The 57671-nt window shown below is 43.2% G+C and carries 56 protein-coding genes and 1 tRNA gene (1 of these 57 running past the window's edge); 35 read left to right on the top strand and 22 right to left on the bottom strand.

The window, feature by feature from the left end:
• Positions 1-484: 484 nt before the first annotated feature.
• Positions 485-1231, bottom strand: a complete 747-nt coding sequence (locus IPM95_14745; GenBank protein ID MBK9330514.1) for a hypothetical protein — start codon at positions 1229-1231, stop codon at positions 485-487.
• A gap of 93 nt (positions 1232-1324) precedes the next feature.
• On the opposite strand from IPM95_14745, the gene IPM95_14750 reads away from it, so the two are divergent.
• Positions 1325-1816 carry a thermonuclease family protein gene (locus IPM95_14750; GenBank protein MBK9330515.1) on the top strand — a complete coding sequence of 164 codons (492 nt, stop codon included), beginning with the start codon at positions 1325-1327 and terminating at the stop codon, positions 1814-1816.
• 79 nt (positions 1817-1895) lie between these two features.
• Here IPM95_14750 and IPM95_14755 read toward each other — a convergent pair.
• The 4 genes from IPM95_14755 to ruvC form a co-directional block, all read right to left on the bottom strand.
• Positions 1896-1969, bottom strand: a tRNA-Ile gene (locus IPM95_14755).
• 77 nt (positions 1970-2046) lie between these two features.
• Positions 2047-3144: a M28 family peptidase gene (locus IPM95_14760; GenBank protein ID MBK9330516.1), complete on the bottom strand. Its 1098-nt coding sequence runs from the start codon at positions 3142-3144 to the stop codon at positions 2047-2049.
• The gene (locus IPM95_14765) at positions 3131-4621 is read right to left on the bottom strand and encodes a cysteine--tRNA ligase (protein ID MBK9330517.1); all 1491 of its coding nucleotides are present in this window, start codon (positions 4619-4621) and stop codon (positions 3131-3133) included. The genes IPM95_14760 and IPM95_14765 overlap by 14 nt, the downstream gene beginning before the upstream one ends.
• A gap of 307 nt (positions 4622-4928) precedes the next feature.
• Complete coding sequence (ruvC, locus tag IPM95_14770; protein MBK9330518.1) at positions 4929-5441, bottom strand: crossover junction endodeoxyribonuclease RuvC; 513 nt, start codon at positions 5439-5441, stop codon at positions 4929-4931.
• A gap of 135 nt (positions 5442-5576) precedes the next feature.
• On the opposite strand from ruvC, the gene IPM95_14775 reads away from it, so the two are divergent.
• The 9 genes from IPM95_14775 (at position 5577) to cysN (ending at position 14177) form a co-directional block, all read left to right on the top strand.
• Positions 5577-6545, top strand: a complete 969-nt coding sequence (locus tag IPM95_14775; protein MBK9330519.1) for a flippase-like domain-containing protein — start codon at positions 5577-5579, stop codon at positions 6543-6545.
• Positions 6546-6582: 37 nt separating this feature from the next.
• Positions 6583-8100: a peptide MFS transporter gene (locus IPM95_14780; GenBank protein ID MBK9330520.1), complete on the top strand. Its 1518-nt coding sequence runs from the start codon at positions 6583-6585 to the stop codon at positions 8098-8100.
• A gap of 43 nt (positions 8101-8143) precedes the next feature.
• Positions 8144-8605: a hypothetical protein gene (locus IPM95_14785; GenBank protein ID MBK9330521.1), complete on the top strand. Its 462-nt coding sequence runs from the start codon at positions 8144-8146 to the stop codon at positions 8603-8605.
• A complete protein-coding gene (locus IPM95_14790) occupies positions 8602-9351 on the top strand; it encodes a L,D-transpeptidase family protein (GenBank protein ID MBK9330522.1) in 750 nt (249 codons plus the stop codon). Before IPM95_14785 ends, IPM95_14790 begins: the two co-directional genes overlap by 4 nt.
• A gap of 86 nt (positions 9352-9437) precedes the next feature.
• Positions 9438-10670: a diaminopimelate decarboxylase gene (gene lysA, locus IPM95_14795; protein MBK9330523.1), complete on the top strand. Its 1233-nt coding sequence runs from the start codon at positions 9438-9440 to the stop codon at positions 10668-10670.
• A gap of 132 nt (positions 10671-10802) precedes the next feature.
• The gene (gene cysC / locus IPM95_14800) at positions 10803-11411 is read left to right on the top strand and encodes an adenylyl-sulfate kinase (protein MBK9330524.1); all 609 of its coding nucleotides are present in this window, start codon (positions 10803-10805) and stop codon (positions 11409-11411) included.
• Positions 11408-11860 (top strand): hypothetical protein, encoded by a 453-nt coding sequence (locus tag IPM95_14805; GenBank protein ID MBK9330525.1) that lies wholly within the window; start codon positions 11408-11410, stop codon positions 11858-11860. Before cysC ends, IPM95_14805 begins: the two co-directional genes overlap by 4 nt.
• A 20-nt stretch (positions 11861-11880) precedes the next feature.
• Positions 11881-12786: a sulfate adenylyltransferase subunit CysD gene (gene cysD / locus IPM95_14810; protein MBK9330526.1), complete on the top strand. Its 906-nt coding sequence runs from the start codon at positions 11881-11883 to the stop codon at positions 12784-12786.
• Between the two features lie 95 nt (positions 12787-12881).
• Positions 12882-14177 (top strand): sulfate adenylyltransferase subunit CysN, encoded by a 1296-nt coding sequence (gene cysN / locus IPM95_14815; GenBank protein ID MBK9330527.1) that lies wholly within the window; start codon positions 12882-12884, stop codon positions 14175-14177.
• A 6-nt stretch (positions 14178-14183) separates the two neighbouring features.
• Here the strand turns inward: cysN and IPM95_14820 are convergent, their stop codons facing one another.
• Together IPM95_14820 and IPM95_14825 are read right to left on the bottom strand one after the other, a co-directional pair.
• Positions 14184-14660 (bottom strand): glycoside hydrolase family 16 protein, encoded by a 477-nt coding sequence (locus tag IPM95_14820; GenBank protein MBK9330528.1) that lies wholly within the window; start codon positions 14658-14660, stop codon positions 14184-14186.
• A complete protein-coding gene (locus IPM95_14825; GenBank protein ID MBK9330529.1) occupies positions 14648-15025 on the bottom strand; it encodes a hypothetical protein in 378 nt (125 codons plus the stop codon). Before IPM95_14825 ends, IPM95_14820 begins: the two co-directional genes overlap by 13 nt.
• Positions 15026-15117: 92 nt before the next feature.
• Here IPM95_14825 and IPM95_14830 point away from each other — a divergent pair, with 92 nt between their 5' ends.
• The 3 genes from IPM95_14830 (at position 15118) to purE (ending at position 17645) form a co-directional block, all read left to right on the top strand.
• A complete protein-coding gene (locus tag IPM95_14830; protein MBK9330530.1) occupies positions 15118-15777 on the top strand; it encodes a sterol desaturase family protein in 660 nt (219 codons plus the stop codon).
• 49 nt (positions 15778-15826) lie between these two features.
• Positions 15827-16993 (top strand): 5-(carboxyamino)imidazole ribonucleotide synthase, encoded by a 1167-nt coding sequence (purK, locus tag IPM95_14835; protein ID MBK9330531.1) that lies wholly within the window; start codon positions 15827-15829, stop codon positions 16991-16993.
• Between the two features lie 169 nt (positions 16994-17162).
• Entirely contained in the window at positions 17163-17645 is a 483-nt protein-coding gene (gene purE / locus IPM95_14840; GenBank protein ID MBK9330532.1) for a 5-(carboxyamino)imidazole ribonucleotide mutase, read from the top strand.
• Here purE and IPM95_14845 read toward each other — a convergent pair.
• Complete coding sequence (locus IPM95_14845; protein ID MBK9330533.1) at positions 17635-18360, bottom strand: tRNA threonylcarbamoyladenosine dehydratase; 726 nt, start codon at positions 18358-18360, stop codon at positions 17635-17637. The genes purE and IPM95_14845 overlap by 11 nt on opposite strands.
• 99 nt (positions 18361-18459) lie before the next feature.
• On the opposite strand from IPM95_14845, the gene IPM95_14850 reads away from it, so the two are divergent.
• Positions 18460-19056, top strand: a complete 597-nt coding sequence (locus IPM95_14850) for a ribonuclease HII (protein ID MBK9330534.1) — start codon at positions 18460-18462, stop codon at positions 19054-19056.
• 54 nt (positions 19057-19110) lie between these two features.
• Here IPM95_14850 and IPM95_14855 read toward each other — a convergent pair whose 3' ends face one another.
• The 3 genes from IPM95_14855 to IPM95_14865 all read right to left on the bottom strand — a co-directional run bounded on the left by IPM95_14855 (position 19111) and on the right by IPM95_14865 (position 21996).
• Positions 19111-20493 (bottom strand): hypothetical protein, encoded by a 1383-nt coding sequence (locus IPM95_14855; protein MBK9330535.1) that lies wholly within the window; start codon positions 20491-20493, stop codon positions 19111-19113.
• Between the two features lie 256 nt (positions 20494-20749).
• Positions 20750-21337, bottom strand: a complete 588-nt coding sequence (locus IPM95_14860) for a 1-acyl-sn-glycerol-3-phosphate acyltransferase (GenBank protein ID MBK9330536.1) — start codon at positions 21335-21337, stop codon at positions 20750-20752.
• 83 nt (positions 21338-21420) lie between these two features.
• Positions 21421-21996, bottom strand: a complete 576-nt coding sequence (locus IPM95_14865) for a 1-acyl-sn-glycerol-3-phosphate acyltransferase (GenBank protein ID MBK9330537.1) — start codon at positions 21994-21996, stop codon at positions 21421-21423.
• A gap of 153 nt (positions 21997-22149) precedes the next feature.
• Here IPM95_14865 and IPM95_14870 point away from each other — a divergent pair, with 153 nt between their 5' ends.
• From IPM95_14870 to IPM95_14900, 7 genes are all read left to right on the top strand, one after another.
• Entirely contained in the window at positions 22150-23379 is a 1230-nt protein-coding gene (locus tag IPM95_14870) for an amino acid dehydrogenase (protein ID MBK9330538.1), read from the top strand.
• A 98-nt stretch (positions 23380-23477) separates the two neighbouring features.
• Positions 23478-24635, top strand: a complete 1158-nt coding sequence (locus IPM95_14875; GenBank protein ID MBK9330539.1) for a homogentisate 1,2-dioxygenase — start codon at positions 23478-23480, stop codon at positions 24633-24635.
• Between the two features lie 131 nt (positions 24636-24766).
• Positions 24767-25927 carry a 4-hydroxyphenylpyruvate dioxygenase gene (hppD, locus tag IPM95_14880; protein ID MBK9330540.1) on the top strand — a complete coding sequence of 387 codons (1161 nt, stop codon included), beginning with the start codon at positions 24767-24769 and terminating at the stop codon, positions 25925-25927.
• A gap of 101 nt (positions 25928-26028) precedes the next feature.
• Positions 26029-26466, top strand: a complete 438-nt coding sequence (locus tag IPM95_14885) for a MarR family transcriptional regulator (GenBank protein ID MBK9330541.1) — start codon at positions 26029-26031, stop codon at positions 26464-26466.
• Positions 26467-26476: 10 nt separating this feature from the next.
• Positions 26477-27694 (top strand): fumarylacetoacetase, encoded by a 1218-nt coding sequence (gene fahA, locus IPM95_14890; GenBank protein ID MBK9330542.1) that lies wholly within the window; start codon positions 26477-26479, stop codon positions 27692-27694.
• A gap of 90 nt (positions 27695-27784) precedes the next feature.
• Positions 27785-28552 (top strand): phenylalanine 4-monooxygenase, encoded by a 768-nt coding sequence (gene phhA, locus IPM95_14895; GenBank protein ID MBK9330543.1) that lies wholly within the window; start codon positions 27785-27787, stop codon positions 28550-28552.
• A gap of 258 nt (positions 28553-28810) precedes the next feature.
• The gene (locus IPM95_14900) at positions 28811-29674 is read left to right on the top strand and encodes a flavin reductase family protein (GenBank protein ID MBK9330544.1); all 864 of its coding nucleotides are present in this window, start codon (positions 28811-28813) and stop codon (positions 29672-29674) included.
• A gap of 1 nt (position 29675) precedes the next feature.
• On the opposite strand, the gene IPM95_14905 is transcribed toward IPM95_14900, so the two are convergent.
• The 3 genes from IPM95_14905 to IPM95_14915 are packed head-to-tail and all read right to left on the bottom strand — an operon-like array spanning position 29676 to position 31891.
• On the bottom strand, positions 29676-30053 hold the full coding sequence (locus IPM95_14905) for a hypothetical protein (GenBank protein ID MBK9330545.1): 378 nt from the start codon (positions 30051-30053) through the stop codon (positions 29676-29678).
• Between the two features lies 1 nt (position 30054).
• The gene (locus IPM95_14910; GenBank protein MBK9330546.1) at positions 30055-30870 is read right to left on the bottom strand and encodes an SDR family oxidoreductase; all 816 of its coding nucleotides are present in this window, start codon (positions 30868-30870) and stop codon (positions 30055-30057) included.
• Positions 30871-30877: 7 nt separating this feature from the next.
• A complete protein-coding gene (locus tag IPM95_14915) occupies positions 30878-31891 on the bottom strand; it encodes an NAD-dependent epimerase/dehydratase family protein (protein ID MBK9330547.1) in 1014 nt (337 codons plus the stop codon).
• Between the two features lie 72 nt (positions 31892-31963).
• Here IPM95_14915 and IPM95_14920 point away from each other — a divergent pair, with 72 nt between their 5' ends.
• A complete protein-coding gene (locus IPM95_14920) occupies positions 31964-33592 on the top strand; it encodes a formate--tetrahydrofolate ligase (GenBank protein ID MBK9330548.1) in 1629 nt (542 codons plus the stop codon).
• Positions 33593-33652: 60 nt separating this feature from the next.
• On the opposite strand, the gene typA is transcribed toward IPM95_14920, so the two are convergent.
• Complete coding sequence (gene typA, locus IPM95_14925; protein ID MBK9330549.1) at positions 33653-35449, bottom strand: translational GTPase TypA; 1797 nt, start codon at positions 35447-35449, stop codon at positions 33653-33655.
• A gap of 121 nt (positions 35450-35570) precedes the next feature.
• On the opposite strand from typA, the gene IPM95_14930 reads away from it, so the two are divergent.
• From IPM95_14930 to IPM95_14950, 5 genes are all read left to right on the top strand, one after another.
• Entirely contained in the window at positions 35571-36899 is a 1329-nt protein-coding gene (locus tag IPM95_14930) for a C69 family dipeptidase (GenBank protein ID MBK9330550.1), read from the top strand.
• 62 nt (positions 36900-36961) lie between these two features.
• A complete protein-coding gene (locus tag IPM95_14935) occupies positions 36962-37735 on the top strand; it encodes a T9SS type A sorting domain-containing protein (GenBank protein MBK9330551.1) in 774 nt (257 codons plus the stop codon).
• The gene (locus IPM95_14940; protein ID MBK9330552.1) at positions 37732-39984 is read left to right on the top strand and encodes an alpha-glucosidase; all 2253 of its coding nucleotides are present in this window, start codon (positions 37732-37734) and stop codon (positions 39982-39984) included. The genes IPM95_14935 and IPM95_14940 overlap by 4 nt, the downstream gene beginning before the upstream one ends.
• A gap of 9 nt (positions 39985-39993) precedes the next feature.
• Positions 39994-41346, top strand: coding sequence for an FAD-dependent oxidoreductase (locus tag IPM95_14945; GenBank protein MBK9330553.1), 1353 nt, complete (start codon positions 39994-39996; stop codon positions 41344-41346).
• Positions 41347-41378: 32 nt separating this feature from the next.
• Positions 41379-42164, top strand: coding sequence for a hypothetical protein (locus IPM95_14950; GenBank protein ID MBK9330554.1), 786 nt, complete (start codon positions 41379-41381; stop codon positions 42162-42164).
• Between the two features lie 27 nt (positions 42165-42191).
• Here the strand turns inward: IPM95_14950 and IPM95_14955 are convergent, their stop codons facing one another.
• Positions 42192-42383: a hypothetical protein gene (locus tag IPM95_14955; GenBank protein ID MBK9330555.1), complete on the bottom strand. Its 192-nt coding sequence runs from the start codon at positions 42381-42383 to the stop codon at positions 42192-42194.
• A 263-nt stretch (positions 42384-42646) separates the two neighbouring features.
• Here IPM95_14955 and IPM95_14960 point away from each other — a divergent pair, with 263 nt between their 5' ends.
• The 4 genes from IPM95_14960 (at position 42647) to IPM95_14975 (ending at position 49556) form a co-directional block, all read left to right on the top strand.
• Positions 42647-43687: a hypothetical protein gene (locus tag IPM95_14960; protein ID MBK9330556.1), complete on the top strand. Its 1041-nt coding sequence runs from the start codon at positions 42647-42649 to the stop codon at positions 43685-43687.
• 138 nt (positions 43688-43825) lie between these two features.
• On the top strand, positions 43826-46690 hold the full coding sequence (uvrA, locus tag IPM95_14965; GenBank protein ID MBK9330557.1) for an excinuclease ABC subunit UvrA: 2865 nt from the start codon (positions 43826-43828) through the stop codon (positions 46688-46690).
• Positions 46691-47329: 639 nt separating this feature from the next.
• Complete coding sequence (locus tag IPM95_14970; protein ID MBK9330558.1) at positions 47330-48397, top strand: alkene reductase; 1068 nt, start codon at positions 47330-47332, stop codon at positions 48395-48397.
• 295 nt (positions 48398-48692) lie between these two features.
• Positions 48693-49556: a metal-dependent hydrolase gene (locus IPM95_14975; GenBank protein ID MBK9330559.1), complete on the top strand. Its 864-nt coding sequence runs from the start codon at positions 48693-48695 to the stop codon at positions 49554-49556.
• Positions 49557-49564: 8 nt separating this feature from the next.
• Here IPM95_14975 and IPM95_14980 read toward each other — a convergent pair whose 3' ends face one another.
• The 3 genes from IPM95_14980 to IPM95_14990 form a co-directional block, all read right to left on the bottom strand.
• Entirely contained in the window at positions 49565-51352 is a 1788-nt protein-coding gene (locus IPM95_14980; GenBank protein MBK9330560.1) for an alkaline phosphatase D family protein, read from the bottom strand.
• 103 nt (positions 51353-51455) lie between these two features.
• Positions 51456-51863 (bottom strand): DUF983 domain-containing protein, encoded by a 408-nt coding sequence (locus IPM95_14985; GenBank protein ID MBK9330561.1) that lies wholly within the window; start codon positions 51861-51863, stop codon positions 51456-51458.
• Positions 51864-51869: 6 nt separating this feature from the next.
• Positions 51870-52478, bottom strand: a complete 609-nt coding sequence (locus IPM95_14990) for a methyltransferase domain-containing protein (protein MBK9330562.1) — start codon at positions 52476-52478, stop codon at positions 51870-51872.
• 84 nt (positions 52479-52562) lie between these two features.
• On the opposite strand from IPM95_14990, the gene IPM95_14995 reads away from it, so the two are divergent.
• Genes IPM95_14995 through IPM95_15010 form a run of 4 tightly spaced genes read left to right on the top strand, consistent with a single transcriptional unit; the run spans position 52563 to position 56431 of the window.
• The gene (locus tag IPM95_14995) at positions 52563-53741 is read left to right on the top strand and encodes an anhydro-N-acetylmuramic acid kinase (protein MBK9330563.1); all 1179 of its coding nucleotides are present in this window, start codon (positions 52563-52565) and stop codon (positions 53739-53741) included.
• A gap of 60 nt (positions 53742-53801) precedes the next feature.
• Entirely contained in the window at positions 53802-54788 is a 987-nt protein-coding gene (locus IPM95_15000; protein MBK9330564.1) for an NAD-dependent epimerase/dehydratase family protein, read from the top strand.
• A gap of 9 nt (positions 54789-54797) precedes the next feature.
• Complete coding sequence (locus IPM95_15005) at positions 54798-55853, top strand: COX15/CtaA family protein (protein MBK9330565.1); 1056 nt, start codon at positions 54798-54800, stop codon at positions 55851-55853.
• A gap of 5 nt (positions 55854-55858) precedes the next feature.
• The gene (locus IPM95_15010) at positions 55859-56431 is read left to right on the top strand and encodes a hypothetical protein (protein ID MBK9330566.1); all 573 of its coding nucleotides are present in this window, start codon (positions 55859-55861) and stop codon (positions 56429-56431) included.
• Here IPM95_15010 and trmB read toward each other — a convergent pair.
• The 3 genes from trmB to IPM95_15025 form a co-directional block, all read right to left on the bottom strand.
• Entirely contained in the window at positions 56426-57073 is a 648-nt protein-coding gene (gene trmB / locus IPM95_15015; protein MBK9330567.1) for a tRNA (guanosine(46)-N7)-methyltransferase TrmB, read from the bottom strand. The genes IPM95_15010 and trmB overlap by 6 nt on opposite strands.
• Positions 57074-57123: 50 nt before the next feature.
• On the bottom strand, positions 57124-57360 hold the full coding sequence (locus tag IPM95_15020) for a hypothetical protein (GenBank protein ID MBK9330568.1): 237 nt from the start codon (positions 57358-57360) through the stop codon (positions 57124-57126).
• Between the two features lie 86 nt (positions 57361-57446).
• A protein-coding gene (locus tag IPM95_15025) for a hypothetical protein (protein ID MBK9330569.1) crosses the window boundary here: on the bottom strand, positions 57447-57671 show its final stretch. The gene runs 306 nt beyond the window's last position; 225 of the gene's 531 nt are visible here — the last part of the coding sequence; its start codon lies off the right edge, out of view; it ends in the stop codon at positions 57447-57449.

Below are 57671 nucleotides of genomic sequence, written 5' to 3' on the forward strand. Positions count from 1 at the left end.
TATTGAATAAAGGAATTAAAATCAAAAATGCAAAAACAAAAATTTAATAAAACGTTAGTATCGCAGGGATGCTGTAAAGCAAAAAATATCCGCTACGTGAAAGAATTTTTAACTAATTCGGAAGCTTACATATTTCGTCATACGATTGAATACCATAAATACTACAAAGTATCTGCTTTCTACTCCATTGTAATCTACACTGATTCAGAGTATATTAAAAATGCCTTTGATACATTGATAAGAAAATTAATTGCGATTTAGTTTTTATTCTTTAGATAGATAAGTCATACATAAGCCGTACATAAGTCATACATATTTGCACCTAATACCGTCGCTATATAAAACTAAAATGAATGGAAATAAAAAATCCTGCACTTTCGTGCAGGATTCAAAACCATACTTCACAATATCCAACTAAGCACCCGTAGAGGGATTTCGTCCATCTCTCTTTGATCTTCTGAAAACAGCCGTTGATTTTTTCGTTTTAATAGACATTATCAATAGTTAAACAGTTACCTGAAGAAAATTTGTAAAAATTACCATTCACTTCCTGAAAGAACTCAATACCGATACATTGTAATACCGATACATCCACAGTCATTACTGTACCAACCGGTAATGAAGCATCCAATACTTCGCCTGCATACGCTGCATTCAATGGCGAGTATGCTCCGTAAGTTGTACTGCTCAACTCATTCAATTCGGGATTGGTAGGCTCATACGTTCCTGTTGATGCATTAAATGCATAATCTGAAACCACACCGATAGCATTTATGTACCGGAAATGAGTGGCTCCGATTGGTGCATTGATAGAGCTGGCAGGTGTTGCAGCCAAAGTGGTGAAATTACTTGTTAACCGGTCTACAGAATGATTAAGTAAATAAGGAACATAGGAAACACTGGCAAAAGAAATATTTTTATCAAATCCAAAACCATGTAAATACGTGCGCATTTTCTTCATAATTGAAGTTAACCTTCCTGTGCATTGAGGGTCAGTCATTCCGTTCAGTACTTCCGACATTGCAACACGGATTGACTTCCCTGCTTTCGCACAGCCACCAAATTCTGACATATTTTCTCGTGTACGTTGAAACTCTGGTGCTGTTTTAACTTGTGTATCGGTTGGACCGCCAGCCATGCCGGCGAAAAATCCTTCTTGGCCTTTGATTTTAAAATGTCTGATGTCGCCGATGGTACCGACATATTTTAAGGGACCTTTTTGTTTTGCCATGTTTTATAAATTTTTATTGTTTGTAAACAATGATTATCATTGTAAAATTATTTCTTAATTAATTGATTAGCAAATAATTAAAAAAGCAAAGAGATGTATTTTGATGCAAAGAAACCAATTAGAATGCACACACACCATAGAATCAAATTTGTTGTGGATGGTGACGGTGTTATCGTGTATAATATTTTTAACAAAAAAGAAACAGAAATCCGTTTATTGGGAATTGATGCACCGGAAATAAAAGACTGCAAAAAACTAAGACAGGACGAAAGAGAGCTTCATGTTCCTGGTCAATTATTAATAGAGTTAGGTCATTTGTCCAAAAACTATTTGCATAATTTATTACCAAAAGAAACTGATATTACATTCATTACAGAAATAGATAATGAGATAGATCCTATTGGAAGAACTCTTGCCTATGTAATAAATAATGAAGGCATATGTATTAATGAGAAGTTGATTTTGGATGGTTTTGCAAAACCATATACAAAATACTATTGCAGCAAATTAGAAACTTATCAGAAACTGAACTTCAAGGCAATGCACCAAAAGAAAGGACTTTACTCTTTTTTGCACAATTTTTAAAATGTTTACCCTATGTTTACCCCAAAACGAAAAAAGCGACGTAACTCATTGATTTACATCGCTTTTTGTGTGTTAAAAGTGGTCCCGCATGGGCTCGAACCATGGACCCCCTGATTATGAGTCAGGTGCTCTAACCAGCTGAGCTACAAGACCGATGAATCAACGATTCATAAAATTGGAGTGCAAATGTACATTATTAGTTGGAATTTTAAAAACCTGCCACCAATTTTCTAAAAATCGTATATAGTCGCCAGCACGGTCTCTCCCACTGCCTGCAATGTTTGTTTATCGATGATCTTCATATTATCATCGTGCGTATGCCAGTGCTTCGGAAATCCGCTACGGGTCTGGTAGGTCCTGTTGATAATGTCAATCGTCGGAATATTCGTGAGCTGGTTGATGTAGAAATGGTCGTCAATGATCTGGCCGGTCATTTCCTTTACAAAAAAGCGGCCATACCCCAGGGCCCCGGCGTTCTTCCAGACCTGTTTCATGAATGCCGGCGCATATTGCATCGATACACCCTCGTAGGTAAAAGTGGCACCCCCTGCTCCGACCATATCCAGCAGGATGCCGTTCTCCGCCCTGTAATTCGGCACATGCGGATTTTTACACCAGTACTGTGTTCCGAGGCAATAGAAGTCGCCTTGTTTTTGGTCGAGGTCATATTCGGGCTGGCCATAATCCTCCACATCCAGAAAAACCAGATCGACTCCGATTTCCGGATTCTTTTGCTGCAGCTGGCGGGCAATCTCCAGCAAAACGGCAGACCCGCTGGCTCCGTCATCCGCCGCCAGAATAGGCTTTCCCACGGCGCTGTCATCCTGGTCGGCAAAAGGACGTGCATCCCAGTGTGTGCAGATCAGCAACCTTCTTTTCACCGCCGGATTATAAGAGGCAATGACATTGATACAAGGGACAGATTTGCCGTTGTACACCACCACATTGGTTTTCTGCATGATTACACCTGCACCGTATGCTTTTAATTTTTGTTCAAAATAAACCGCACATTTTTGTTGCGCGGATGTTCCCGGAACACGCGGCCCGAATTCGAGCTGTTGCTGTATAAACAGATAGGCTGAGTCGGAAGAAAATGCAGGTTTGACAATTTTGTTTTCTTCAACGTTCTCTGTGGCCTGACTATTCTCCCGATTTTGCTTACAAGCAGAAAAACTGATTATCAGTGTTAGTATTAATCCTCCCCTTAATCCCCTCCAGAGAGGGGGAACAGCAAGTGCAACCCTTTTTCGGAAAACCGATTTTATAGTTTGTCTTGATTTCGGGAACTGCGGACTGCGGACTGCGGACTGCGGACTAATTGACTTCATACGTCGTTCCCTCCTTGCTGTCTTTGATTACAATGCCGGCGTCTTTCAGTGCATCGCGGATTTTGTCGGAAGTCGTCCATTCTTTATTTTCCCGGGATTGCTTGCGGATGTCAATCACCAGCTGCATCACTTTATCCAGGGCATCATTATTGCCTGATACCGAATCGTCCTGAAGGCCGAGCACATCGAACAGGTAGGCATTGTAGGTGGACAGTAACAGGTTAAATGTCTCTTCAGCTATAGTGCTTACTTTCTTACCATCATTATAATAAATATTGATTTGCGAGGCAATCTCATGTAAGGTTGCGACCAGCCTGGGCGCGTTAAAATCATCATCCATCACCTCTTTACATTGAACACATAAGTCTTGAATGAGTTTATCCTGCTGTTCATCCGTCTGTGCGGCGGCGTATTTCAGTTCTTCCAGATATTTGGCGGCATTAAGCATTTTTCTCAGCCCTTTTTCAGCATCCTGCAGGCCTTTGATGGTAATGTCCAGTTCGGAAGAATAGTGCGATTGCATAAACAGGAAACGTACCGTCATGGCCGAATACGGTTTGTCGAGCAGCGGATGATCACCGGTGATAAACTGCATCGGCAGGATGGAATTACCCAGGGATTTGCTCATCTTCTGCCCGTTGAAATTGAGCATGTTGGTATGCATCCAATAGCGCACCGGCTCATTGCCGCAGGCGCCCACGTTCTGTGCTATTTCGCATTCGTGGTGCGGGAATTTCAGGTCCATTCCACCCGCGTGGATGTCGAATTGCTTGCCGAGGTATTTGGTACTCATCACGGAACATTCCAGATGCCAGCCGGGAAAACCGCTGCCCCAAGGGGAGTTCCACTGCATGATATGTTCCGGCGAAGCCTTCTTCCACAACGCGAAATCTATCGGGTTGCGTTTCTCATCCTGCCCGTCCAGATCGCGGTAGCCCGCCACCAGCTCATCGATGTTTCTGCCCGATAACTTTCCGTAGTTATTGCCTTTTGAATTGTAGGCGTTCACATCAAAATACACGCTGCCGTTCGACTCGTAGGCCACGCCGTTGTCTATCAGCTGTTGAGCCATTTCTATCTGCTCCACGATATGACCGGTAGCCGTTGGCTCTATAGTGGGAGGCAAAATATTAAACAGGCGGCATACTTCATGAAAACCTACGGTATATTTCTGCACGATTTCCATTGGCTCCAGCTTCTCCAGTTTCGCCTGATCTTCCATGCGGTTCTTGCCTTCGCCCTGTTCATTGGTCAGGTGGCCGGCATCGGTGATGTTGCGCACATATCGCACTTTATAACCCAGGAATGTCAGGTAGCGATACACCAGATCAAACGAGATGAAGGTACGCGTATTGCCCAGGTGCACATCCGAGTAAACGGTAGGACCGCAGCAATACAATCCGACATAGGGCGGATTGATCGGCTCTAACTTCTCTTTCTGTCGGGAAAGCGTATTGTAAATATGTAAATCAGACATACTGCAAAGGTAGAAATTAGTAGTGAGTAGTAAGCAGAGACGAATGAGATTTTTATCGCTGTAATTTAATCTTTCTTTTTAGGGCATGATTTGCAGCGCTTGCCATGTTTATGTTTTTTGCAACATTTTTTCTTAAAGACACACTCCATCCTACAAGATTTAGATATGTTCATTTCTGAACATATCTGATTTTGTAAAAATGTCCATTTAAGCATATCCAAATATAATGCTCAAACTTAGATTCATTCTAAATAAAATGTTAAATTCATCAGACAGTCTCAAAAATACCTAATCTAGGGTACTTCTGTTATTTCACCCGTTTCGGATTGTCCTTTGCAAAGGCTTCCCAGCCGGAATATTTCTTGCCACCAGTTGGCACACCCCGCATAGAGAAATGATGGCACACCGCTACGGCCAGTCCATCGGTAGCATCCAGCTGTTTGGGCAGCACATCCGTTTTTAAAATATGTCCGAGCATGGCAGCCACCTGCTCCTTGGCGGCATTTCCATTGCCCGTCACGCTCTGTTTTACTTTCTTCGGCGAGTATTCCTGTATCGGAATTTTCTGGGACAATGCCGCTGCAATCGCCATACCCTGCGCCCTGCCGAGTTTTAGCATCGATTGCACATTCTTCCCGAAGAAAGGCGCTTCAATAGCCAGTATATTGGGTTTGTACACCTGTATGATTTCCAGCAGCCGGTCGTAAATGCACTGCAGCCGGTCGTAATGGTCATCAAATTTTTCGGTATGGATGCTGCCGATTGCCAGCAGTTCCATCGTATTCCCGTCGGACAGAACAATTCCATACCCGGTTACCATAGTCCCCGGGTCAACTCCTAAAATGATGTTTTTCTTTGCATTCGGCACGCTGTAAAAATAGCAGTTCGCGGATAGTAATCCGCACCGAGTTATGAATTAATGTGCAAAAAAGCGATTATATTTGACAACTTGGAAATGAAGCGTCTTTTTCAAAACAAACTGCTGAACACGATTATCAAAATCTTGATTTTTGGTGGTTTATTATTAGTCTTATGTCATCAATTGTTCGGCAATGAGAAAATTGATATTGCCTACGCACATTTCCTGCTTAATTTTCATGGAAATTATCTGATACTATTCACTGTAATGCTGTTTATGCTGGCAAACTGGGGAATAGAAAGTGTTAAATGGAAATTACTGATAGAGAAGCTGCATCCTATTTCCTGGCTGGATGCTGTAGAAGGGATTTTATTCGGTGTCACTTTTTCCTTATTTACACCCAGCCGAATAGGAGAATTCGGAGGCAGGGTATTCGCCCTGAATACGGAACGCAAGGAAGCCATTGTATCCACCATTCTGGGTAGTCTGGCACAGATTGTGGTCAATCTCTCCATAGGCGCCCTGGGTTTGCTGTTGTATGCTGTCTTTTTCGAAAATATCGACTCCTATCTCCTTTTCGCGTTTGTATTTATTTATTTGCTGATGGTGGCTGCGGTGCACTTCTGCTTTTACAATCTCGATGTGGTCAGCAATAAATTTTCCAATTTCCCCCTTTTAAAAAAAGCCTACAAATACATTCACATCATTGATTTATACAATAACAAAGATTTCCTGAGGCTGGAAATGTTATCCCTTATACGTTATGGGATTTACTGCCTTCAATTTGTGCTGCTGCTCAAGTTTTTCGGATTCAAAATACCTGCCTCCACTGCCATGGTTCTGGTGGCGGCCATCTTTTTCGTCCAAACCATTAACCCGGTGAATATTGCGTTAATAGACTTCGGATTCAGAGGCAATGTGGCGGCCTATTTCCTGGCGGGATTTACGGATAATCCCATCGCCATTATTGCCACCACGGTTTCTTTATGGTTTATTAACCTGATTATTCCAGCATTAGTAGGTGGTTTATCGGCCTTGCGATTTAAGTTTTTTAATGAGGAATAATCCAAACTTTCGTATCTTTCGACTGTAAATCAACAGAATGTCAAATACAGTAACCTTATCAGACGGCGAATTTTCCGGACAGACCTCCACCAATGAGACCTATATTGCTGACAACGTGAATGGACATCCAAAACAATTAGCACTCCTGTTTTTTACAGAAATGTGGGAACGTTTCTCATTTTACGGCATGCGGGCGTTGCTGGTTTTATTCATGGTACATCAGTTGCATTATGAAGACGCCAAAGCCAACCTGATTTACGGAACCTATACCGCTTTGGTCTACCTGATGCCCTTATTTGGCGGGATTGCGGCAGACAAGTTTATCGGATACCGGAAAGCCATTGTTTTGGGCGGTGCATTGATGGCTGCCGGCCATCTGATACTTGCCATTCCGACGGAATGGTCGTTTTTTGCAGGTATGGCCTTCTTGATTTCCGGAAACGGTTTTTTTAAGCCCAATATTTCTACTATGGTCGGAAGGTTATACCGGCCGGGTGATGCGAGAAGGGATGGTGCATTTTCCATCTTTTATATGGGTGTCAATCTCGGAGCCGCCATCGGCGGATTGATTTGCGGTTACATCGGTCAAAGCATAAACTGGCATTATGGCTTTGGGTTAGCCGGTATCTTTATGATTGTTGGCTTAATAACGTTCCTGATTGGTAAAAAATCCTTAGGAGAAATCGGTCTTACACCCAAAGAGGAAACAGGCAAAGAGGTAGACATGTCCAAACAATTAATGGTATTGGCTGCTTCACTGGCTATTATACCGCTCTTTATCCTGCTGTTCAACAACTACACCGTCATGAGTAAAATCATGTTCCCGGTTTGTATAGTGGCAACCGTGGGTATGGTGTTCATTGCATTTCAACAGGAAAAAGAGGCCAGAGATAAAATGTTAGCCGCAATCGTATTGGTGGCATTTTCTGTGTTGTTCTGGGCATTTTATGAGCAGGGCGGTGGTTCGCTGAATCTGTATACGGAACGAAATGTGAACACCTTCGGGATGCCTGCAGCTGCCATTAACAATTTCATCAATCCATTCTATATCATCCTATTGAGTTTTCCGTTTGCCTGGATGTGGCTGGCATTATCAGAAAGAGATAAAGAACCATCTACACCAATGAAATTCTCCCTGTCATTCTTTCAGTTAGGGCTCGGGTTTTTTCTGTTTGTAGTGGGTGCTAAACTGGCCTTAAATGGACAAGTTGGGTTTTTCTGGTATGCATTGGGTTATCTGTTGCTGACTACCGGTGAATTATGTATTTCACCAATCGGCTTATCGATGATTACCAAATTATCTCCTACCAAATATACCGGTATGATGATGGGATTTTGGTTTCTGGCATCGGCATTGGGACAACACCTTGCGGGCTGGATAGGTACACTCATGGCAATTCCGTCTGAAGGTGGTGCTACTACGGTATCGGCCATTGAGTCCTTGGGAATCTACAGCGGTGTCTTTATGAAAATTTTTTATGTATCCGCTGCCGGCGGATTGGTAATATTGATATTAGTACCAATCTTGAAACGCTGGTCACACGGTGTAAAATAAAAAGAGTTGAACTAAAAATTGGATATTTTCGTTATTTAGGTGTATGAGAGGGAAGTTTTTTACCGTTATCGGAATCGTCTTAATCTTTGGATATTTCATCATGGAATCATTCAAAGACCCTTCTGACCCTACACAAGTGGTGATGATTGGAAATGATACATTAGGTAAAGACTGGGGAGCTCAGGCGGATGCCAGAGACCGGGAGATTGCCCTGCAGAACGGCACATTGGTGGAAGAAGGAGGAGACGCAGAAAACAACGGACCTGCCAATCACATGGAAAACTCCAATGCTTTAATCAGTGAAAAGGAGGACCCTTATTCCAGAAGCAAAGTAAATATGAACGACTATTCCAGCATTCAAAACGGCGATGGAAGAGAGATTATTACGGGTGTCAGCACACCGGAAGAGGGAAACAGTTCTAATAATTATAATTATTTATCCCGAAGACAACTGGAAAGAGGGGAAAGTAAAATGGAAGAACCCAGTATGATTACGAGGGAATGAAGATAATATCATCCTTGCTAATGCTTATTGGTTCTCCTGTCCTTCTTATGTCCCTATCTCCTTTTCTGCAATACCAACTTACTTTCCCGAGAGTACAAGCAGCAGCTGGAAAATATGATTCGCCCCTGAACCAATCATTTAAGGAGAATAACCTGCAGTTTCCGCCCAAACATCTATATCTGAGAGTTTTCAAACAGGAACAGGTGCTGGAAGTTTTCGCCGCTGACAACTCCACCTACCGGCTCATCAAGACATATCCCTTTGCGGCAACATCCGGAAAGCCGGGCCCCAAAAATAAAGAAGGCGACTTACAGATTCCGGAAGGGTTCTATCAGGTTGCTCTCTTCAATCCACTCAGTAAGTTTTTGCTATCCATTAAAATAAACTACCCCAACGAGGCGGATAGCACCCGAAATAAGAACCGGCAAAACTTAGGCGGGGATATCTATATTCACGGGAGCAACAAGACCATCGGATGCATACCGCTGGGTGATGAATCCATTCAGGAATTATACTGGTTGTGTGTTTCTTCGTTCGCCGCACATCCTGTCATTCCCGTTCATATTTTTCCATGCAGGATGGGAACCAAAAATATGGGAAAAATGAAAAACGCGTATCCGGATATTATACCCTTCTGGAAGTCGCTGGAACCCATGTTTCGATTCTTCGAGTCACACAAATTATTGGGTGAAGTGACAGGAACAGACAAGGAGGGGAATTATCTGTTGTCCATTCCCTGGGATTAATTTAATCTCCTATTAATCTAAAATCTTATCCGTTACTGCGTTCGGCTTGGTACTAATGTTTATCTTTGCATCTCAAAATAAGCTTCATGGAATTAGTGAATGGAAAATATGAGATTAATGGTGTGGACGTTTTAGAACTTTGCAAAGAATTCGGGACACCACTGTATGTGTATGATGCAGCTGTCATTGAAAGGCAGTACAACAAGCTCATGAACGCCTTTCCCAACAAGAACATGAAAATCAGTTATGCCTGCAAGGCATTAACGAATATCAGCATCCTGAAGTTTATCAAGAATATGGGTGCCAAACTGGATACGGTCTCCATTCAGGAAGTGCAGTTGGGACTGAAAGCCGGATTTGAACCGAAAGATATCATGTACACACCCAATTGTGTCAACATTGACGAAATCAACAAAGCTGTGGGATTCGGTGTGCAAATCAATATCGATAATATTTCCATACTCGAGCAGTTCGGGCATTTATACAGTGACACCTATCCGGTTTGTGTGCGCATCAATCCGCATATCATGGCTGGCGGCAACAAAAAAATCTCCACAGGGCATATCGACTCCAAATTTGGTATTTCCATTTACCAGCTTCGCCATCTGGAGCGTGTTATCGCCACCAACAATATCAAGGTGAACGGCCTTCACATGCACACCGGTTCTGATATTTTGGATGTGGATGTTTTCCTGCGCGGTGCAGAGATTCTATTTGAAGCAGCGAGAAGTTTTAAAGAATTGGAGTTTTTGGATTTCGGCAGCGGATTTAAAGTGAAATACCACTCCGATGACAATACCACCGACATAGAAGAACTGGGCGAAAAACTGGGCACCCGCTTCAATGATTTTTGTAAAGAATACGGCAAAGACCTGACCATCATGTTCGAGCCGGGTAAGTACCTGGTGAGTGAAAGCGGCTTTTTATTCGTCCGAACCAATGTCATCAAACAAACCACTTCAACCGTCTTTGCCGGCGTAGACTCCGGGCAAAATCACCTGATCCGTCCGATGATGTACGATGCCTATCACCATATCACCAATGTATCCAATCCAAACGGCATACAGCGTATCTACACGGTAGTGGGTTACATCTGTGAAACCGATACATTTGGCTGGGACAGAAAACTGAACGAAGTGCGGGAAGGCGATATCCTGGTGCTGCACAATGCCGGTGCCTATGGTTATTCCATGTCTTCCAATTATAATTCCCGCTACCGCCCTGCGGAAGTATTCATCATCAATGGGGAAGCTAAACTCATCCGCCGAAGGGAAACATTGGATGATTTGCTGGCTACGCAGGTAGAAATTACACTTTAATGACCTTTTTCAGGATTAGCAGACATTAAAATGTTCATTTTGGCACATTTCACCCTGGATTAACGATTTTTAATACTCTATATACCCGATATACTATAAGAATTTATACAAAAATCACTACATTCGTAGTCCATGCCGGAGAAAGCATCCAATATTCATCCCGTGTTCCACCAATTGCTGCAACGCAGCGATAAGGAGCATTTATTGCATCAAAAAGCGCTCTGCATCTGGATGACGGGATTATCCGGTTCCGGAAAAAGTACGATTGCCAAAGGACTGGAAGAAAAATTGCACCAAAACGGCATCCTGACAATGGTGCTGGACGGCGACAATGTACGCAGCGGTATCAATAAAAATCTGGGATTTTCGGAGGAAGACCGTATCGAAAATATCCGCCGCATTGCGGAAGTCACCAAATTGTTTCTAGACTGCGGAATTGTAACGATTAACTGTTTTGTCAGTCCTACACAGGATATCCGTGCATTAGCCAAATCGATCATCGGCGAACAGGATTTTTACGAAGTATATGTGAATGCTTCTTTTGATGAATGCGCCAAACGCGATGTAAAAGGTTTGTATGAAAAAGCATTGAAAGGGGAAATCAAAAACTTTACCGGGCTGGATGCGCCTTTTAAAGCACCGGAACATCCGGCATTGGAAATAAAAACGGCGGAACAAAGTATTGAACAAAGTATTGAAATGATATATCATTTTTTTATTTCACGAATTGTAAATAAATGAAACAAATTAAACTAAGAGAAAGTAAAATATTGTTAGATGCTCATCTATCAATATTTTTTGATATTAGTTTAAATGATCTTAGAAATAGCCTTGAACAGCATAAAGATAAATTTAAACCAGACTCATACTTCTTTTTAACCAATGAAGAGATAAGTAATCTGAGAAAGAATTTAATAATCAATGATTTAGACGATCTAAATGAATCTAACATTGCTTTTAAACCAGATGCTGCAATACAACTATCATTTTATTTAGATACAAAATTAGCAACTTGGTTTAGACAAGAAGTTTTATCTAGTTTTAAAAATTTTGTAGTTGATAACATAAACTATAACATCATTAGACACTTTGATGGAATGGAACAATTAGTTGATCTAATGTTTCTGATTACAGATAGAAAAGAAAATTTTCAGATGGGTTTTAAAATAAATAAAAATCTCAATTCTTAAATCTCAATTCTCAAATTATAATGAACGATTATCACTTAAACCACCTCAAAGAACTCGAATCGGAATCCATCTATGTATTGCGGGAAGTGGCGGCACAGTTTGAAAATCCGTGTATCCTTTTTTCCGGCGGGAAAGATTCCATAGTAGTGGTTCATCTGGCATTGAAAGCATTTTATCCATCCAGTGTTCCCTTCACCTTATTACATGTGGATACCGGACACAATTTTCAGGAAGCACTGGACTACAGAGATCAATTGGTTAGCAAGCATGGCCTGCGCCTGCTCGTGGCGTCTGTGCAGGAAGCCATAGACAAGGGCTTGGTGCGCGAAGAAAAAGGCTATACGGCGAGCAGAAATGCGTTGCAGACGGTTCCGCTTCTGGAGGCGATAGAAAAAAATAAATTTGACTGCGCCATCGGCGGTGCACGACGCGATGAAGAAAAAGCGCGTGCCAAAGAACGCTTCTTTTCCCATCGGGATGAGTTCGGACAATGGGACCCAAAAAATCAGCGGCCGGAACTCTGGAACATCTTCAACGGCAGAAAACATCTGGGCGAACATTTCAGGGTATTCCCGATTTCCAACTGGACGGAAATGGATGTGTGGCAATACATCTATCAGGAGCAGATAGAGATGCCGAGCTTATATTTTTCACACAAACGCAAGGTGTTTGAACGTGACGGGGTTTGGTACGCAGCATCCGAGTTTATCCAAAACAAACCGGATGAAGTGGTCGAAGAACGGATAGTGCGTTTCAGGACGGTAGGTGACATTACCTGTACCGGAGCGGTATTCTCCGAAGCGGCAACCTTGGAAGACATCATTCAGGAAGTGGCGGCATCGCGCACCACTGAACGCGGTACACGCGCAGATGACAAACGAAGCGAAGCAGCCATGGAAGACAGAAAAAAGGCAGGATATTTTTAATCAAATTAACCGTCATTGCGAACAAAGTGAAGCAATCTCATCATTTGGAAAGATTGCTTCCTACCTCGCCAATGACGCCAAACAATAAAATACAAATGACAACAACAGATACACAACAAGATAATTTTGACAGCAAGGCATACTTGGATATGGAGCTTTTGCGATTCTCCACAGCCGGAAGTGTGGATGACGGCAAATCGACGTTAATAGGAAGATTATTGTACGACAGTAAATCCATCTTTCAGGACCAGATGGATGCCATTGAAGCAGCTTCTGCAAAGCGCGGCGAAGAATATGTGAACCTTGCCTTATTAACGGACGGCTTACGTGCTGAACGCGAACAGGGCATCACCATTGACGTGGCGTACCGGTATTTTTCTACCCCAAAAAGGAAATTCATCATTGCCGATACACCCGGACATATCCAATACACGAGAAATATGGTGACCGGCGCTTCTACCGCCAATCTCGCCATCATTCTCGTCGATGCCCGTAAAGGTATCATCGAACAGACCTACCGCCACTCTTACATAGCATCCTTATTGCAGATACCGCATATTGTGGTTTGTATCAATAAGATGGACCTGGTGGATTGGGATGAAAAGACATTCAACAAAATCGTGACCGATTACAAGGCGTTTGCCTCCAAACTGGACATTAAGGATGTGCATTTTTTACCCATATCCGCATTGGCCGGGGATAATGTGGTGAACCGTTCTCAAAACATGCCGTGGTATCAGGGGCCGACATTGATGTACCTGCTCGAAACCATCCACATCGGCTCAGACCTGAATCATATCGACGCACGCTTCCCGGTGCAATACGTGATTCGACCGATGAAAAATGACTACCACGATTTCCGCGGTTATGCGGGAAGAATTGCTGGTGGTGTATTCCGCGTCGGCGATAAGGTAAAGGCGTTACCGAGCGGGTTTTCCTCCAGGATAAAATCTATCATAACGATGGATGGTGATTTGCAGGAAGCGTTCGCCCCGCAAAGCGTAACCATTACGCTGGAAGATGAAATCGACATCTCTCGCGGCGATATGATCGTGCGTGAAAACAACGTACCGCAGACAGAACAGGAATTCGATGTGATGCTGTGCTGGATGAATGAGAAAAAATTGGTGCCGCGCGGCAAATACATTTTACGGCATACAGCCAGAGAATGTAAATGTGTCATCAAGGAAATTAAATACAAGCTGAACATCAACACCCTGCAGCGCGTCGAAGAAGAGGTGGAGATTGGCCTGAATGATATTGGCAGGGTTTCCATCCGCACAACGGTCCCGATATTTTTTGACAGCTACCGAAAAAACAGAATCACCGGAAGTATCATTTTAGTGGATGAAGCGACGAATGAAACGATAGCGGCTGGAATGATTGTGTAGCAGCAGCTATTCCTCCCTCGTATAATACCGCGCATATTCCACCTCAAACGTATATGGGAATTTACTATAATCGATATCACCGCCACCGCCGATAGGGGGAATCAGTCCACCCATGGCTAAGTTTAATTTCAAATAGTGCGCTTTTGTTACTGACTCCCAGTTTGCTCCTAAATCCTGTTGGGTGTATGTAATATAATTAGCTGCATCAACGTAGTATTTGATTTGTATGCTGTCCCATTCAATCGCATAATTGTGAAACTCCTCTGTGAAAAACTGCGTGTTTAAAGAAACATAAGGCCAGTGCCGTTCTACATAAGGAGTGCCGGAGCTTCCCTGTGCATACAGACTTCCCAGGGCAAGAAAAGGTGCCTTGCCTACCCATTCCATAATGTCAATCTCGCCGCATTTAGGCCAGCCAACTGCATTGTGATTGACGCCTAATGTCCATATAGCCGGCCAGGTACCACTGCCTAGATGAGGCATTTTGCACGCACTTCTATCAATCCGTAGTTAAACTCTTTATTGCCAAAAGTTTCAATACTGGCAGAAGTCACCGGATGCCCGTCAAAGGTATCTTTACGGGCTGTAATATGCAGCTTTCCACTGTAAACATTACAATTCTCTATTCTGGCTTTCGTATAATATTGGGTTTCATTATTTCGAACATAACCCGTTTCATAGCCCCATTTCGTGGAATCAGGCAGTCCGTTGTATTCAAATTCATCAGACCAGTCCAGCATATACTCCTTTCCCCTGATAAGGACAGTGGTATCCCCCACTATCCTGTTTTCTTTATAACAGGACAGCAAGCCTGCTATCGTCACTAAAAAAATGAACCCTTTCTTCATATTTCTAAAATACAATAATAAACGAAGGAAAAGAAATACATCTTCGCAATTCGGGTGGCACTATTTAAAAATGGATTCCCTAACTTTAATACATGAAAGAGATAAAAGACAAGGCGGCTTCGTATCATCCGGTATATGATAAGGCCTGGAAAGAATTCTTTGTAAAACAGCATTATCTGGTTCCGTTTGCATTTTATCTGCCCATCTCCTTCCACCTCTTGTTTAAGTCCTTTGTCGTCAGACGTGTTTCTGTCCTTCACCTGTTCTGGATGATTCCGCTGATTTCCAAATTCTGGGGCTATATGGAATATTTCCTGCATCAAAATGTACTGCACGAGAATGAGGAACTGAAAATTGATGCCGGCACGATACGGGAATTTCATGAAATACACCACAACTTCCCTAATGACCCCTATCGCTTTGTCGTACCGCTCTGGACGAGCATCCCCAGCGCTATCGTATTTTACAGTGTCTGCCGGACGGCACTGGGAAAAGAGAAAGGGGAAACACTCTTCGGGTTAATGATACTGTATTACCTCTTTTATGAATTCATCCACGTGGCGGCACATAAATTTGACATCAAACATCCTTATTTCGAAAAGATAAAAAAACATCATCTGAAGCACCATTACCTGGATTCGGATAAAGGCTTTGGCTTTACCACCACGCACTGGGACGAAGTAAATGGACTGGCATTTAATAAGCCGGCTAAAAAAGAAGTAAAGAAATCCAAAACACCCAAAGCGGCCTAATCGTTTTTTTCGCTTCCTTTTTGATGAATGACTCGTATCTTTGTACAAGATGGAATCTTCCAAAAAATCATTTCCTTCAATCGGCATTATCGGAGGCGGACAGTTGGGCAAAATGTTCATCCAGAAAGCCTCTCAATGGTCGGTACGGATAAACATCCTCGACAGAGACGAGACTTGTCCTGCGAGCGTATTAGCCAACCGCCACCTGATCGGCAGCATTACGAACGGCAATGAAATTCAGAAATTATCCGACATTTCTGATGTACTTACCTGGGAGATTGAACACATCGATGTAGACAAACTGATTGAACTGCAGCAAAAGGGAAAAACGATTATCCCGAATCCCGAGATTTTAAAGATCATTCAGGATAAAGGCAAACAGAAATTATTCTACCGGAACAACAACATCCCTACCGCACCTTTCTTTATTGCACAAAATAAACAAGACGCAAAGGAAAAACTGGCACAAACTACTTTTCAGAAAGTGGCGGTCAAGACCTGCACCGGCGGTTATGACGGCAAAGGCGTTTTTATTGCTGACAGAGATTCTATCCTGGAAAATCCTGATGTCATTCCGTTCGACCGGGAACTGATGATAGAGGAATTTGTACCCTGCAAAACGGAGATTGCCGTATTGGTGGCTCGCAACCGAAAAGGAGAGCTGGCCGTATATCCGGCGATAGAAATGGAATTTGACCTTCAAAGCAACCTGGTCTCTTTCCTGATTTCTCCGGCTAATATGCCCTTGCATTTAGAACAGCGGGCAGAGCAAATTGCCTTGCAGTGTGCAGAGGCCTTCGGCAGCGCGGGCTTATTTGCGGTGGAATTATTTTTATCGGAAGACGATGAGTTGCTCGTGAATGAGATTGCGCCAAGGCCGCACAATTCCGCACATCATACCATCGAAGGATTCTATACTTCGCAGTACGAACAACTGTTGCGTGTCCTGCTGGATATGCCTTTGGGTTCTACACACCTGAAAATGCCCTGCGCGATGATTAATATCGTAGGGCCTGAAACAGGCAGCGGAAAATACCGGCTGAAATATTTCAATGAACTGAACTCTTTGTCCGGCGTATCTGTGCATTTGTACGGAAAGCAGGAAAGCAAACCGAACCGCAAACTCGGGCATATTACCATAGTGCAGCCATCGCGGGAAAAAGTGTTGGAAATCACCCAAAAAGTCCGAACTTTAACGGAGATTGAAATTTTATAATTAAAACACATAGACACATAGTTTTGAGTTTAGTAAAAAAAGGAGTTGATAGAAAAATACAGGATTCATCTTCGATGAATATCTATGATACACTTAAACTTACGAATATAAACTACAAACTCAAGCGCTATAAAAAATCTATATTTTATGTGTTTAAAAATTTAATGGTATGAAAAAAGTAGCCATCATAATGGGTTCCGACAGCGACTCACCGGTCATGCAGGAAGCCGCAAAAGCATTAACGGAATTCGGAGTTAAATTTGAATACACCATCATCTCGGCCCACAGGACGCCGGAACGCATGTATGAGTTTGCGAGAACCGCCCATGAGCAGGGATTTGAGGTGATCATCGCCGGCGCCGGAGGCGCCGCACATCTGCCGGGCATGGTGGCAGCCATCTCGCCATTGCCGGTTATCGGCGTACCCGTGCAGAGCAAAAGTTTGAGCGGGCTGGATTCATTATTATCCATTGTGCAAATGCCCGGCGGAGTGCCCGTGGCTACGGTGGCTATTAACGGTGCCAAAAATGCCGGTATTCTGGCTGCACAGATTTTAGGAACGCATGACGCTGCATTACAACAAAAAGTAAAGGATTATAAAAAGAAACTAGAAGCTGAAGTGATAGAGAAAACAAGGGGGTTTAACCCTTAATTAACTCGCGTATCACCACACTTGCGCACATGCCGCCGAAGGCGGCGGGCATATACGAAATCGTTCCGTAAGCAGAGCGTTTATAGTTTTTCCCGTCTGTCATAATTAAAGCGAATTTTGGCTGCAACTCCGGTGAGAAGACAACGTCTATTCCTGTATAGATTTTTTCACGCTTCAGCCGTTTCCGTACCATCCTCACAAAAAAACAATCGTGTGTTTCAGAGATGTCCGCAATTTCAATTAAGGTAGGGTCTGTCTTGCCACCCGCCCCTCCGCTGGAGATGATTTTCTTATTCAGGCGATAGGCTGCAATCAATAAATTGAGTTTTGGTGTAATGCTGTCTATGGCATCGACGATATAGTCAAATTCGGCTTCCTGTATGATTTCGTAGGCCTTCTCGGGGAATAAGAATTCCCGGATGGTTACCACTTCAATTTCCGGATTAATATCCCTTAATCGTTCCTCCATCAGGTCTGCCTTCGATTTTCCGTGTGTAGAACTTAACGCGGGCAATTGTCTGTTTCTGTTCGTCGGGTCTACCACATCGCCATCCACTATCGTCATCTTCCCAACCCCGGCACGCGCAATGAATTCTGCGGCATACGAACCAATCCCTCCTAAACCTACAACGAGCACATGGCTGTTGATGAGTTTGTTTAGCTTCTCTTCTCCGATTAATGCCGTGGTTCTGGAAATCCAGTGCCTGTCTTTCACTTTATGTAAAATTATGCTCAAAGGTACTAAAGTTTTCTTTGAGACTTTACGTGAAATATCATTGCAAACTATTTAACTTGCAAACGGCAAACCCAGGTAATGTTACAGCATTTTAATTCATCAAAAATAATTTGCGGCGTAGATGAGGCGGGAAGAGGATGTATTGCCGGTCCGGTAGTCGCCGCTGCCGTTATCCTGCCGAAAGATTTCAGACATCCTTTTTTAAATGATTCCAAGCAGTTAAATGAAAGGCAACGCAATGAGTTGAGGCCCGTTATTGAAGCAAATGCCGTTGCATTTGGTGTGGGAATTATCGACAACACTATCATTGACGATATTAATATCCTGCAGGCTACCTATCGCGCCATGCACGCTGCCGTCGGACAACTGACCTATCTTCCTGAATTGCTAATCATCGATGGTAATCGATTTAAACCTTATCCGGGTATTACCCACCAAACCATTATAAAAGGAGATGGAAAATATATGGAAATCGCAGCAGCTTCCGTTTTAGCCAAAACCTGCCGGGACGAGATCATGGAGAAATTACATATGGAGTATCCGGATTATAACTGGCAGAAAAACAAAGGCTATTCAACGGTTGAACACAGGAATGCGGTAAAAGAAAAGGGTAGCTGTATTTATCATCGGCAGACCTTCCGGTTATTAAAACCTGAGCAACTGAGTTTGTTATAATCAAAAAAGCCCGTCAAATGAATGACGGGCCTCTTTATTTTTTGATCCGAGAAATTATGGATGGGCGGGATACAAAATATTTGCACCACTTATATAGCTGGAAGTATTTCCATTCCATATGCCATCCCAATCCCCTTTTGAGGGTGATGTGGCTGTTCCATCCCCATTGGTGTCACCTCCGTAATCATCATCTTCAATAGACGTCAGGATGGCTGTACCATCTATATTTAAGGGTCTGGATGTTTGTGTTTTTAATCCGGCGCTTAAAGAGAATTTTACTACTACATTCGGCCCGATATTGAACGTATGATTATTAGCTCCCTGATAATAGCCGTCTATCACATAAGGAACTTCCGTTTCACTGTATGTAGTAGTGTAGTTTGCTTTTAAACTGGTATATGTCCAAATGGCGTTTCTTGTATTTTTTTCAGACGGATTGAGCGGGTTGCTGAATGAGTTAGATGTGTCGAAATTATAGTTCACATCTAAATAAATAGGTCTGTCATTATCATAAAATACATTATTGGTGAAAACAGATACGGTATTGTCAATCATATAAAAACCACCATAAAATGCAAACGACTCGGAGTTAGACGTAACAGATTTTGTATGTGCAAATACGCAATGGTCAAAAGTGAACGAAGAACCGGCTACGGTAATTCGCACGGCATTATTATATGGATTGTCACTCTGGCCTGCGTAAAGAAAATCACAGTAAGTAAAACTGTGGCTGCTGCCTCCGTTTAAATACACACATACCCAGTCTCCCGCTGCAGGTGCTGTGGCAGTACCATCACCGTTCGTGTCTCCGCAATGAGCATCATCTTTAATAGAAGTAAACACTATCCTATCCGAAGAAGTACCTTCTGCAATCACCCGTCCGGAATTTACATTTAATCGGGCACCCGGTTTGAACTTCACAACGACACCCGGCTGAATAGTCAGCGTGGAGGTTAAAGTTACCCAGCCATCCAATACATATACATTTCCAGCTGTCCAGGTGGTAGCGGTGGTAATATTAGCACCTGATGGAACATTGACCACCGAACAGGCTGCGGAAGCCGTTGTTTCAAAGGTAATATCCTCACCATACGCAACACCATTCGCATTTTTAGCATACGCCCTGACATGATAGGTGGTATTTGGGTCGAAGCCTTCGTAATTATCTGTAAAAGCGCCCAATCCACTCCCCATCTCAAAATGCACATCATTTGCATCATCTATCGTTGGGTTGGATTCGTCACTAAGACAAATGCCTCTTTCTGTAACGGGGTTACCTCCATCATTTGTTACGTTCCCTCCCAGAGTGGCGGTAGTCTCCGTAACGTTTGTTGGTGTAGCAGTCGTCACCGTAAGCTCTTCTGTCTTCTTACAGGCTGTTGTAATGCTGCCGATTAACAACAGTACAAAACTCATCTTTCTGATCATTGCATTCATTGTTTTCATTTTTAGTTTGAAAATATTATTACTAATATACTAATTTACATTTAAAGACTTGCATATCTTTTAATGCGCATTGTCTAAGAGTCGCTAATTTACAAAAAATCTCATTCCTGTTTTACTATCCCGTTTTGTCAAAACAATACTGCAATTATATTGCCAAGTGTATAATTTTATACTGTTTTGAATGTTCTAAAGACAAAGGACTGAAACATAGTTTATCCGAACAATAGAAGCTAAGGAAGAAATTTTACTAACTCCAGCGCTCATCCGTTACACATCGGTTTGGGTATTTCCCTAAATGCGTTTTGTCTTTATAGTAATCCATGATTTCCTGCATATCATGATTGATATTACCGGTTGGATAGATAATCTTGTCAACTATAGCTTCCTTTACATCAAAATCCAGATAACCCAATGCAATGGGCACTTCTGCCTTCACAGCTATATAATAAAATCCGGTTTTCCACTGTTTACGTTTGCCTCTAGATCCTTCCGGCGTAACCACCATGCAGATTTTCTTTTCTTTCTTTATGGAGTTCGCCATCGCATCTACCAAACTGATTTTTCGTTTCGTATTTCCATCTTTCGGCGATCTGTCAATTGGAATACACCCCAGATAGCGCAAAACCCAATTTAATGGCCAGAAAAAGGCTTCTTTTTTAACGGCAATCTTCGCCGGAATCTTTGCAATGACAAATACAGCCTTGCCAATAACCATATCCCAGGCAGATGTATGCGGAGCAACAATCAATACGCATTTATCCAGCTTCTTTAATGGATCTACCTGATAGTTCCAGCCTAGTCCGATTAAAATTATTCTTGAAATGATTTTGAGCATGCTTTACCTTTAATTTATAACCGCTGTGAAGATAGATGATTCTATCCTGTCCTCAATCACCGGACAATACTACCTGTATCTCATTAGATGTAGCGCTGGTCCAGGCTGAATTTTTCAGGATGGCAGGGCGTAATGTCTTTGTAAAACTCCATCATGGTACGCATATCCGTCTCCAAATCGGTTGGATAGATGATTTTACCAATGCCTGCTATCTTATTCTTATAATCCAGATACCCCAGTAAAATAGGTACATTCGCCATCTTGGCGGTATACCAGAATCCTGTCTTCCATTCTGTGCGTTTGCTTCGGGTGCCTTCAGGCGTAACCATTACATGCAGTTCCGGATTATCTTTAAACAGATTAGCCATCGCCTCTACCATACTGGGCCTGGGATCACCCGGTTTCTTAGGTGTCCGGTCTATGGCGATGGCACCCAGATTGAGCATGATGCGTTTAAATGGAAACCGCACCCATTCTTTCTTAACGGTAAACCGCAACGGCAAGCCCATCAGGTCAAATGCCGCTTTTGCAATCGGCAAATCCATATTGGCGGTATGTGGAGCCGCTATCGTTATGGACTGTTTGATGCCTACTATCGCTTCGGTTTTTAACTTCCATCCCAATAACTTAAAAATCAATCTGAAAATCCAACGTATCATCTTGCAGGTTTATACACAAATATCTTCCATTTTATTCAGATTATAAAATTTAACACTTGAAATATTAAAATCAGAAACAGAAACTTGGAAAATAGAAATTTATTTCTGTAACTTTAAATTAGTTGCTATAACAACTGTTTCATAAAAAACAATATGACTGATTTTATCAAACCTTTTGAAGAGAAAGCGCCGGAAATTGTATTCGAATGGAATGATTCCAAAACAGCCGCCCAGGGCTGGCTGGTCATCAATTCACTGCGCGGTGGTGCTGCGGGAGGCGGTACACGTATGCGCAAAGGGCTTACGAGGCACGAGGTGATCTCTTTGGCAAAAACCATGGAAATCAAATTCTCCGTTTCCGGTCCTGCTATCGGCGGTGCAAAATCAGGCATCAATTTCGACCCGAATGACCCGCGTAAGAAAGAAGTTCTTGAGCGGTGGTTTAAGGCCGTGTCGCCTATTCTCAAAAATTACTACGGCACCGGAGGCGATATGAATATCGACGAAATAGATGAAGTGATTCCGATTACAGAAGAGTTTGGTATCTGGCATCCGCAGGAAGGAATTGTAAATGGTCATTATCATCCGAAAGAAAAGGACAAGATCAATAAGATTGGACAATTACGCGTGGGGGTTTCAAAAGTTCTCGAGGATGAAGATTATACTCCTTCAAAAAAAGAAGGATTTGTGGTGGCCGATATGATAACCGGTTATGGCATTGCAGAATCTGTAAGACACTTCTATGCCATCTGGAGAAATGCATCAATAGCCGGAAAGAAAGTAACGATACAGGGATTTGGAAATGTAGGTGCTGCTGCCGCATATTTTCTGGCACAACAGGGCGCTAAAGTGGTCGGAATCATTGATACCACAGGGGCTTATATAAATGAAACCGGTTTTACCTTTGAAGAAATCACACTGCTATTTCTCCACAGAAAGAACCGTAAGCTGTTTCACGAAGACCTGATTCCTTTTGAGCATGCGCAAAAAGATTTCTGGAAAATCAAATCCAATATCTTTATTCCGGCTGCCGGCTCGCGCTTAATCGGAAATCATGAATTGAACGAAATGATTAAAGCAGGTGTTGAGGTTATCTCGTCCGGTGCGAATGTGCCGTTCAACGACCCGGAGACTTTTTACGGTAAAATTTTAAATAAAGCAGACGAAACGCTGACCGTGATTCCTGATTTCATAGCCAATTGCGGTATGGCAAGGGTATTCGCCTATCTGATGGGGAAAAACAGTAAGATTTCCGATGAAGCCATCTTTCATGACGTATCAAAGGTGATTGATAATGCGTTGAAAAAGGTACACCAGAATGACCCTCGTGCTGTTTACATTACCAGAAATGCGTTGCAAATCGCAATAGAAGAATTAAGTTAATGTAACAATGTATCAATTAAACAATGTAATAATGAAAAACAGAGAACAGGAGGAAACATTGGTAAATTGTTAAATTTTTTCATTACTAAATTTTAATCATGCCCATCTATCACAAACTCGGAAATATCCCGCCCAAACGGCACACCGTCTTTAAATCGGAAACCGGGCAACACTATTATGAACAACTTTTTGGAACGGAAGGGTTTCACTCGCATTCGTCCCTGCTGTATCATATTCATCGCCCTACACAGGTAAAAGAGATCTTAGATTCAAGGGATGTCACACCCAAAATTACGATAGAAAAAAATATCAAATCACTATTGCTGGAAGGATTCAGGTTAACACCGGAAGATGATTTCTTAGACAGCAGAAAGGCATTATTAGTCAATAGAGATTGTACAATAGGCTTAGCTTCCCCGCGCAAATCGCTCACCTCATATTTTTATAAGAATGCCGATGCAGACGAGCTAATTTTCATCCACAAAGGCAGCGGAACCTTGCGCACCCTCATGGGAAAAATTCCGTTTGAATACGGCGATTATCTCGTGATTCCGCGCGGCATGATTTATCAGATAGATTTCACTTCTGAAGACAACCGCCTGCTGCTGCTAGAGTCCTACGCTCCCATTCATACGCCCAAACGCTATAAAAGTTCTTCCGGGCAGTTGCTGGAACACTCGCCGTTCTGCGAGCGCGACTTTATGTTGCCGCAGGATTTGGAAACGCACGATGCCAAAGGTGATTTCATCATCAAAATAAAAAAAGAAAATGTATTGCACGAATTCCTGTATGCAACACATCCGTTTGATGTGGCAGGCTGGGATGGGTATAATTTCCCTTATGGATTCAGCATTCACAACTTCGAGCCAATAACGGGCCGCGTACATCAGCCTCCTCCGGTACACCAGACCTTTGAGACGAGTGCGCTGGTGGTTTGTTCTTTTGTACCGCGTTTGTACGACTATCATCCGCAGGCGATTCCTGCACCGTACAACCACAGCAACATTGACAGCGACGAAGTATTGTACTATGTGGATGGCGATTTCATGAGCAGAAACAATATTGAACAAGGCCATATCACGCTGCATCCAAAAGGCATACCGCACGGGCCTGCACCCGGCGCCATGGAGCGCAGTATCGGGCAAAAAGAAACGCAGGAACTGGCGGTGATGATTGATACGTTCCGTCCATTGATGGTGACGGAAGAAGCCATGAAAATCGATAATGGTAAATATTATAAAAGCTGGGTGGAATAATGCCGCTCTGTCATTCCCGCTTGCGCGGGAATCTCATAATCATCGAATGAGATTCCCTTTTTCAAGGGAATGAATTGGAGATCTAAGCATTAAAGCCTTGTGCTCTTTCTGGTTATAAAAAATTAAAGTATATGTCAACAGAAATAAAAAACGTAGAATACGGACTCGAAAAAATCTTCGAAGGGGCACAAGATTTTCTGCCATTACTCGGGACAGATTATGTCGAGTTATATGTAGGCAACGCTAAACAGGCCGCCCATTACTACAAGACTGCTTTCGGTTTTCAGTCGCTCGCGTATGCTGGTTTGGAAACGGGTATCCGTGACAAAGCATCCTATGTGTTGAAACAGGATAAGATACAACTGGTGCTCACCACACCATTAACATCGGACTCGCCCATCAACATACATTTAGCCAAACACGGCGACGGCGTAAAAGTGATTGCATTGTGGGTGGAAGACGCAACTCAGGCATTTAAAGAGACTACAAAGCGTGGTGCAAAACCGTTCATGCAGCCAAGCGTAGAAAAGGACGAACACGGGGAAGTCATCCGTTCCGGTATCTATACCTACGGTGAGACCGTCCATATTTTTGTGGAACGCAAAAATTACAACGGCACTTTCTTACCCGGCTATCAGCCCTGGAAATCGGATTACAATCCAACATCCGTTGGTTTAAAATTTATCGACCACATGGTGGGTAATGTGGGCTGGGGCGAAATGAACCAATGGGTGAAATGGTATGAAGACGTCTTGGGATTCGTCAACTTTCTATCGTTCGACGACAAGCAAATCCATACAGAATATTCCGCACTGATGAGCAAGGTGATGAGCAATGGCAATGGCCGTATCAAATTCCCCATTAACGAACCGGCGGAAGGCAAGAAAAGGTCACAGATCGAAGAATACCTGGATTTCTATGAAGGTCCGGGTGTTCAGCACATCGCTGTTGCCACGGATGACATCATTTCGACGGTCACCCAGTTGCGCGAACGCGGTGTGGAATTCCTGAGCGCTCCGCCGCATGCATATTATGAAGCAGTACCGGCTCGTTTAAGCGAACATGTTTCCATGATGAAAGAAGATATCAATGTACTGGAACAACTGGCGATTTTAGTAGACGCAGATGAAGAGGGGTATCTGCTGCAGATCTTTACCAAACCGGTGGAAGACAGGCCGACCTTATTCTTTGAAATCATACAGCGCATGGGTGCGAAGGGTTTTGGTGCAGGTAATTTCAAGGCATTGTTTGAATCCATTGAAAGAGAACAGGAAAAGCGTGGAACTCTTTAAATATACAATAAATAAATGAATCCATTAAATAATTATTCCTTGGAAAGATTTGTTTCATACATTATCTCATTGCCTTATTGCTCAATCATTACATTATAAAAATGAATTTAAACTACGGCTTCATACTGGAATCCACGGCAAAGAAAATAAAACTTGCGCTGCAAAGAAAGTTCATCGAACATGAAATGGATATCACCGTTGACCAGTGGGTGGTTCTGCTGGAATTGCATAAACATGGAACCCAGAATCAGGTAACATTGTGTGAACGCTGCTGTAAAGATGCCCCCACCATCACACGTATCATCGAATTACTGGTAAAGAAAGAGTTGGTGGCACGGGAAAGCTGTAAGGAAGACAGAAGAAAATTCAACATTTCCCTCAGCAAGAAAGGAAAGGCACTGGTACAGAGAATCTTACCGGTTATTATCGAATTCCGCAAAAAGGGTTGGGATTGTTTAACAGAGAAGGATGTCCAGCATTTAGAAAGAATTACTAAAAAAATACAGGATAATTTAACCGTACAAATCTCTGAAAACTGAAATGAACGCTATGACATTACTGGAATCTATACAAACTCATCCACATTTTACCTTCCACAACCTACCGTATGGTATTTATTCGACTTCGGTAAAATCAAAAAGAACGGGTGTTGCGATAGGCGATTACATCCTGGATGTATCCGCCTTGTTCGAATTGAACTTTTTTCAGAATAGTTTGGCTGAAGATATTTTCCAAAAACAACAACTCAATGATTTTATAGCATTAGGAAGAACAACCCACCTGGCTGTACGCAAAAGAATACAGGATGTATTCATGAACAATACTGCATTCGTCGAAGAGCACCAGGCCAAGATACTGGACAAACAAAGCGATGCCACCATGTATGTTCCTGTAAAAGTGGGAGATTACACCGATTTCTATTCTTCGGAAGAGCACGCCTCCAATGTGGGTAAAATGTTCCGCCCAACCATGGAACCGCTGCTGCCCAACTGGAAACACATGCCGATTGCCTATCATGGAAGGAGTTCCTCCATCATCACGACAAATACGCCGGTCAAAAGGCCATACGGACAGGTATTGAGAGGAGAGGAAGTGATTTATTCACCCTGTCAGACGCTGGATATTGAGATTGAACTTGGATTTATTATTGGGAAAGAGAATCCGCTCGGGACACCAATAAATAGTAATGAAGCGGATGATTACATCTTTGGTGCCGTGCTGCTGAACGATTTCTCCGCGCGCGATATCCAACGCTGGGAATATCAGCCGCTCGGCCCGTTCCTTGGTAAAAACTTTGCCACGTCCATATCACCCTGGGTGGTTACTTTTGAAGCGCTGAAAGAATTTATGACGGATGCGCCGGAACAGACACAACGGGTATTGCCTTACCTGCAACAATCTTCCCGAAAGAATTTCGATATCGAAATTCACTTTGAAATCGAAACCCAAAAAAACAAGGCCACTGTCGCCGTCACAAACTCAAAATATTTATACTGGACAGCTGAGCAGCAAATCGCACACCATACGGTAAACGGCTGCAACCTGCGCATCGGCGATTTATTGGGGACTGGAACCATTTCCGGAACAGACAGGAACAGCTTTGGAAGTTTATTGGAATTAACGTGGAACGGCAAGGAAAAAATAAAGATTGGGGATGAAGAGAGAACTTTCCTGCAAGATGGCGATACGACAATACTAAGTGGCATTTGCAGAAAAGGTGATATACAAATCGGTTTTGGTGAAGTGAGAAATAAAATATTACCTTAAGTCATTTCGAGCAAGTCGAGAAATCTTACAATAAAAACAAGACAGGATTTCTCCTGTTGTCTAAATGACAGTACAAAAAAATAAAAATCAATGTACGATCTAAAACAAGAATACGACCAATACACCGAAGAAGATTTCTTAGTATGGAAATTGCTGTACCAGCGCCAACGGGTATTGCTGCAAAACATGGCGTCGAAAGAGTTTATTCGCGGGATGGAGGAAATGCATTTCAGCGACGATAAGATTCCGGATTTCAACCATGTTAATAAGGTACTGGCTGAAACGACAGGTTGGCAGATTGAAGTGGTACCCGGTTTGATTCCCGATAAGGATTTCTTTGAATTACTGGCAAATAAAAAATTCCCGTCCTCCACCTGGCTGCGCAAACTTGAAAACCTGGACTATCTCGAAGAACCGGATATGTTCCATGATTGCTTTGCTCACATGCCTTTGCTGACCGAGCAGTTTTTTGTAGACTACCTGCAGGAATTATCCAAGATTGCGTTAAGGTATATTGATGATGCGCTGGCGATCGAACTGATTGGCCGCATCTATTGGTTTACGGTAGAGTTTGGATTGATAAAGGAAGCCGCAGGCATGCGAATATACGGCGCCGGAATCTTATCTTCGAGCGGTGAAAGCATATTTTGCCTCGGTGATAAGGCCAACCGTAAGCCGTTCCATGTGAAAGAAATCATGGAAAAACATTATTACAAAGACCATTTCCAGGACAGGTATTATGTCATAAATACCTACAAAGACCTGTTTGATGCCGTTCCTGAGATAGACAGATTGATGGAGATGGCGCTGATAAAGATTCCGCATGAAAAGATATTTATGCAACACCGTTGGACCTGAATCTGTAAATAGAATGATATTTCTCACTACGTTCGAAATGACATGAAAAAACAAACACTCAAACGTATAAAATCGAGCATACGCAAAAAACAAATCAAAGATGGATTTTTTGACGGCAGATTTGCGCCGAAAGTGCAACCTGATAAAAAGAAGGTGCAGAATAAAAAATTGTGCAGATTGAAAATAACTTTTTGAAAAATAAATAATTGAAATACATGGCCAATAGACTATGTGTCTATGTGTTTAAAAAAAAATTAAATGAAAACAATTATACCAAAAGAAACCGGCTTAAAGGAAATATCTAATTTTTTCACATCTGCCATTATACCGCGTCCCATTGCATTTGTCAGTACCGTCGATGAAAACGGCACCCCGAATTTAAGCCCGTTTTCCTTTTTCAATGTATTCAGCTCGGACCCTCCGGTTCTTGTCTTTTCACCGGCAAAAAGCGCGCTGACCGGTAAACAAAAAGATACCTACTACAATATTAAAGCTGTACCGGAATGCGTCATCCATATTGCGAATTATGCGATGGCAGAACAGTTGTCTGTAACAAGCGGCGCTTATCCTGCAGGGGTGAATGAATTTATCAAAGGTGGTTTCGCGGAAGAGCAATCCACGTTGGTCAAACCTCCGCGCATCAAGGAGGCGCCGATTGCCTTTGAATGTAAAGTGAACCAGGTGGTAGAGCTGGGAGACAAAGGCGGTTCGGGCAATCTGATGATTTGTGAAATCCTGATGATACATGTGGATGAAAATATCCTGGATGAAAAAGGCAATGTCATTGCCGAAAAGCTAGACCCGATTGCACGTCTGGGGTACAACAATTATGTGCGTTTTACCAAAGAAGCTATTTTCGAAACACCCAAGCCATTGAAGTCATACGGCGTGGGCGTGGATGCCATTCCGCAATGGATAAAAGATGAGCGGGTTTTAGATGGCAATGAACTGGGCAAACTCGCCAGCATTGCAGAGATCCCCAACAAAGAAGATATCAAACAGGATGCAGAATTAGCAGAACTAATCACCGAATACAAAGACCAAAGCATTAATGAACTTAAACGTTTATTGAGCGAAAATAAGATTAAGGAAGCCTGGTGGGTGTTATTAAATTTAGAATAGATTATTGATTTACTACCTTAACCTGCCATGCACCGAAGCCCACGCACCAGATATTGATAAACGCATTTATGATACCATCAGCCACACCTACGGTGTACATGCCATTTAGGATATTAAAGCTGAAATCACAAAGCCCTAAGAAAATCATGGCACCGGCTGCCATCAACGTGTAGTTTTTCCACTGGTCGTTTGTTCTGTTAAAATATGCCCGCAAAAGCAATATGCACAGGAAAGCATCCGGCAATGGGAAACTGTGCTCAAACTTGGTGTAATAAGCTGGATAGGCTGGATTCTCAAACCCCACTAAAAAGAAAATCGTCCAGAATAGAATCAGTCCGATAGCCGTAAGCAGTTGTAATACCTGTGTAGACTTCTTCATATTATTTCTTCTGTGCCTTATTTATACTGCTGTTCATGATCCAGTCAATCAGCCACGGAAAAAAACGTTTGATGATACGGGTCATCTTGCCGTCAAATCCCGGAATGATCAGGAATGATTTTTTCTGCATCTCCTTAAGAACGGTTGTAGCAACAAACTCCGGTTTCAGCAGGGTCGCCTTACCGCCGATAGCTTTTGTTTCTTCCGGTTTGTTTTTATTCTCCGCCTCAAAACCCGGCGTATCCGTATCCGGCGGACAAAGCACCTGCACTTTTATATTGTATCGTTTCAGTTCGCTGCGCAGGGCTTCGGAAAAACCGATAATGCCGAATTTTGTCATGTAATAGTCCGCATACCCGAACACACCGAGAAATCCGGCGATGGAAGAGGTATTGACGATTTGCCCGCCCCTTTCCTTCATATACGGAACCATCGTGTACACGGAGTTCCAGGTAGAATACAGATTTGTCTTAATGGTTTTATCAAAGATATCAAACGTGATATTTTCAAAATAATCCGGCTGTGCGATTCCAACACAGTTCACCAATATATCCGGCACTTTATGTTCCTGTATGGCTTTTTCAAAGACAGTTTTAGTATCATCCGGATCGGATGTGTCCACTGAATAAAAACAAACTGTTTGAGCAGCATCTACCGCCACTTGTTTAATTTCATGGACAGCTTGCTCTAATTTAGAAACCGTTCTTGCAAAGACTACGACATGGCTCCCTTCTTTGGCGAATGCTTTTGCAATTGCCAGTCCGATACCGGTGGAACCGCCGGTGACAAAAGCCGTTTTATCCTGATAAAATCCCATGTATTATCTATTTCTGTTTTAGTGCGGCGAAATTCTGCTGTTTCAGCCAGACCATGGTTCTCCGAAAACCTTCCCTGTAGGATATTTTAGGGTCCCATCCTAATTCCTTTTCTGCCTTGGCAATGGAAAATTTCAATCTCGACCCCAGGTTTTTTACGGTATAGGTGGTCAGCAACGGCCTGTCTTTCTTGTTGAATAATTTGCCAAAGAATTCCATCAGGATAGCCACCAGATAAGCCAGTCCGTATGGAATATGCATCGTCACTTCTTTCCCTCCGATCTCTCTGGCAATACTATTGGTAAATTCTTCCAGCGTGGTGCTTTCGCCGTCATGGACCAGGTATCCATTGCCAATCGCACGCTCATCCTCGGATATCAGCATCAGCAAATCCACCAGATTCTCCACATAGGTAGGCCAGACAATTGCGTTCTTGCGCATGAACACCATCTCTTTCTTCAGGATGGCATCTGCCAGATGCGGTACAAACGTCTTATCACCGGGACCGAATATCCAGCAGGGATATACCATCGTGACCGGCAGTCCTTTTTCCGTATAATAATTCCAGGCAACTTCTTCCGCCGCCAGTTTGGTATCGGGATAAGGTTCATTCCAGGGTTTGAGTGGAAAGGTTTCATCCATCACTTCTGATTCATCCAATCCGAACACATCATTGGTGCTGATTTTCACCAGACGATAAACCTTAGCCTCCACACAGGCCTTGCATACGTTCTCCGTACCCGCAATCATCACCTGTTCAAAGACTTCCCGTTTACCCCAATCCGAAACAAATGCCGCACAGTGGAAAACAACATCTATGTCATCTGATATGGCTCTTCGCACATCTTCATAATTACGAATATCCCCAAAAACCACTTCCACTTTTTTGTTTTCGAGCTGCGGCAAAGCAGGATCATTCGGCAGTACGAGTGCGCGGACAACATTCCCAGCAGCCAGGTTCGCGTTTACCAGATGCGTTCCGACAAAACCGGTTGCGCCTGTAATGAGTACTTTCTTGGACATACACTAAAATTAGTTTAATTTTAGTTTTTAAAGAAGAAAACACTCATTTTTGATATTCATATTCTCCGTTACATGCAGTCAATAGAATCCATTGCCCAAAAAATCAATTTAAATCCCGCACAGCTCATTCCCTATGGAAGATACATGGCCAAGATAGAGCAAGATGGTTTCAGCGACGAAAAGATTAAAGCCTCTAAACTTATCCTGGTTACTTCCATTACACCGACTAAAGCAGGGAATGGAAAAACCACCACTTCTATCGGATTGGCAGACGGCCTGAACCGTATCGGAAAGAAAGCGGTGCTGGCATTGCGTGAACCTTCACTGGGGCCTTGCTTCGGTATGAAGGGCGGCGCCACAGGTGCCGGAAAATCACAGTTGATACCGGCAAACAATATCAATCTTCATTTTACAGGCGATTTTCATGCGTTGAGTATCGCCAATAATATGCTGGCGGCTTTGGTCGATAATTACAATTTCAAGGTGCAGGGAACGCCACATGAACTGAAAGAACTGTATTGGAAAAGAGCGATGGATGTAAACGACCGTTCCCTTCGCTATATCATTACCGGACTGCATGGCGGGAAGAACGGACTTCCCGCGGAAACGGGATTTGATATCACTCCGGCATCCGAACTGATGGCAGTCCTTTGCCTGTCGGAGAATTTTGAAGAATTAAGACAAAAGATAGACTCGATTTTAGTTGGCTATACGGCTGACAATATCCCACTTCATCTAAAAGATTTAAAATTCGGAGGCGCCATTACCGCATTATTGAAAGATGCGATAGCGCCCAATTTAGTGCAGACACTGGAAGGCAATCCGGTGATTATTCACGGCGGCCCGTTTGCAAATATCGCTCACGGCTGCAATTCCCTTATCGCCACCAAGACAGCGATGCAATACGGCGAGTATGTCCTGACGGAAGCCGGATTCGGCAGCGACCTTGGCGCTGAGAAGTTTTTCAATATCAAATGCCGTAAAGCGGGCATCGTACCGGCTTTGAGTGTACTGGTCGTTACCACTCAGTCGCTGAAATTACACGGCGAGGTGGCCTATGACAAAATAAAGGAACCGAATGCGGAAGGAATACTGAAGGGCATGCGGAATACAGAACGTCACATACAGATTCTGCAATCTTTCGGACAGAAGGTATTGGTGGTGCTGAATCAATTTGATTTTGATACGGAGGAAGAATTGGAATTAATCAAAGATGCCTGCAGAGACAGGCAGGTGGATTTTGCCGTTAACAATGCATTTCAGCTAGGTGGTGCTGGAGCAGAGGATGCTGCTGAAAAGATTATTGCATTAACCGATACCGTAACAGGTACGATTGCATTTACATACAATTTAGAGGATACCGTAGAAGAGAAAATCAACAAGATTGTCCGAAGGATATACAACGGGAACAACGTTCATTTTGAGAAGAAAGCAAGGAATCAGTTAAAAAGGATCCAGCGGCTTGGATTTGACCGTTTACCTGTCTGCATCGCCAAGACACAATACTCCTTTTCCGATGATGCCGAGAACAATAACGCTTATGACAATTTTGATATTACGGTAGACGAATTGATTGTCAATGCCGGTGCCGGCTTTATTGTGGCCGTTTGCGGCGAAATGATGCGGATGCCGGGTCTGCCGGATGAACCGAATGCCCTGCATATTGATGTGATGAATGGTGAAATCATCGGATTGGTATAAACTAAAAAAGGGGAAGCCATCGCAAATGCGATGGCTTCCCTAAGTATTATATTTCCAGCATTATTTTCCTTTGCGTTTACGCTCATTTTCATCCAGGTAAATCTTACGCAGTCGAATGGATTTCGGTGTGACCTCCACATATTCATCGCCCTGAATATATTCCAATGCTTCCTCTAAGGAGAATTTGGTGACCGGAATTAATTTGGCTTTATCGTCTGTTCCGGATGCACGTACATTCGTCAACTGTTTTTTGATGGTGACGTTTACCACCAAATCATCCTGACGGGAGTTTTCGCCAATAACCATACCGGTATAAATCTCATCTCCTGCTTCCACAAAGAAACGGCCTCTGTCCTGTAATTTATCCAGAGAGTAGGCTATCGCTTCACCTGTCTCTTTCGAAATCATAGAGCCATTGATACGACCCTGTATTTCTCCCTTATGCCTGTCATATTTTATAAAGCGGTGTGCCATCACAGCCTGTCCGGAGGTGGCCGTAATCATCTCCGTTCTCAAACCTATCAAACCGCGGGAAGGGATTTCGAAATCCATGATAGAACGATTGCCTTTTAAGACCATATTCTTCATATCCCCTTTACGCTTGGTAATCATTTCAATCGCAGTACCTGCTTTCTCTTCCGGCAGATCGATGGTTAATTCTTCAATAGGTTCACATTTATGTCCGTCAATTTCTTTAAAGATTACCTGAGGCTGGCCTACCTGCAGTTCGTAGCCTTCCCGACGCATGGTTTCTATCAGTACGGACAAGTGCAATACCCCACGGCCAAATACCAGGAATGAATCGGCTGTCTCCCCCTGCTGTACACGAAGCGCCAGGTTTTTTTCCAGTTCTTTGGTTAAGCGGTCTTTAATGTGGCGGGATGTTACAAACTTTCCTTCCTTTCCGAAAAAAGGAGAATCATTGATGGTAAACAACATGCTCATCGTTGGCTCGTCGATAGAAATAGCTGCCATTGCTTCCGGATTCTCCGCATCGGCGATGGTATCCCCGATTTCAAATCCGTCTATACCTACTATTGCGCAGATTTCACCAGCCGGCACTTCATCCACCTTTATTTTAGCCATGCCCTCAAACAGCATCAGGTCCTTGATGCGTGACTTTACGATTTTGCCGTCTCTCTTGATTAAAGCGACCGGCATATTGGATTTCAGCGTACCACGGAAAACACGGCCAACGGCAATACGGCCAACAAACGAGGAATAATCCAGGGATGTGATTTGCATCTGTGCGGTCCCTTCCGCAATCTTTGGTGCAGGAATATGCTCGATGATGCAATCCAGCAAATCAACCACATTTGTCTTAGGTTGTTTATGGTCTGTACTCATCCAGCCATTCTTGGCAGAGCCGTAAATGGTCGGAAAGTCCAATTGTTCTTCGGTTGCATCCAGCTGAAACATCAGGTCAAATACCTTTTCATGCACTTCATCCGGTGTGCAGTTTTCCTTGTCGACTTTATTAATAACGACGATTGGTTTTAAACCCAACTGTAATGCTTTCTGCAACACGAAACGCGTTTGGGGCATAGGCCCTTCAAAAGCATCTACCAGCAATAAAACGCCGTCTGACATTTTCAATACACGTTCTACCTCCCCGCCAAAATCCGCGTGGCCCGGTGTATCAATAATGTTGATTTTATAGTCTTTATATTTTACTGCGGCATTTTTCGCTGTGATGGTAATGCCACGCTCGCGCTCTAACTCATTATTATCCATGATTAAAACGCCCGTGTTCTCATGTTCGGAGAATGTTTTACATTCCCACAGGATTTTATCTACCAAAGTAGTCTTACCGTGGTCAACGTGCGCAATAATGGCAATATTTCTGATTTTTTGCATAAAAAAATAATTCTTTGAATTTCGAGGTGCAAAGGTACATGATTATAAACGCTTTTGCTAATATTACACCTATTGACAATAATTTTTTGACTTTTAATTTCAGAGTTTTAACTTTATAGTAATGTGTGATACCTTTGTTCATATACCGTCCCAAAAGTCAGGCTCTGTCATTTTTGGGAAAAACAGTGACAGAGAACCCAATGAAGCACAACAAATTGTGCATTATCCGAGAAAAATCAGGGTCAAAGTTAGCAGGAAGGCCACATTTATTGAGCTCGAGGTTCCGGTTGAATCCTATGAAGTAATCTTAAGCAAACCCTTTCAAATATGGGGTGCGGAAATGGGATGCAACGAGTTTGGAGTGACCATAGGAAATGAAGCCGTTTTTACCAAAATGCCCTTTGATAAGAAGCAGGTTGGTTTAACGGGAATGGACTTGCTGCGCCTGAGTCTGGAAATATCCAAAACAGCCAAAGATGGCGTGGATAATATCATTCATTTTCTGGAAAAATACGGGCAGGATGCGTGCGGCGGTTATATGGACAAGAATTTCTATTATCACAACAGTTTCATCATTGCAGATAAAAATGAAGGATATGTGCTGGAAACAGCCGGCAGACATTGGATATATGAAAAGGTAACCGGCTATCGGGCCATTTCCAACGGATTAAGCATAGCAGAGAAATATGATGGCATCAGTAAGGATGCGATAGCATTTGCTCAAAAGAAAGGATGGACAAAAAAGCAGGAGAACTTCAACTTCAAAAAGGCTTACAGCCAGTGGCTGATGCCTAAACTTGCAGGTTGTGAATACCGAAGAAACAATAGCGAGGATAAAGGAAAATCGTTTTCAGGTTTTACCGTGGAAAATGCTATCCGTATTCTACGTTCACATGGTGAAAAAGAACAAACATTCACACCGGAACAAGGCAATACAAGAAGTATCTGTATGCATGCATCGGGTCTATTCACGCCACATCAGACAGTAGGGTCCATGGTAGCAGAATTGCGCAAAGACAAACCAGCGACGGTGTGGCTCACAGGCACTTCAGCACCTTGTCTGAGTTTGTTCAAACCCTTTTATTTCGGGAATGATATTTTGGAGGAAGAAAATTTTATTCCTCCTTCTGTAAAAGCTGATAATTCCTATTGGTGGCAATGGGAGAAACTGCATCGTGCTGTTTTAAAGAATTATGCGAAATCGATTTCATTCCTGCAATTCAAACAACAGGAACTCGAAAAATCATGGATAAAACAAGACAAAATCCTTATCCAGGAAAACTGGAATCTGATCAATGCCAGGCTAGTTTCCCTTAAGGCTATAAAAGAAAGCATAGACGTCCGGGATTATATGTTGTCAAAATCAATTGAAGGCAACAAAACTAAAACCGGATTTTTGTATTCTCGATTCTGGAATCGCCTTGACAGGCAGGCAGGAATAACTATATAAACTTCAGTATATTATGTATTCGCTGGCATAAACCAAAATCAAATCGTAATTTTAAACATACAATGGGAGAATTAAGAAATATATTATTTACAGCAAGCTATTTTCTGTATAATATCATGAGTGCACAGGCCGTCTTTCAGGAAGATTTCAACGCCAGCTATTTCCCAGCGAACTGGACGGTTTCGCCCAGAATAGAGAAAGCATTGGCATTGGGAAAAGGCAACAGCGGATATATACGCTTCCATCCAAAATATCAGCAGCAATCTATTGAAACACCATTAATCACTGTTCCAGCCGGTAATTATGCTCTTCTGTTTGACTGGAACAAAGCCGGTAATTCAAATGAAGACTCTGTTCTAGTTGAAGTTTCTGAAACCAACGGAAGCAGCTGGCAGGCAGTCTATACAATATTCAACGGCAACAACAGAACATGGCAACCCGACTCTGTGGCATTAAATAACATTGGCGGAAACATAAAATTACGATGGAAATATTTCTCCGTCGGCATCTTTCCGTCACAATATTTTAATCTGGATAATGTAGTATTGAAAAGTAATACCCCTACTTTCATAAAACAAAACATCAGTGATATAAGCTTTACCCTGTTCCCAAATCCGAATAATGGAATTTTCCAAATCAGGCTGAATAACCCGGCGCTAAAAAACGGAACATTACAAATAACAGACGTTAAAGGTTCTGTGGTATACAAACAACCACTCCCTGCTGTCATCCAATCATTGATTCAGCTGGATAAATCTGGATTTAGCAAAGGCATCTACACCATTCGGCTTCAAACAGCGGCTGAAGTCATCTCTAAAAACGTCATCATACAATGAAATTAAGATCACTATTCTTATTGGTTATTGTTATCTTTATACACGATAGCAGCCCCGCCAAGGCTGTCGGCACCTTTTACTCCTTTACCCTGCAGTATGATGCATCTCTGCTTCCTTCGGCAAACTATGAAATGGAAAACTTTATTGTTCACTGGGATAACAACAACGGCAGTTTATACATAATACATAAAAATAATCCCGGAAAGAAACTGTGGCAGAATTTAGCAGGCAAAGGATTTTGCGGAGCTGCACAAGGGAATGCCGTTATTGAAGAGAAAGCAGGCTCCTTCACGATTCGCGACACAAAAACAAATGTTACCCAAACACAGACCATCCGCTCCATCAACTACCGGAGCAACAACATAGAGATTACAGGAGAATTTCTTTCCAGTCAGAATACGACCTACCGTTTACTGATAGCTGAAAAATCAGACAAACAGCTGCATATCCAGCTTCAAACAGATGATGCATCCTACAACAGGCTTTATCTAACACACGCATGTGAGAATAATGAACAGTTTTTTGGTTTTGGTGAACAGCCTTCGAACTTGAACCACAAAGGCAAACGCGTTCCAATTCTGGTTCAGGAACAAGGTATAGGAAGGGGGGATGCTATCTCCGATAACCCAATCATCAACTTCATTGTCAATTTGCCGCTGGGCGTTTCTGCAGGTGATGAATACACCTCTTACAAGGTTGTACCGCAATATATTTCATCGTTATCACATTCCCTTTATCTGGAAAATTATGAATACAGTGAATTTGATTTTACCCGAAACGACCAGGTACAGATAGAATTGTATTCCGACAAGATGGATGCAAATATCATTTATGCAGAGAACCCGTATCAGGCAATAGAAGAATACACCAGCTATTGCGGACGTATGCAACCGCTTCCTTCATGGATCAGCAGCGGGGCGGTAATTGGTATGCAGGGCGGTACTGCAAAACTGTATGACGTCTGGAATACATTGAAAAATGCCGGAACTCCTATTGCCGCATTTTGGGTGCAGGACTGGATAGGACAGCGCACCACGCTGGTGGGTAAACAGTTATGGTGGAACTGGGAACTGGATAACGACAGATATCCCGGCTGGAACACCTTACACGATACACTTAATACGGAAAATATAGGGCTGCTGGGTTATATCAATCCGTTTCTGGTGGATGTCACCCGCGAAAAACCAAATTATCGGCGAGACTTGTACAAAGAAGCAACCCAAAATAATTTTTTGGTCTTAAATGACAGAGGACAGCCTTATCAGGTGCAGAATACCTCCTTTACTTCCGGTGTTTTAGACTTGAGCGACACCGGTTGTGTACACTGGATAAAAGATATCATCAAAGATGAAATGCTCGCACGTGGCCTGAAAGGTTGGATGGCGGATTTTGCAGAAGCTCTCCCCTTTGAGGCAGAACTGCATAGCGGAGAAAGCACTTACACGTTTCACAACAGGTACCCTGAGGTATGGGAACGAATAAACAAAGAAGCAATACAAGAAAGTAACCTGAAGGACACGGTGGTGTTTTTTTCCAGGGCAGGCTATACCAAAAGCCCGATGTATGCTACCTTGTTCTGGCAGGGTGACCAGCTAGTCAGCTGGGGTAAAAATGACGGACTTAAGTCAGCAGTTACCGGCTTGCTCAGCGGTGGCTTATCCGGCTTTACACTTAACCACAGTGATATAGGGGGTTATACATCCGTAACCATACCGATATTAAATATTCCCGTACTGGGACGAAGCAAAGAGCTGCTGAGAAGATGGATGGAAATGGCAGCCTTTACGCCTGTTTACAGAACACATGAAGGTCTTGGCCCTGATAAAAATTACCAGGTGTATCAGGATGAAGAAACAGCGGCACATTTTGCGCGCAATGCAAAAATCTATCAGGCATGGTATTTTTACAGAAAACAACTGATGCAGGAAGCCGCGGATAAGGGTTATCCGATTTGCCGTCCATTGTTTTTAGAATACCCGAACGATATCAATACCTTTAATATATCCAGTCAGTTTATGGTCGGAAGCGAACTGCTGGTAGCACCCGTTCTTGACCAGAACAAGACAACTGTCAGTGTCTATTTACCAAACGGAAATTGGGTAAATCTTTGGACAGACCAGATAATAAACAGCTCCGGACAATATTTTACCATTTCAAATGTTGCAGACAGGGCAGCGGTATTTTACAAGCAGGGATCCTCTACAGGATTGCAGTTCAAACAGAATCTACTCAATGAAGGCATCAACTAGATAAGAACTATGGAAACTATTCAGACAGATGTAGTCATCATCGGTGCGGGCTACGCAGGTATTGCAGCTGCACGGAAATTACAGGAAGCCGGAAAATCCTTTATAGTCATCGAAGCACGTGACAGAATAGGCGGAAGAACATTCACACAACAACTGGACTGCGGCGCCACCGTGGATTTAGGTGCACAATGGATAGGCCCTACACAACACCATATCTGGAAATGGGTACATGAAACGAATACGGAAACGTATGATTGTTACGATTCCGGAAAAAATATCCTGGCCTGGAAAAATAAGGTGTCGACCTATAAAGGCACCATTCCAAAAATCGACCCGATTTCATTAATTGACCTTGGAATCGCTCTGGATAAAATCAACAAGCTTTGCAAACAGGTTCCGTTAGAGGCACCCTGGACACATCCGAGAGCGCTGGAATACGACTCCATGACGCTGCATACCTGGATGGAAAAGAACATGTATACGAAGAAAGCAAAGCATCTTTTCAATATCGGCGTTGAAACGGTTTTTGCAGCGGGTGCGCATGAGATTTCTTTCCTGCATGCCTTATTTTACTGCCACAGCGGCGACAATATGGAAGCGCTGATATCCATTTCCAACGGGGCGCAACAAACTCTGTTAAAAGGCGGCACGCAAGGTTTGTTGCAAAAAATAGCGACACCTCTCCAGGATAAAATCTACTTAAATAATCCTGTCTTAAAGATTAATCAGGATGAAAATGGAATAACTGTTGGATCAGAAAATCTAATCGTTCACGCAAAAAAATGCATTTCCACCATTCCTCCCACTTTATTGAGTAGTATACGATTCAGTCCGATTTTGCCGCAACGAAAAGCACAGATGATACAGCGTGTGCCCATGGGTGCAGCCATGAAATGTTTCTGTATTTACAAAACACCGTTTTGGCGGAAAATGGGATTCTCCGGGCAAATTGTAAGCGATACCTTACCGGTAAGGGTGACCTTTGACTGCACCAACAAGGATAATGACTTTGGCGTGTTACTGGTTTTTGTGGAAGGCCACAATGCCCGTGATTTCATTGAACAGCCGGAAGCCGTCCGAAGAGAAAGCGTATTGAATCAGCTGGTCGGTTATTTTGGAGAAGACGCGAGAAACATCCTCGAATACAAAGATAAATGCTGGACCGAAGAAGAATACAGCCGGGGATGCTACGCCGGCAATATGCCGACCGGCGTGCTGACGCAATTCGGGAAAACACTGCGCGAACCATTTATGCACCTGTATTTTGCAGGCACCGAAACCGCCATGAAATGGAACGGCTATATGGACGGTGCGATGGAGAGTGGATTAAGGGCGGCCGGGGAAGTAGTAAATCTTAATTGAGTCGTGTGATAAAAATGTACAGAACATTCAGAATGAGTATACAACTTGTATTATGCGGCCTGGGTATATTTTTCATAGGATGTTCAAAGAATACTGAAACTCATACCATAAACTGCCATCCGGCCATTACCCAGACAGATACAGCTGTCCTGCTCGTGCTCGGCCAGTCGAACGCCGCTAATTTTGGATTGACACCTTATAGTGCTGTTTGTGAAAATGTTCTGAATTTCTACGCAGGTAGTTTTTATCCCTGTGCAGATCCGCTGAAAGGAGCCGCCGGCACCAACGGCAGCGTATGGAGCAGGCTGGGCGATAGGCTCGTTGACAATGGGTTTGCCAAAACAGTCATTATTGCACCCTGTGCAATCGGGGGTACAACGCTGCAGCAATGGAAACCGGGTGGCATCAACAATCATTATTTAACTGAAACCATCCGGCATCTTCAGTCAAGAGGGTTAACCATTACGCATATTCTCTGGCATCAGGGAGAAGCCAACAATGCCGGCTCCCTGTCATATCCGTTCGCGCAGCAGAATGCACAGCAATATCAGCATGATTTCAGGGAGCTCATCGCACAAATCCGCTCCATAGGTGTAGGTGCCCCTGTTTTTCCTGCCATTGCCACCCAATGCAAACAGTCAGCGGACACCTTGCTGCAACAGGCGCAACGAGGTTTGGCTTCGGATAGTCTGGCTATTTTCAACGGGCCCGATACAGATGCATTAGGCGATGAATATCGTTTTGACGGCTGCCATTTTAATGAAGAAGGTTTGTATAAACACGCCCGGCTTTGGGCGGATATCATCCTAAGGCATTGATCCCAAATACTAAAAAAGCCTGCAGGTTTAAATCAGTTTATAAATGCCCATTGTAACTCCCATCCGATCCTCCGCAGTCACCCTGCTGTCAGAACAACCGATGTATATAAAATCCGGATTCTGTCCTTTGGATAAGTTACTAAAATAATCCGGATCCAGGGCCAGCTTGTTGGCCACCCACTCCTTATTGTGTTCAACTATTTTAGTGATCCTATCCATATGAAAACAATTAGATGGCCTTTAGGTATGTAAAATATAAAAATCCATTGATTGTTGAACAGGCTCTGTAAAATTAAAGATAAAACAGGATAACATTTTATAGTTTCTTCCAGTATCTTTAGTAGGCTATTTAGTGATATGAAAATGGGAAAAAAGGTACGGATATGGATATTCTTATTGGTTGTCATTAATATTTTTTTGCATTTCTATTTTTCAGGTATGGGATATCAGGATTCCATGTAACGGTTCTTGTCTATTTAACCTTGTTGTATATACTTGCGGCGACCATAAAAAGCAATGTAATCAGGATAAATCTTATTGTTTTTTTGTCATTGCTGCTGGTGTCTGAAGTGTATCTGCGGATATCCGGGAAGGGGTTCCCTAATTACATTGAAAATAATTCCACTTCCCTGTTTTGTATGTATCAGTCAAGGTCTTTCGGCGCCTCCGGCCGCCTGACAAACGGCCTCTATATAAACCGGCCCAATTCGGAAAGAACAGAAAAGAAAGTTGAATTTCAATACCGCCACAAATATAATGAGATGGGGCTCCGCGATACTGCTTTGTCCTTTTACAGGAACAAGAAGAATATTCTCCTATTGGGTGATTCTTACACGGAAGGTGTAGGTGCGCCGGTTGACTCCACAGGGCCACGGTCCGTTGAATATCACCTGAAAGAAACGGGTAAAAACTACACTGTCATCAACGCAGGTGTCAGCGGAAGCGATATCGTCTATGCTTTTGAATTATTAGACACTCTTTTCAAACAGACGCAACCCAAAATAGTATTGTACAACCTTCATTATTCCGATATCGATGATATCATGTTCAAAGGCGGAGATGAACGATTTACGAACGGAACACGCAAGGCATTCTGGTGGGAATACCTCTATTCCTTTTCCTGCATTTACAGAATTATCTCTAACAGACTACTGCACCTGAACCCCGATACCTCCACTAAAGATGACTTTAATTTCGCTTTGGAGGTGATAAAGCAGAAAGTGGTTGATTTTAATGAATACTGCAGCAAGAACAAGGCAATTTTTGTCTTAATCATTACTCCAGGACCCAATGAACTCTATAATACCTATCATTTCGCCAATGCCTTCAACCTGGAGACCACCATAAAGGAATTGGATACACCGGTAAACTATATAAACACACAACAAATCCTGACGGATGAAATCAACCGCTCCAATGATGTCGATAGATATTTCCACCGCCTGGATTTCCACCTGACCGCCTACGGCTATTGGCTGTGGGGAAAGATTGTCGCATCAGGGTTGAAAAATGTTCCGGATTAGTCCCTTTGTATTTCCCATTTCGTCCTGTTTATTTTTCGGCAGCAATAATTTCGCTCCACAAAGGTCAGATAAAGCTGAACAATTTCTCCTGCTGACAGGTTTTTCACAGATATTTCCTAAGTTTACGCTGCTTATTTTATGTCAACCAAACCGCTCCCGTCCATCTCACAAGAAGAAATCACGCATATCAACGTGTATGGTGCGAAAGAGCATAACCTGAAAAATATCGATGTACATATCCCGCGCAACCAGTTTGTGGTCATCACCGGACTAAGCGGCAGCGGCAAATCATCCCTTGCCTTTGATACCATCTATGCGGAAGGGCAGCGTCGATATATGGAGAGTTTTGGTTCTTATGCCCGGCAGTTTCTGGGAAGTATGGAGCGTCCGGATGTAGAAAAAATATCCGGTCTGTCTCCCGTCATCTCCATCGAACAAAAAACCACCAACCGCAACCCGCGCTCCACGGTCGGAACCACTACAGAAATTTATGACTTTTTGCGTTTGCTATATGCACGCATCGGCGATGCCTATTCCTTCAATACAGGTGAAAAGATGGTGCGCTTCTCCGAGGAACAAATCATTGACGATATTCTGCATAAATTTCAGGATAAGAAAATCGCCATCCTGGCTCCGCTTGTGCGCGGCCGCAAAGGACATTACCGCGAGCTGTTTGAGGACATCCGCAAACAAGGCTATCTGCGGGTAAGGGTGGACGGTGAAACCCAGGAAATCCACCCTAAGATGCAGGTGGACCGCTACAAAATCCACGACATTGAAGTGGTGATAGACCGGATAAGGGTGGACAAAAAAGAAGTGCAGCGCTTACGGGAATCCATCAACAAAGCACTGAAAGAAGGAAAAGGATTACTCTTTATCGAGAATCTGGAAAATGGAAAAATCACGACCTATTCCAAGACCCTCATGTGCCCGACCACCGGCATCTCTTATGAGGAGCCTTCACCGAACACGTTTTCCTTCAACTCTCCGTATGGAGCCTGTCCGCATTGCAAGGGCATGGGTGTCATCAAGGAAGCGGATATGAAAAAAGTGATTCCCGATGACAGTAAATCTGTTTTGGAACAGGGAATTGTTCCCTTTGGTGAATACCGCGACACCTATACCTATAAAATTGTCACTCAAATACTGACATCCTATAAAGCCACCTTAAAAACACCGATTAACAGGCTTCCAAAAGAATGCCTGGAGATCTTGCTGTATGGCAGTGAAGAAAAAATAAAAGTGGAAGCAAAGGAAAATAAAGAACGCAAATCTACCAATACCCATTGGAGCCTTTCTTTTGATGGCGTCATCAACCAGATTAATAAATCTTTCACCGAAACCTCGAGCGATGCCTTGCGCAACTGGGCGGAAAATTACGTCAGTGAAGTGGATTGCAGCGAATGCAGCGGCACCCGGCTGAAGAAGGAGTCCTTATGGTTTAAATTGGACAATAAAAATATCAGTGAAGTTGCCAGACAGGATTTGAATGAATTGCAGGAATGGGTAGCTCAGCTCGGCAAAAAATTAACGAAGAACCAGAATATCATAGCCAAAGACATCATCAAGGAGCTGGAAGACAGAATAGGATTTTTGCTGAATGTTGGATTGAATTATTTATCCCTTGACCGGCCTACTGGAAGTTTATCCGGCGGCGAATCGCAACGCATACGGCTTGCAACGCAAATCGGCTCGCAACTCCAGGGCATCACGTATATCCTGGATGAACCCAGTATCGGATTGCATCAGCGCGACAACCGACGGCTGATTAAAGCTCTCCGCAACCTGGCGGATATCGGTAATACCGTAATCGTGGTGGAACACGACAAAGACATCATGCTCGCCTCCGATTACATCCTGGATTTGGGACCAAAAGCTGGCGAACACGGCGGGGAAATTGTGGCGCAGGGCACACCCGCAGCATTTCTGGAACAAAATACCACTACTGCAAAGTATTTAGCCAATAAAATATCCATTGAGATTCCTAAAAAACGACGCAAGGGAAACGGGCTCCGTTTGACTTTAAAAGGGGCGACAGGCCACAACCTGAAGAGTGTGACACTGGAAATTCCATTAGGCACATTTACCTGCATCACCGGCGTTTCCGGTTCCGGCAAGTCCACGTTAATCAATGAAACGTTATACCCGATATTAAACCAGCATATCTATCGTTCTCCGTTCAACCCGATGCCGTATAATAGCATCGATGGACTAGAGCATCTGGACAAGGTCATTGAAATAGACCAGTCACCAATCGGGCGAACTCCGCGCAGCAACCCGGCCACCTATATCGGTATGTTTGATAAAATCAGGGAATTGTATGCCAATATTCCGGAATCCAAAATCAGGGGGTATAAGAATGGCCGCTTTTCATTTAATGTGATTGGCGGTAGGTGCGAAGAATGCCAGGGCGGCGGTATGAAACTGATCGAAATGAACTTCCTGCCGGATGTGTATGTGGAGTGTCCTAAATGCCTGGGCAGACGCTACAACCGGGAGACACTGGAAATCAAATACAAAGGCAAAAGCATTTATGATGTACTGGAAATGCCGATAGAACATGCCGCACAGTTCTTTGAACACATTCCATCCATTTACAATAAAATCAGAATGCTGAATGAGGTGGGTCTGGGTTATGTGCGCCTCGGACAGGCCGCCACTACCCTGAGCGGCGGCGAAGCGCAGCGTGTAAAACTCTCTGAAGAACTGAGCAAGCGCGATACCGGGAAAACGATTTATATTTTAGACGAACCAACCACGGGCCTGCACTTTGAAGATATACGGGTATTGCTGGATGTACTGCAAAAGCTGGTGGACAAAGGCAATACGGTGGTTGTGATAGAACACAATCTGGACGTCATCAAGGTAGCAGACCATATCGTCGACCTAGGACCTGAAGGCGGCCGTAGCGGTGGCGAAATCATAGCCACCGGTACGCCGGAAGAAGTGGCTAAAAACATGAAAAGCATTACCGGTCAATATTTGAAAGAAGAGTTTAAATGATATGAACTATGGCGGTGGTGATAGTGAATACACCAACCTATTCTCAGATACACACCCCTCAATCCCCTCTCAAGAGGGGAAGCCGTAAGTGCTATTCATTTAGTTCCTGACTTTCTTAAATGGTAATCCTTTTCTGATATACACTGTCCGCATTTCCCCTCCCCGGAGGGGACAAAGGGGTGGGTTCTTTAATCTCTGTGACACACCCCTCAATCCCCTCTCAAGAGGGGAAGCCGTAAGTGCTATTCATTTTGTTCCTGACTTTTTTAAATGGTAATCCTTTTCTGATATACACTGTCCGCATTTCCCCTCCCCGGAGGGGACAAAGGGGTGGGTTCTTTAATCTCTGTGACACACCCCTCAATCCCCTCTCAAGAGGGGAAGCCGTAAGTGCTATTCATTTTGTTCCTGACTTTTTTAAATGGTAATCCTTTCTGATATACACTGTCCGCATTTCCCCTCCCCGGAGGGGAAGCCACTCGTGCAATTCTTTTCGTTTTAAACTTTTTTTATAAAATGGTAATCTATAAATATCATAACACAAAAGGGCCACCCTCCGCATGACAAAGTGGCTTACTAGACAAAATGGCCTGCTATTTGTAAATACATGTATATACAATTAATGTTTAAACAACAATCATGTCAAATCTACTACAACCATTCAACAAAAACGGCCTCTTCCTTCAAAACAAGGCAGTAATGGCACCTATGACACGCTCCAGAGCGATAGGCAATGTTCCTAATGATTTAATGGCAAGCTATTACGGGCAAAGAGCCGGTGCGGGTCTGATCATCACCGAAGGTGTTTCACCTTCTCCGAACGGCATCGGGTATGCCCGTATTCCGGGCATCTACAATGCCGCACAAAAAGAAGCCTGGAAAAAGGTAACTGCCGCCGCACATTCCAAAGGAGCAAAGATTTTCATCCAGCTGATGCACACCGGCAGGATTGGACATCCGGCAAATTTGCCGGAAGGTGCCAAAATGGTAGCCCCATCTGCCATTGCTGCCGCAGGACAAATGTGGACGGACACAGAAGGCATGCAGACACATCCGGTTCCTTCCGCTTTAACGACAGAGGAAGTGAAAGCTACCATCGGGGAGTTTGTAACGGCTGCCAAAAACGCCATTGAGGCTGGCTTTGACGGGGTGGAATTACACGGAGCAAACGGATACCTGATTGAACAGTTCATCCGTCCGTCCAGCAATCAGCGCATGGATGAATATGGCGATCACATAAAATTCGTACTGGAGGTAACCTCTGCGGTGGCTGCAGCAATCGGCAAAGAAAAAACGGGCATTCGTCTGTCACCATACGGCATATTCAACGACATGCCTTATGATGCATCCTTAGACAACCTGTATGAAAGAATATTTGAAGGTGTAAATGAAATCGGGATCTTGTACCTCCACCTAGTTGACCACAGCAGTGGCGGTGCACCGGAAGTACCTTTTTCCATTAAGGCAACCGCCAGGGAGAAATTCCGTCAAATCCTGATTCTGAGTGGCGGGTATGATAAAGAAAAGGGAGACGCAGACCTGGACAGCAGAAAGGCGGATCTGATTGCATTCGGCAAGCCCTTCATCTCCAATCCTGATTTAGTGGAACGATTCACGTACAACCATCCATTGGCTCCGGTTGACTTCAATACACTTTATACCGCTGATGAGAAAGGGTATACAGACTATCCGGAATATACGGCATAACTGAAAGATACGACGAAGAGCGCTATTGTGCGCTCTTCGTCCTTTATCTGAAAATGTCGAAATAGTGTATGCCATTTTACTTCTTTTTTGTCCACCACCCAGTTTTTTAAATACGCTCCCTTTTTTGCCCTGTATGCTGACAGGCATGCTACTGAATCCCCTCTTAGGGTTTCCTTTCAATATATTTTCTTATGAGTGAACAGAAGGGTGTGCCGGTATATTTTCAAGGTTCTTATCTTAAGCTAAATTTTGTTTGAAGAATAGCGTTTACTTTTAAGTAAACAAAAAACAGAATATGACAGCACCGTCTCCTGCATTAAAAGTACGCAACGTACATTTCAATTTTGACAAGGTTCCTAAACACTGGGTTTTGGGCAGTTCCATTGCCACGCATTTTGTAAACAGCATGCATGTCGTTTTTCCCGAAGGCGAGAAATTCTTCGTACGCAGCGTACGACGCTTTGCCAAAGACATCAAAGACGAACAGCTTAAAAAAGATATCAATAGCTTCTGCGGACAGGAAGGTGTACACGCACGCGAACACCAGCGCTTCTGGGAAGTGATGGAGGAGCAAAAACTGAAACCCATGTGGTTTGCTGATTTTTTGAAATCAACCGCATTCAGTGGAAAATACAGTTATGAAAATATGAGCCGGGGGCTGCTCAACCGCATACAACCCAGATTGGGGGATAAGTTTGCATTGTCGGTGACCACGGCTTTGGAACATTATACCGCTATCCTGGCGAATGCCTTGTTTCACGAACCGATTGCAACCAATGACAATATCGCTCCGCAGATGCTGGAACTGCTGCACTGGCATGCCTCCGAAGAGATTGAACATAAAGCGGTTTGTTTTGATGTTCTGAAAGAGGTAGACGACAGTTATTTCCTGCGCGTATCCGGCATGGGCCTTGCCACCGTATTATTGTGGGGTTATCTCGGCATCGGGCAGATCTACTTCATCTCTCAGGATAAAGACAAGAGTATTGTCAAGATGCCGTTTGAAACCTATCTCCTGTTAAAGACTGTCGTTTTCGGAGAAATAGGCAAAAATTTATCGAGACATCTGCTCGAATATTTCAAACGCGACTTTCACCCCGATAATATTGATGACCGGTATCTGATCGAACAGTTTTTCAAAGACAAGGCTTACGCCTGAGATTTGAACTACTGCTTTACGAACTTCTGAACACCGAAAGCCTTATCCGTCTCTACGCTGATAAAGTAGGCTCCAATGGAAAATTCCTGAGCCGGGATATCGAGTGTCGTATTGAATCTATCGGTTGCAAAAACCTCTTTCCCCGATATGTCTATGATTCTCAGCCGGCGTATTTTCTCCGAACCATACTTAGTGTTCAATGAAACGGTGAGATGATCAGTCGCCGGGTTGGGTGAAACCGTAAGCATGTCATTCACCAGTTTAAAATCATTCACGGAAGAAATAACCATGTTGCTCTTTACCGTATGGCAGGCAACCGTTACATTGTCTTCGTCGATAATGCATAATTGTACGGAGTCATTGCCAAACACCTCCATCTTGCCAAATGCATTTTTGGTGTTGTTGTTGCCGATACCCATACCGCCTTTGTTCCACAACCATTTGTTCAGATCAAACCCAATCGCGGACAGAATATTATCAAACTGGTAATACAGTTCTGTGGATGACACACTCAATCCGCTCGCATTCATCTCCGGCAAGCCAGCATTCGTTCCATCGTCAATAGCGCAGCCGTGTGTATCACCACTGATGACAATGATATTTTTAAGGTTATTGTTTTTGATGAAATTCAGTATCTGGTTGCGCTCATATGCGTACGCACCGAAATAATCAGACAAGCTGTAGGACAATCGGAATCCTGTTCCCGCCTGTCCGGCAATATTGAACTGGACGCCCTGCAGAAATAATGGCAACTCCACCAACTGCTGTATATTCTTATTGAAAGGCACTCCGGAAATGATAAATTTCCAGGTTGCCGTGGAATTTTTGAGCGCGTTCAGAAACCATCCCATCTGTGGTTGATTCAGCAATTTATTGGCAGGATTCAATCCGTCATACGTCCATAGATTAAACTGGGCATTGTATTTTAGATTATTCCAGCCTCCGGTATTGCAACTGCGGACATCAATCACAAAAAACTCACAATTGCCGGCTTTAAAGGAATGATAATAGCCATCCGTATCATTGACCGGAGGGTACCCTGGGAAGAATTTTCTGTACCCTTCCAGGCAGTTGGTGCGCATCTGCTGTGTGCGTGGCAACAATTCTATATAATTAATGAGCTTTCCGTTCTCGGTGCGTATTTTTGCCTCTCCACCTTTGAAGTACCTTGAATTGCCCCATGTGTCGTCATCGTCAGGCATATAGGCGATGGGCATTTTTTTCAACATGTCTTTACAAACCGGCTCCTCATTTCGTCTGCGCCATGCCAGCTCTATGGTTTTCCAGTCCTCGGGATAATTGAATCCAAAATACCTCGGAATCTGGTATGAAGGATAGGTAAAATCTCCGGTATGAATAAATAAGTCCGGATGGTGCCTGGGCATCACATCAAACACTTTCATATTTTCCGTTTCCTGACAGGAACCGGTAACAAATACGAGATGTTCCGGAGTTCCAACAGTCGGGAATGTTTTAAAGTGTCCGCTTACCGGTTGAACGGCCCCGTTGATACGATAGCGGAAATAGTAGTCGGTAGAGGGAATCAGAGAAGACAGGTTCACAATCTTACTGCTGTCTAATACGGCATCGGTGGCTGAATTAACCGACAGAAATGAGCCAAACAATGAGTCAGTACTATATTCCATCGTAAAATCAGTCGCCTGATTGGTTCGGATATAAATGCGTGCGCTGTTTTCCGTTACACCGCCTGTCATCGGTCCGTGCGTAATTGTTTGTGAAAATCCCGTGCCGGAAATTAAAACAAGGATAAACAAGCTTAGTCTGGTAAAATGCATGCGAAAAGTTACAAAATAATGCACATATCAATGTGAATATAGGGTGTAAATTTTATTGACATTCTGAACAAATCGGAAATCCATCCTTCAAAAGGCCTCCTGATTAATGATCGTGTTTCTTCATATATTTTATATGAACTGTCAGCCAGATGGCTCTCGACAAATGCGCCACATAAGGAGCCGCCAATACAATTAACAGGGCACAGGATGCAATATAATACCCTGCGTTATCCAGAAATTTATCCCGGCTGAAATTGAATGCCATATAGATGGGGAGCAAAGCCAGACACATGGCAGAAGTGATAATATAGCTCATATACATGGCACCATAGTAAAAACCGGTTTCCACCTGAAAATCTTCTCCACATTTAGAGCATCGATCATTCATGTCCAGCATATTGTTCAACACGTATGGGTTTGACTTAAATAATTTTTCTTTTCCGCAACTCGGGCATTTGAGCAGCATCGCATAACGCCATCTGGGCTTTAGTATACTAACCGATTCTTTCATTATAGTTTACTTCCTTTTTACTATGAAGAATAATTCCGTTCCGGATCTTGGAGCAATGGAGGTGATACACTGCTCCATCTCTTTTACCTCAAATTTCTTTTGGAATATTGTCATATACTCTTCCTTATTTCCGCCGAATGGCGGTCCGCTTTCAAATTTTTTATCAAACAACAACCCAGCGAGCTCTCCTCCGGTATGCAGCAGTGAATGCATCTTTTCTGCATAGCTTTCCCTTTGAGGTGGCAGTAACGCGCAGAAAAAAGTTTGCTCCAGGATAATATCGTAATTGCCGGTATGTTTAAAGAAATCTCCGCAGATAACCGTGAGCTGCCTACCGGCATATTTTTCATACTTCTGCAACAGATTCTTTATCAATGTCGGGGCAAGGTCAATTACGGTGACATTGGCAAACCCGTTCGCAAGCAGGTATTCTGCTTCATAAGCATTGCCGCAGCCGGGAATCAGAATAGCCGCATTCTTGTCTTCAATTGTATCTATATATTGTTTCAGAGGAGGAGAAACGGACTTTAAATCCCAGCCGGTTTCCTGGTTTTTCCAGCGATCGTCCCAAAAATCTTTATCTATCTGCTGCATATTAAATGGTGCGCTTACCATAAGCGCTTTCAACTTTCAAAACTACAGTATATAGTCGGATTTATCTGTAACATTTATCACAAAAAATAAAAAGTACCGAAATCTTTGATAGTTTTGTCCTGCATGGAAGTCCGCAGGACATATCACGTCATTGGATTGATGAGCGGCAGTTCGCTGGACGGATTGGATATCTGCTATGTGAGGTTTATAGTCGATAGTTCAAGGGCGATAATCGATACTGACACAGAAATTGACTGTCGGCCATTTACTGTTGAATACAAAATCCTACAAGCAGATTGCAAAGAATTCCCTGCGGGATTTAGAGAAAAATTGCGAAATGCGCCCCATTTATCAGCATTCGAATTTGCAAGACTACATACTGAAGTGGGGAAATATTTTGGACAACTTACGACTCTGTTTATTCAAGAAAACAATATCGAAACCGTTGATTTCATCTGCTCGCACGGACACACCATCTTCCATCAGCCTTGTGCCGGATTTACCACCCAAATCGGGTGTGGTGCTCAGATTGCGGCAAATACCAACTGCAAAGTCGTTTGCGATATCCGTACATCCGATGTGGCTTATGGAGGACAGGGTGCGTTGCTGGTTCCCATTGCAGAGCAATATCTGTTTCCGGATTACAACGCGTTTTTGAATATGGGAGGCATTGCGAATATTTCATTCCATCATCCTAATTCTCCCGAGAAAGTTTCAGAAGCCGAGATTGGTAAAAAAGTTATTGCATATGACGTTTGTGCCGCGAATACCCTGCTGAATCATTTAGCACAACAAAACGGGCTGGCGTTCGACGAAAATGGAGATTTAGCCAGAAAAGGAACCATTATCCAGCCCATCTTAGAGGAATTGAATACGATTGCATTTTGCAAACAACCCGCTCCGAAGTCCTTGGGGACAGAGCATGTTTACTCAGAATGGATTGCATTGCTGGATAACTATAATAACAATACAGAAGACAAATTGGCTACTGCCGTGGAACATATTTCGATTCAGATTGGGAAGGAAACAAAATCCGTAATCCCAAACTTTCATTCTAATATCCTGATTACAGGTGGCGGCGCATTCAATACATTCTTAATCGAACGGATTCAGGCACACACCAGATCAACCGTAATTGTGCCTGACAAACTAACCATTTCCTATAAAGAAGCTTTGGCTATGGCTTTTATTGGATTACTGAGAGTATTGGGAGTTCCAAACTGCCTGTCCTCTGTTACGGGCGCACACAAGGATGTTATCGGCGGAGCGGTGTATTTACCATAAAATAACAACCAAACATAAGAAAGCTTTTTAACTTAAGACTTATTCCAATACCTTTGCATCATGGTTCTAGTTACTGGTGCTTCCGGATTTTTAGGCGGTGAGTTGGTGAAACAACTCGTTGCCGACGGAGAATCTGTACGGATCCTTGTTCGCCCAACTTCCAGTATCACCCACTTCGCTCCAATTCTGGATAAAATAGAAATTGCATTGGGCGATATCCTGGACATTCCTTCCTTAGAAGCCGCCTTGGAGGGTGTCGATAAAATCTACCATTCGGCCGCCATCATCGGTTACGACAGTTCGTACTACGACGCTATGTACAAAACGAATATTGAAGGGACGGCGAATGTGGTGAATGTGGCATTGACAAACGGGATTAAAAAACTCCTGCATGTCAGTTCGATAGCCGCTATCGGAGGCAAACCGGAAGAGCTGATTACGGAAGAAACCAAATGGGAAAAGAATCAATGGACCACGCATTACGGAATTACGAAAATGCTGGCGGAACGTGAAATATGGCGGGGCATACAGGAAGGTCTGGAGGCCGCTATCATTAATCCGGGCATCATCGTCGGCATCTGCAACGATGAACATAAGGCAACGATACGGCTGTTTAAACAAATTGCAACCCGGAAATTGCCGTTTTACACAAATGGCACCAATGGATTTATTGACGTGGAGGATACCGCAAAAGCCGCAATTCAACTAATGAACAGCGAGATACATTCAGCGCGTTTTATTGTCGTTAGCGAGAACATTTCCTTTAAAGACTATTTTGAGCAGGTCGCTCGGGCATTGGAAGTTGCTCCACCTGGCAGAGTGTTGAACCCTTTGCTGGCAAAAGTGTTTGTAACGGCAGACTGGTTCTTTTCCAAATTATCCGACAGAAAAAGGAAAGTGACTCAGGAAGCCCTGAAAGTGGCGATGGAAAAATTTGAGTATGACAATCATAAAATAAGAGAAGCATTGAAATTTAATTTTATCCCTTTAGAAAAGACCATTAAAAAAGTGGCAAACACAATTAAATCTGACAGTGAACCTGTATAAGAATATAGCATGACATTTTTTTCTGCAGAAAACAAAAATAAGGTGCTCGCCTATTGGTGGATATTAGGCGTGGGCATGTTGCTGGGGCAAATCCTGTTAGGAGGCATCACCCGCCTGACCGGCAGCGGGCTTTCCATCACGGAATGGAAAGCCATCTTAGGTTTTTTGCCGCCAATGAATGAACAGGACTGGAATCTGGCATTTTCCAAATACCAGCAGTTCGGACAGTACAAACTTCTTAATACCACGATGACGCTTTCTGAATTCAAATCCATTTATTTCTGGGAATGGTTTCATCGTTTGTGGGCGCGTATCCTCGGATTCGCCGCCATTCTCCCGCTGCTTTTTTTTATGTATAAGAAAATTGTCAACAGGCAGGATATCATTAAGATTGCAGTTGCAATCGTACTGGGCGCCGTCGCCGGTACAGTCGGCTGGATGATGGTACAAAGCGGATTGAAACAAAACACCGTTTTAGTGAATCCGGTGAACCTGACATCTCATATCTTAGTGGCAACGATTATCGTCGGATATGTATTGCGAACGGCGCTGGAATATCTCTATCCCAGACAACACACAACGTATGATACTGCGAACAGAAGATATTTTCTCATCCTGATGATTCTTGTTTTTCTTCAGATAGGGTTAGGCGCATTGGTGGCGGGTTCAAAGGCGGCATTGGTGTGTACCACATTCCCCTTGATGAACGGACATTATTACCCAGTCGAAATGAACTTTTCCAACGGTGATGCATATGAGCTTTCTATGAAGCTGCTTTTTCAGTTCCTGCACCGCAATATGGCCTATCTTATTTTCTTTTATGTGCTATTCGTTTTTTTCAAGACGAAAAAGGCAGCAGCACAATTTCAATTTCACCGTACGAGATGGTTTCTGCTAATCATGGTCTGCATTCAGTTACCGCTGGGGATTCTAACATTGTTGTACAGTCAGGGAAAGGTGCCGGTTATTCTGGGCGTATTACATCAGCTGGGCGCATTTCTTTTGCTGATATTTTCTATCGAAGGTCATTATTTCATTAAATACAGAGCCTTAGAGCAAAAATAAGAATCATGCAACTGAAGATTTCTTCCATAACCAACTTAACGGATGCACGATTCTTCAGCGCAATAGGTGCACATTATCTGGGGTTTTGTCTGGATGTATTAAACGAATACAATATTTCCATTCCGAAGGCAAAAGAAATCATAAGCTGGCTGCACGAACCGGTTATTGTGGGGGAGTTTGGTATACATCAGTCCAAAGAAGAGATTGAATATGCCGCAAAAGAACTGAGCATGAGCGATATCCAGATTCCTTATTTACACCCGCAGAGAGAAGAACTGGCGTTCGAAAAATTTTTACAGATAGATGTAAATGATTTGTCCGTGATTGGCAGCCGGCAGCCGGCAGATTTTTTTGTTTTGAAATTACATCCGAAAGACCTCTCGAATCAAGCAGTCCGGGACTTTATTTCCAACCATAACGTATATATAGAAGCCGGCTTCTCCAAAGAGAATATTCTGACAATTACCGGAAGTCTGCGACCATACGGCATCCAGATCAGCTGCAGAAAGGAAGAAAAAGCAGGATGGAGCGCTGTAGATGAATACGCGGATATCCTCGAACTGATTGGGTTTTCATAATAGCTGAAAGCACAGATACTTTATGGTTTTACCATCTCTCAGGTGCATCTGTTCGTAATACGTTTGTATCCCATACAATTCATCATTCTTGTGCAGGGCATACACATCGGCATAATCTTTCAGTATAACGGAAGGAAATTCCGATAAGGTCTCTTTCGTAAAATGATAGAGAATATCGCTGTCTGTTTTCAGATGAATCAGCCCACCCGGTTTGAGGACTTCTTTATACAACTGCAGGAATTTTTTGGCGGTCAGCCGTCTCTTGGCATCTCCGTCTCTTGGGAAAGGGTCTGAAAATGTAATCCAGATTTCCTCCACTTCCTCTTTTTCAAAATAGTCTGTCAAATGGTCAATCTGGTCTCTGATGAAAGCAACATGGCTGAACGCTTCGATTCCGGCAATCCGGGCGGCACTCCAGATACGATTACCCTTGATATCCATGCCAATGAAATTCTTATCCGGAAACAGCCTTGCCATTCCCAGTGTATAATCGCCCTTTCCGCAGGCCAATTCTAAAATTACCGGATGGGTGTTCTTAAAAAATTCAGCCTTCCATTTTCCTTTCAGAACAGGATTTTTTTCAAATACGACTGGATTTTCAGCTAATTCTGCGAATTTTTGCAGCTTTCCCTTCTTTGCCACCTGATTTTTTTTGCAAAGATAAAAAGCTATGCGTAATTGGAAGAGAAAAACTAAACCGGCTGCATTTGCGTCTGTCCGGAATAGACGAGAATTTTCTGAATCGTCGATTGGCCCGGTTCGCCTCCTTCAGACTCGTCCAACCTGTATTTTGTTTCTTTCAAGTGCCTGAATTCTTCCTGCAAAGAAGAGTTATTCTGTAAAGCAACCGCAATTGCTCTCGCTTCTGCAGGAGTAGTTTCGTTGTAAAGATGTTTAATTAAAAGTTCGGGTGTAAATATTTGTTGCATAAAAAGTATTTATGGGTAAACGGAAGTTAAACCATATTATTTTATATGGCAACAAATTTTTATATGAAATTATTCGGCTGCTGATTTTAATCCCCGCCGGTGCCTTTAAAACAATCATCCTTGAACCGGAAAAGCACGTTGAACGTCGTTAAGCTGCCGTAGATTCTTGTTATATATTGCTGTAATTCAACCTTTTCTGAATCCGTCAGCTTGGATGCATTGATTTTCTGCTCCATCACCCTCAGGCGGTCGCGCGTCATGACAATTTTATGAAAAAATGCCTCCACGGGTATTTCCTTCGACTGTAAAGA

The organism is Sphingobacteriales bacterium (assembly GCA_016719635.1).
GTDB lineage: Bacteria > Bacteroidota > Bacteroidia > Chitinophagales > JADIYW01 > JADJSS01.

What these genes read in the sequence shown, in the direction of transcription:
- IPM95_14745 (MBK9330514.1), bottom strand. Translation starts at nt 1,231, where the DNA reads ATGGCAAAACAAAAAGGTCCCTTAAAATATGTCGGTACCATCGGCGAC.
- IPM95_14750 (MBK9330515.1), top strand. Translation starts at nt 1,325, where the DNA reads ATGTATTTTGATGCAAAGAAACCAATTAGAATGCACACACACCATAGA.
- IPM95_14760 (MBK9330516.1), bottom strand. Translation starts at nt 3,144, where the DNA reads ATGAAGTCAATTAGTCCGCAGTCCGCAGTCCGCAGTCCGCAGTTCCCG.
- IPM95_14765 (MBK9330517.1), bottom strand. Translation starts at nt 4,621, where the DNA reads ATGTCTGATTTACATATTTACAATACGCTTTCCCGACAGAAAGAGAAG.
- ruvC (MBK9330518.1), bottom strand. Translation starts at nt 5,441, where the DNA reads ATGGTAACCGGGTATGGAATTGTTCTGTCCGACGGGAATACGATGGAA.
- IPM95_14775 (MBK9330519.1), top strand. Translation starts at nt 5,577, where the DNA reads ATGAAGCGTCTTTTTCAAAACAAACTGCTGAACACGATTATCAAAATC.
- IPM95_14780 (MBK9330520.1), top strand. Translation starts at nt 6,583, where the DNA reads ATGTCAAATACAGTAACCTTATCAGACGGCGAATTTTCCGGACAGACC.
- IPM95_14785 (MBK9330521.1), top strand. Translation starts at nt 8,144, where the DNA reads ATGAGAGGGAAGTTTTTTACCGTTATCGGAATCGTCTTAATCTTTGGA.
- IPM95_14790 (MBK9330522.1), top strand. Translation starts at nt 8,602, where the DNA reads ATGAAGATAATATCATCCTTGCTAATGCTTATTGGTTCTCCTGTCCTT.
- lysA (MBK9330523.1), top strand. Translation starts at nt 9,438, where the DNA reads ATGGAATTAGTGAATGGAAAATATGAGATTAATGGTGTGGACGTTTTA.
- cysC (MBK9330524.1), top strand. Translation starts at nt 10,803, where the DNA reads ATGCCGGAGAAAGCATCCAATATTCATCCCGTGTTCCACCAATTGCTG.
- IPM95_14805 (MBK9330525.1), top strand. Translation starts at nt 11,408, where the DNA reads ATGAAACAAATTAAACTAAGAGAAAGTAAAATATTGTTAGATGCTCAT.
- cysD (MBK9330526.1), top strand. Translation starts at nt 11,881, where the DNA reads ATGAACGATTATCACTTAAACCACCTCAAAGAACTCGAATCGGAATCC.
- cysN (MBK9330527.1), top strand. Translation starts at nt 12,882, where the DNA reads ATGACAACAACAGATACACAACAAGATAATTTTGACAGCAAGGCATAC.
- IPM95_14820 (MBK9330528.1), bottom strand. Translation starts at nt 14,660, where the DNA reads ATGCCTCATCTAGGCAGTGGTACCTGGCCGGCTATATGGACATTAGGC.
- IPM95_14825 (MBK9330529.1), bottom strand. Translation starts at nt 15,025, where the DNA reads ATGAAGAAAGGGTTCATTTTTTTAGTGACGATAGCAGGCTTGCTGTCC.
- IPM95_14830 (MBK9330530.1), top strand. Translation starts at nt 15,118, where the DNA reads ATGAAAGAGATAAAAGACAAGGCGGCTTCGTATCATCCGGTATATGAT.
- purK (MBK9330531.1), top strand. Translation starts at nt 15,827, where the DNA reads ATGGAATCTTCCAAAAAATCATTTCCTTCAATCGGCATTATCGGAGGC.
- purE (MBK9330532.1), top strand. Translation starts at nt 17,163, where the DNA reads ATGAAAAAAGTAGCCATCATAATGGGTTCCGACAGCGACTCACCGGTC.
- IPM95_14850 (MBK9330534.1), top strand. Translation starts at nt 18,460, where the DNA reads ATGTTACAGCATTTTAATTCATCAAAAATAATTTGCGGCGTAGATGAG.
- IPM95_14855 (MBK9330535.1), bottom strand. Translation starts at nt 20,493, where the DNA reads ATGAATGCAATGATCAGAAAGATGAGTTTTGTACTGTTGTTAATCGGC.
- IPM95_14860 (MBK9330536.1), bottom strand. Translation starts at nt 21,337, where the DNA reads ATGCTCAAAATCATTTCAAGAATAATTTTAATCGGACTAGGCTGGAAC.
- IPM95_14865 (MBK9330537.1), bottom strand. Translation starts at nt 21,996, where the DNA reads ATGATACGTTGGATTTTCAGATTGATTTTTAAGTTATTGGGATGGAAG.
- IPM95_14870 (MBK9330538.1), top strand. Translation starts at nt 22,150, where the DNA reads ATGACTGATTTTATCAAACCTTTTGAAGAGAAAGCGCCGGAAATTGTA.
- IPM95_14875 (MBK9330539.1), top strand. Translation starts at nt 23,478, where the DNA reads ATGCCCATCTATCACAAACTCGGAAATATCCCGCCCAAACGGCACACC.
- hppD (MBK9330540.1), top strand. Translation starts at nt 24,767, where the DNA reads ATGTCAACAGAAATAAAAAACGTAGAATACGGACTCGAAAAAATCTTC.
- IPM95_14885 (MBK9330541.1), top strand. Translation starts at nt 26,029, where the DNA reads ATGAATTTAAACTACGGCTTCATACTGGAATCCACGGCAAAGAAAATA.
- fahA (MBK9330542.1), top strand. Translation starts at nt 26,477, where the DNA reads ATGACATTACTGGAATCTATACAAACTCATCCACATTTTACCTTCCAC.
- phhA (MBK9330543.1), top strand. Translation starts at nt 27,785, where the DNA reads ATGTACGATCTAAAACAAGAATACGACCAATACACCGAAGAAGATTTC.
- IPM95_14900 (MBK9330544.1), top strand. Translation starts at nt 28,811, where the DNA reads ATGAAAACAATTATACCAAAAGAAACCGGCTTAAAGGAAATATCTAAT.
- IPM95_14905 (MBK9330545.1), bottom strand. Translation starts at nt 30,053, where the DNA reads ATGAAGAAGTCTACACAGGTATTACAACTGCTTACGGCTATCGGACTG.
- IPM95_14910 (MBK9330546.1), bottom strand. Translation starts at nt 30,870, where the DNA reads ATGGGATTTTATCAGGATAAAACGGCTTTTGTCACCGGCGGTTCCACC.
- IPM95_14915 (MBK9330547.1), bottom strand. Translation starts at nt 31,891, where the DNA reads ATGTCCAAGAAAGTACTCATTACAGGCGCAACCGGTTTTGTCGGAACG.
- IPM95_14920 (MBK9330548.1), top strand. Translation starts at nt 31,964, where the DNA reads ATGCAGTCAATAGAATCCATTGCCCAAAAAATCAATTTAAATCCCGCA.
- typA (MBK9330549.1), bottom strand. Translation starts at nt 35,449, where the DNA reads ATGCAAAAAATCAGAAATATTGCCATTATTGCGCACGTTGACCACGGT.
- IPM95_14930 (MBK9330550.1), top strand. Translation starts at nt 35,571, where the DNA reads ATGTGTGATACCTTTGTTCATATACCGTCCCAAAAGTCAGGCTCTGTC.
- IPM95_14935 (MBK9330551.1), top strand. Translation starts at nt 36,962, where the DNA reads ATGGGAGAATTAAGAAATATATTATTTACAGCAAGCTATTTTCTGTAT.
- IPM95_14940 (MBK9330552.1), top strand. Translation starts at nt 37,732, where the DNA reads ATGAAATTAAGATCACTATTCTTATTGGTTATTGTTATCTTTATACAC.
- IPM95_14945 (MBK9330553.1), top strand. Translation starts at nt 39,994, where the DNA reads ATGGAAACTATTCAGACAGATGTAGTCATCATCGGTGCGGGCTACGCA.
- IPM95_14950 (MBK9330554.1), top strand. Translation starts at nt 41,379, where the DNA reads ATGAGTATACAACTTGTATTATGCGGCCTGGGTATATTTTTCATAGGA.
- IPM95_14955 (MBK9330555.1), bottom strand. Translation starts at nt 42,383, where the DNA reads ATGGATAGGATCACTAAAATAGTTGAACACAATAAGGAGTGGGTGGCC.
- uvrA (MBK9330557.1), top strand. Translation starts at nt 43,826, where the DNA reads ATGTCAACCAAACCGCTCCCGTCCATCTCACAAGAAGAAATCACGCAT.
- IPM95_14970 (MBK9330558.1), top strand. Translation starts at nt 47,330, where the DNA reads ATGTCAAATCTACTACAACCATTCAACAAAAACGGCCTCTTCCTTCAA.
- IPM95_14975 (MBK9330559.1), top strand. Translation starts at nt 48,693, where the DNA reads ATGACAGCACCGTCTCCTGCATTAAAAGTACGCAACGTACATTTCAAT.
- IPM95_14980 (MBK9330560.1), bottom strand. Translation starts at nt 51,352, where the DNA reads ATGCATTTTACCAGACTAAGCTTGTTTATCCTTGTTTTAATTTCCGGC.
- IPM95_14985 (MBK9330561.1), bottom strand. Translation starts at nt 51,863, where the DNA reads ATGAAAGAATCGGTTAGTATACTAAAGCCCAGATGGCGTTATGCGATG.
- IPM95_14990 (MBK9330562.1), bottom strand. Translation starts at nt 52,478, where the DNA reads ATGGTAAGCGCACCATTTAATATGCAGCAGATAGATAAAGATTTTTGG.
- IPM95_15000 (MBK9330564.1), top strand. Translation starts at nt 53,802, where the DNA reads ATGGTTCTAGTTACTGGTGCTTCCGGATTTTTAGGCGGTGAGTTGGTG.
- IPM95_15005 (MBK9330565.1), top strand. Translation starts at nt 54,798, where the DNA reads ATGACATTTTTTTCTGCAGAAAACAAAAATAAGGTGCTCGCCTATTGG.
- IPM95_15010 (MBK9330566.1), top strand. Translation starts at nt 55,859, where the DNA reads ATGCAACTGAAGATTTCTTCCATAACCAACTTAACGGATGCACGATTC.
- IPM95_15020 (MBK9330568.1), bottom strand. Translation starts at nt 57,360, where the DNA reads ATGCAACAAATATTTACACCCGAACTTTTAATTAAACATCTTTACAAC.